General features: G+C 57.7%; 50 protein-coding genes, 3 pseudogenes and 1 other annotated feature (2 of these 54 cut by a window edge). Of the genes and pseudogenes, 35 read left to right on the top strand and 18 right to left on the bottom strand.

Going from position 1 to position 57,671, the window contains the following annotated elements; translation table 11 throughout:
* The 8 genes from ACQZ45_RS16000 to tssH all read right to left on the bottom strand — a co-directional run.
* Window positions 1-259, bottom strand: the start of a protein-coding gene (locus ACQZ45_RS16000; protein ID WP_013760981.1) for a hypothetical protein. It extends 275 nt beyond the left edge of the window; the window shows 259 of its 534 coding nt (coding positions 1-259); the start codon lies at window positions 257-259; its stop codon lies off the left edge, out of view.
* A gap of 6 nt (window positions 260-265) precedes the next feature.
* The gene (locus ACQZ45_RS15995) at window positions 266-1,231 is read right to left on the bottom strand and encodes a hypothetical protein (RefSeq protein WP_019566792.1); all 966 of its coding nucleotides are present in this window, start codon (window positions 1,229-1,231) and stop codon (window positions 266-268) included.
* Window positions 1,228-1,692 carry a hypothetical protein gene (locus ACQZ45_RS15990; RefSeq protein WP_236770993.1) on the bottom strand — a complete coding sequence of 155 codons (465 nt, stop codon included), beginning with the start codon at window positions 1,690-1,692 and terminating at the stop codon, window positions 1,228-1,230. Before ACQZ45_RS15990 ends, ACQZ45_RS15995 begins: the two co-directional genes overlap by 4 nt.
* A gap of 8 nt (window positions 1,693-1,700) precedes the next feature.
* The gene (gene tssI / locus ACQZ45_RS15985; RefSeq protein ID WP_448742365.1) at window positions 1,701-3,854 is read right to left on the bottom strand and encodes a type VI secretion system tip protein TssI/VgrG; all 2,154 of its coding nucleotides are present in this window, start codon (window positions 3,852-3,854) and stop codon (window positions 1,701-1,703) included.
* A 13-nt stretch (window positions 3,855-3,867) separates the two neighbouring features.
* Entirely contained in the window at window positions 3,868-4,368 is a 501-nt protein-coding gene (locus tag ACQZ45_RS15980) for a type VI secretion system amidase effector protein Tae4 (protein ID WP_013760985.1), read from the bottom strand.
* Between the two features lie 11 nt (window positions 4,369-4,379).
* Window positions 4,380-4,769 carry a Rap1a/Tai family immunity protein gene (locus ACQZ45_RS15975; RefSeq protein ID WP_448742364.1) on the bottom strand — a complete coding sequence of 130 codons (390 nt, stop codon included), beginning with the start codon at window positions 4,767-4,769 and terminating at the stop codon, window positions 4,380-4,382.
* Between the two features lie 107 nt (window positions 4,770-4,876).
* The gene (locus ACQZ45_RS15970; protein ID WP_004431488.1) at window positions 4,877-5,353 is read right to left on the bottom strand and encodes an Hcp family type VI secretion system effector; all 477 of its coding nucleotides are present in this window, start codon (window positions 5,351-5,353) and stop codon (window positions 4,877-4,879) included.
* A 57-nt stretch (window positions 5,354-5,410) separates the two neighbouring features.
* Entirely contained in the window at window positions 5,411-8,080 is a 2,670-nt protein-coding gene (tssH, locus tag ACQZ45_RS15965; RefSeq protein WP_448742363.1) for a type VI secretion system ATPase TssH, read from the bottom strand.
* 220 nt (window positions 8,081-8,300) lie between these two features.
* Between tssH and tssA the strand changes: the two genes are divergently transcribed.
* From tssA to ACQZ45_RS15895, 14 genes are all read left to right on the top strand, one after another.
* Window positions 8,301-9,356, top strand: a complete 1,056-nt coding sequence (tssA, locus tag ACQZ45_RS15960) for a type VI secretion system protein TssA (RefSeq protein WP_111790019.1) — start codon at window positions 8,301-8,303, stop codon at window positions 9,354-9,356.
* A gap of 65 nt (window positions 9,357-9,421) precedes the next feature.
* Window positions 9,422-9,931, top strand: coding sequence for a type VI secretion system contractile sheath small subunit (gene tssB / locus ACQZ45_RS15955; protein ID WP_013760989.1), 510 nt, complete (start codon window positions 9,422-9,424; stop codon window positions 9,929-9,931).
* Window positions 9,932-10,027: 96 nt separating this feature from the next.
* The gene (gene tssC, locus ACQZ45_RS15950; RefSeq protein ID WP_004431481.1) at window positions 10,028-11,509 is read left to right on the top strand and encodes a type VI secretion system contractile sheath large subunit; all 1,482 of its coding nucleotides are present in this window, start codon (window positions 10,028-10,030) and stop codon (window positions 11,507-11,509) included.
* A 55-nt stretch (window positions 11,510-11,564) separates the two neighbouring features.
* Window positions 11,565-12,959 (top strand): type VI secretion system contractile sheath large subunit, encoded by a 1,395-nt coding sequence (gene tssC / locus ACQZ45_RS15945; protein ID WP_065661993.1) that lies wholly within the window; start codon window positions 11,565-11,567, stop codon window positions 12,957-12,959.
* Window positions 12,956-13,777 carry a type VI secretion system accessory protein TagJ gene (locus ACQZ45_RS15940; protein WP_448742362.1) on the top strand — a complete coding sequence of 274 codons (822 nt, stop codon included), beginning with the start codon at window positions 12,956-12,958 and terminating at the stop codon, window positions 13,775-13,777. Before tssC (ACQZ45_RS15945) ends, ACQZ45_RS15940 begins: the two co-directional genes overlap by 4 nt.
* Window positions 13,770-14,279, top strand: coding sequence for a type VI secretion system baseplate subunit TssE (gene tssE / locus ACQZ45_RS15935; RefSeq protein ID WP_013760992.1), 510 nt, complete (start codon window positions 13,770-13,772; stop codon window positions 14,277-14,279). The genes ACQZ45_RS15940 and tssE overlap by 8 nt, the downstream gene beginning before the upstream one ends.
* A complete protein-coding gene (gene tssF, locus ACQZ45_RS15930; RefSeq protein WP_448742361.1) occupies window positions 14,272-16,053 on the top strand; it encodes a type VI secretion system baseplate subunit TssF in 1,782 nt (593 codons plus the stop codon). Before tssE ends, tssF begins: the two co-directional genes overlap by 8 nt.
* A gap of 9 nt (window positions 16,054-16,062) precedes the next feature.
* Window positions 16,063-17,067 (top strand): type VI secretion system baseplate subunit TssG, encoded by a 1,005-nt coding sequence (gene tssG / locus ACQZ45_RS15925; RefSeq protein WP_448742360.1) that lies wholly within the window; start codon window positions 16,063-16,065, stop codon window positions 17,065-17,067.
* Window positions 17,068-17,071: 4 nt separating this feature from the next.
* Complete coding sequence (locus ACQZ45_RS15920) at window positions 17,072-18,277, top strand: type VI secretion system-associated FHA domain protein (RefSeq protein ID WP_162705307.1); 1,206 nt, start codon at window positions 17,072-17,074, stop codon at window positions 18,275-18,277.
* Window positions 18,267-19,607 (top strand): type VI secretion system baseplate subunit TssK, encoded by a 1,341-nt coding sequence (tssK, locus tag ACQZ45_RS15915; RefSeq protein ID WP_448742376.1) that lies wholly within the window; start codon window positions 18,267-18,269, stop codon window positions 19,605-19,607. The genes ACQZ45_RS15920 and tssK overlap by 11 nt, the downstream gene beginning before the upstream one ends.
* Window positions 19,604-21,115 (top strand): type VI secretion system protein TssL, long form, encoded by a 1,512-nt coding sequence (gene tssL, locus ACQZ45_RS15910; RefSeq protein ID WP_448742359.1) that lies wholly within the window; start codon window positions 19,604-19,606, stop codon window positions 21,113-21,115. Before tssK ends, tssL begins: the two co-directional genes overlap by 4 nt.
* Entirely contained in the window at window positions 21,112-24,591 is a 3,480-nt protein-coding gene (gene tssM, locus ACQZ45_RS15905) for a type VI secretion system membrane subunit TssM (RefSeq protein WP_448742358.1), read from the top strand. The genes tssL and tssM overlap by 4 nt, the downstream gene beginning before the upstream one ends.
* Window positions 24,592-24,672: 81 nt before the next feature.
* Entirely contained in the window at window positions 24,673-26,085 is a 1,413-nt protein-coding gene (gene tagF / locus ACQZ45_RS15900; protein ID WP_448742357.1) for a type VI secretion system-associated protein TagF, read from the top strand.
* Window positions 26,075-26,962: a protein kinase domain-containing protein gene (locus ACQZ45_RS15895; RefSeq protein ID WP_448742356.1), complete on the top strand. Its 888-nt coding sequence runs from the start codon at window positions 26,075-26,077 to the stop codon at window positions 26,960-26,962. Before tagF ends, ACQZ45_RS15895 begins: the two co-directional genes overlap by 11 nt.
* Before the next feature lie 11 nt (window positions 26,963-26,973).
* On the opposite strand, the gene ACQZ45_RS15890 is transcribed toward ACQZ45_RS15895, so the two are convergent.
* The 3 genes and pseudogenes from ACQZ45_RS15890 to ACQZ45_RS15880 all read right to left on the bottom strand — a co-directional run bounded on the left by ACQZ45_RS15890 (window position 26,974) and on the right by ACQZ45_RS15880 (window position 30,028).
* On the bottom strand, window positions 26,974-28,110 hold the full coding sequence (locus ACQZ45_RS15890) for a polysaccharide biosynthesis/export family protein (protein WP_013761001.1): 1,137 nt from the start codon (window positions 28,108-28,110) through the stop codon (window positions 26,974-26,976).
* A 572-nt stretch (window positions 28,111-28,682) separates the two neighbouring features.
* A pseudogene (locus ACQZ45_RS15885) lies at window positions 28,683-29,256 on the bottom strand (SRPBCC domain-containing protein); the annotation flags it as partial.
* 304 nt (window positions 29,257-29,560) lie between these two features.
* The gene (locus tag ACQZ45_RS15880; RefSeq protein WP_019566776.1) at window positions 29,561-30,028 is read right to left on the bottom strand and encodes an Lrp/AsnC family transcriptional regulator; all 468 of its coding nucleotides are present in this window, start codon (window positions 30,026-30,028) and stop codon (window positions 29,561-29,563) included.
* A 120-nt stretch (window positions 30,029-30,148) separates the two neighbouring features.
* On the opposite strand from ACQZ45_RS15880, the gene ACQZ45_RS15875 reads away from it, so the two are divergent.
* The 14 genes from ACQZ45_RS15875 to ACQZ45_RS15810 all read left to right on the top strand — a co-directional run bounded on the left by ACQZ45_RS15875 (window position 30,149) and on the right by ACQZ45_RS15810 (window position 43,824).
* Window positions 30,149-31,627, top strand: a complete 1,479-nt coding sequence (locus ACQZ45_RS15875) for an NAD-dependent succinate-semialdehyde dehydrogenase (RefSeq protein WP_076845945.1) — start codon at window positions 30,149-30,151, stop codon at window positions 31,625-31,627.
* A 14-nt stretch (window positions 31,628-31,641) separates the two neighbouring features.
* Window positions 31,642-33,045, top strand: a complete 1,404-nt coding sequence (locus ACQZ45_RS15870; RefSeq protein WP_035200479.1) for an aspartate aminotransferase family protein — start codon at window positions 31,642-31,644, stop codon at window positions 33,043-33,045.
* Window positions 33,046-33,204: 159 nt separating this feature from the next.
* Window positions 33,205-34,653, top strand: a complete 1,449-nt coding sequence (gene ehuR, locus ACQZ45_RS15865) for a MocR-like ectoine utilization transcription factor EhuR (protein WP_174066382.1) — start codon at window positions 33,205-33,207, stop codon at window positions 34,651-34,653.
* A 68-nt stretch (window positions 34,654-34,721) separates the two neighbouring features.
* Window positions 34,722-35,741 carry a hydroxyectoine utilization dehydratase EutB gene (gene eutB, locus ACQZ45_RS15860; RefSeq protein WP_174066380.1) on the top strand — a complete coding sequence of 340 codons (1,020 nt, stop codon included), beginning with the start codon at window positions 34,722-34,724 and terminating at the stop codon, window positions 35,739-35,741.
* Window positions 35,738-36,751, top strand: a complete 1,014-nt coding sequence (gene eutC / locus ACQZ45_RS15855) for an ectoine utilization protein EutC (RefSeq protein WP_174066378.1) — start codon at window positions 35,738-35,740, stop codon at window positions 36,749-36,751. The genes eutB and eutC overlap by 4 nt, the downstream gene beginning before the upstream one ends.
* Complete coding sequence (gene doeA / locus ACQZ45_RS15850) at window positions 36,748-37,926, top strand: ectoine hydrolase DoeA (protein ID WP_112524559.1); 1,179 nt, start codon at window positions 36,748-36,750, stop codon at window positions 37,924-37,926. The genes eutC and doeA overlap by 4 nt, the downstream gene beginning before the upstream one ends.
* Window positions 37,927-37,929: 3 nt before the next feature.
* Window positions 37,930-38,943 (top strand): N(2)-acetyl-L-2,4-diaminobutanoate deacetylase DoeB, encoded by a 1,014-nt coding sequence (gene doeB / locus ACQZ45_RS15845; protein WP_174066376.1) that lies wholly within the window; start codon window positions 37,930-37,932, stop codon window positions 38,941-38,943.
* Window positions 38,944-39,003: 60 nt separating this feature from the next.
* Window positions 39,004-39,855 (top strand): ectoine/hydroxyectoine ABC transporter substrate-binding protein EhuB, encoded by an 852-nt coding sequence (gene ehuB, locus ACQZ45_RS15840; RefSeq protein ID WP_004431450.1) that lies wholly within the window; start codon window positions 39,004-39,006, stop codon window positions 39,853-39,855.
* Between the two features lie 60 nt (window positions 39,856-39,915).
* Window positions 39,916-40,581 (top strand): ectoine/hydroxyectoine ABC transporter permease subunit EhuC, encoded by a 666-nt coding sequence (gene ehuC, locus ACQZ45_RS15835; RefSeq protein WP_035200466.1) that lies wholly within the window; start codon window positions 39,916-39,918, stop codon window positions 40,579-40,581.
* Between the two features lie 12 nt (window positions 40,582-40,593).
* Entirely contained in the window at window positions 40,594-41,286 is a 693-nt protein-coding gene (gene ehuD, locus ACQZ45_RS15830; protein ID WP_004431448.1) for an ectoine/hydroxyectoine ABC transporter permease subunit EhuD, read from the top strand.
* Window positions 41,283-42,062: an ectoine/hydroxyectoine ABC transporter ATP-binding protein EhuA gene (gene ehuA, locus ACQZ45_RS15825; protein ID WP_013761013.1), complete on the top strand. Its 780-nt coding sequence runs from the start codon at window positions 41,283-41,285 to the stop codon at window positions 42,060-42,062. The genes ehuD and ehuA overlap by 4 nt, the downstream gene beginning before the upstream one ends.
* Before the next feature lie 222 nt (window positions 42,063-42,284).
* Window positions 42,285-42,581 (top strand): toxin-antitoxin system TumE family protein, encoded by a 297-nt coding sequence (locus ACQZ45_RS15820; protein ID WP_336510451.1) that lies wholly within the window; start codon window positions 42,285-42,287, stop codon window positions 42,579-42,581.
* Window positions 42,578-42,949, top strand: coding sequence for an HVO_A0114 family putative DNA-binding protein (locus ACQZ45_RS15815; protein WP_448742355.1), 372 nt, complete (start codon window positions 42,578-42,580; stop codon window positions 42,947-42,949). Before ACQZ45_RS15820 ends, ACQZ45_RS15815 begins: the two co-directional genes overlap by 4 nt.
* 389 nt (window positions 42,950-43,338) lie before the next feature.
* Window positions 43,339-43,824, top strand: a complete 486-nt coding sequence (locus ACQZ45_RS15810) for a cupin (RefSeq protein WP_421414291.1) — start codon at window positions 43,339-43,341, stop codon at window positions 43,822-43,824.
* Window positions 43,825-43,893: 69 nt separating this feature from the next.
* On the opposite strand, the gene ACQZ45_RS15805 is transcribed toward ACQZ45_RS15810, so the two are convergent.
* Window positions 43,894-44,490 carry a TetR/AcrR family transcriptional regulator gene (locus ACQZ45_RS15805; protein WP_174066369.1) on the bottom strand — a complete coding sequence of 199 codons (597 nt, stop codon included), beginning with the start codon at window positions 44,488-44,490 and terminating at the stop codon, window positions 43,894-43,896.
* A 75-nt stretch (window positions 44,491-44,565) separates the two neighbouring features.
* On the opposite strand from ACQZ45_RS15805, the gene bdcA reads away from it, so the two are divergent.
* Window positions 44,566-45,279, top strand: a complete 714-nt coding sequence (gene bdcA, locus ACQZ45_RS15800) for an SDR family oxidoreductase (protein ID WP_173997888.1) — start codon at window positions 44,566-44,568, stop codon at window positions 45,277-45,279.
* A gap of 126 nt (window positions 45,280-45,405) precedes the next feature.
* Here bdcA and ACQZ45_RS15795 read toward each other — a convergent pair whose 3' ends face one another.
* Window positions 45,406-46,110: an anti-sigma factor gene (locus ACQZ45_RS15795; RefSeq protein WP_174066367.1), complete on the bottom strand. Its 705-nt coding sequence runs from the start codon at window positions 46,108-46,110 to the stop codon at window positions 45,406-45,408.
* The gene (locus ACQZ45_RS15790) at window positions 46,107-46,652 is read right to left on the bottom strand and encodes a sigma-70 family RNA polymerase sigma factor (protein ID WP_174066413.1); all 546 of its coding nucleotides are present in this window, start codon (window positions 46,650-46,652) and stop codon (window positions 46,107-46,109) included. Before ACQZ45_RS15790 ends, ACQZ45_RS15795 begins: the two co-directional genes overlap by 4 nt.
* 204 nt (window positions 46,653-46,856) lie before the next feature.
* Between ACQZ45_RS15790 and ACQZ45_RS15785 the strand changes: the two genes are divergently transcribed.
* Window positions 46,857-47,645 (top strand): DUF4394 domain-containing protein, encoded by a 789-nt coding sequence (locus ACQZ45_RS15785; RefSeq protein ID WP_174066365.1) that lies wholly within the window; start codon window positions 46,857-46,859, stop codon window positions 47,643-47,645.
* A gap of 164 nt (window positions 47,646-47,809) precedes the next feature.
* Here the strand turns inward: ACQZ45_RS15785 and ACQZ45_RS15780 are convergent, their stop codons facing one another.
* Window positions 47,810-48,508, bottom strand: coding sequence for a class I SAM-dependent methyltransferase (locus tag ACQZ45_RS15780; protein ID WP_174066363.1), 699 nt, complete (start codon window positions 48,506-48,508; stop codon window positions 47,810-47,812).
* Between the two features lie 310 nt (window positions 48,509-48,818).
* On the opposite strand from ACQZ45_RS15780, the gene ACQZ45_RS15775 reads away from it, so the two are divergent.
* The 3 genes from ACQZ45_RS15775 to ACQZ45_RS15765 are packed head-to-tail and all read left to right on the top strand — an operon-like array spanning window position 48,819 to window position 52,937.
* Window positions 48,819-49,874, top strand: coding sequence for a glycosyltransferase (locus tag ACQZ45_RS15775; protein ID WP_162705304.1), 1,056 nt, complete (start codon window positions 48,819-48,821; stop codon window positions 49,872-49,874).
* On the top strand, window positions 49,864-51,714 hold the full coding sequence (locus tag ACQZ45_RS15770; protein ID WP_174066361.1) for a GT99 family glycosyltransferase N-terminal domain-containing protein: 1,851 nt from the start codon (window positions 49,864-49,866) through the stop codon (window positions 51,712-51,714). Before ACQZ45_RS15775 ends, ACQZ45_RS15770 begins: the two co-directional genes overlap by 11 nt.
* Window positions 51,711-52,937 (top strand): hypothetical protein, encoded by a 1,227-nt coding sequence (locus ACQZ45_RS15765; RefSeq protein ID WP_174066359.1) that lies wholly within the window; start codon window positions 51,711-51,713, stop codon window positions 52,935-52,937. Before ACQZ45_RS15770 ends, ACQZ45_RS15765 begins: the two co-directional genes overlap by 4 nt.
* Window positions 52,938-52,950: 13 nt before the next feature.
* On the opposite strand, the gene ACQZ45_RS15760 is transcribed toward ACQZ45_RS15765, so the two are convergent.
* The 3 genes from ACQZ45_RS15760 to ACQZ45_RS15750 form a co-directional block, all read right to left on the bottom strand.
* Entirely contained in the window at window positions 52,951-53,703 is a 753-nt protein-coding gene (locus ACQZ45_RS15760; RefSeq protein WP_174066357.1) for a class I SAM-dependent methyltransferase, read from the bottom strand.
* Between the two features lie 54 nt (window positions 53,704-53,757).
* Window positions 53,758-55,491, bottom strand: a complete 1,734-nt coding sequence (locus tag ACQZ45_RS15755) for a right-handed parallel beta-helix repeat-containing protein (RefSeq protein ID WP_174066355.1) — start codon at window positions 55,489-55,491, stop codon at window positions 53,758-53,760.
* Between the two features lie 353 nt (window positions 55,492-55,844).
* Window positions 55,845-56,705, bottom strand: a complete 861-nt coding sequence (locus ACQZ45_RS15750) for a class I SAM-dependent methyltransferase (protein ID WP_112497545.1) — start codon at window positions 56,703-56,705, stop codon at window positions 55,845-55,847.
* Window positions 56,706-56,958: 253 nt separating this feature from the next.
* Between ACQZ45_RS15750 and ACQZ45_RS15745 the strand changes: the two are divergent.
* Together ACQZ45_RS15745 and ACQZ45_RS15740 are read left to right on the top strand one after the other, a co-directional pair.
* Window positions 56,959-57,518, top strand: a pseudogene (locus ACQZ45_RS15745) (IS3 family transposase); the annotation flags it as partial.
* Window positions 57,186-57,302: a sequence feature (AL1L pseudoknot), on the top strand. It overlaps the preceding pseudogene by 117 nt.
* Window positions 57,517-57,671 (top strand): annotated as a pseudogene (locus ACQZ45_RS15740) (integrase core domain-containing protein); its annotated part runs 211 nt beyond the window's last position; the annotation flags it as partial. The pseudogenes ACQZ45_RS15745 and ACQZ45_RS15740, both read left to right, overlap by 2 nt.

The following is a 57,671-nucleotide window of genomic DNA, read 5'->3' as shown; positions in this document are numbered from 1 at the left end:
AGGACAGAGCGGAGCAGCCCAGCGGTGTCCAGCCTTGGCCATCGCACAGCATTCTCCATCTGTCGGCCGAGAATTGTGATAGATTTGTCAACAGCTCATGTTGGGTTCTTATCGCTTTCAGCGCGATGTCACGGCTTGAGCCACCCGCATTGAGCATGCGTACATAGGTATTTTTCCACTGGCGCTCGGTGGAATGGAGCTCTAGCCAAATTCCCGCCGGCGTAGATCCGTCGTCAAATTTCACTGGCTTTGATAACATCCGGCCTCACCTCCCCTCATAGAATATATGTTGCTTGTCCATAGGCACCCAAGGCATGAACGGGTTACTGTCAGGGGAACGCGCACCCGAATAGAATTTCTCGGTCATTTCTACCGACCTCTGCAGTGCATAGCCGGAATCAGGGAAACCGTATTTAGCGGGATTGACCTGCATGTCCCTAGTGATCGAGTTGATGATACGGTCCTGTTCCGCGATACGATCAAGCTGCTTTTGATAGGTATATTCTTCCGACTTCCATTCACGGAAATATGGATGAACGTTGTAGGCTTGGAATGGGTATTCCTCGCGTTTTGACCGGGACAACTCGTTCCAGAGCGAGTACCATTTTTTAACTCGCCAAAAGCCAATCATGGAACCCAGGGACGCGCCAACCAGGGTGGCTTCGGTCTTGACATTGAGGGCCGTCGCCCCTTTGAAAAGATTGCGGGCGTCGGCAAGATAATATGTCCCGACCCCTATTGCCGCATCAACAGAAGCCCCTGAGACCCACCCCATGGTGTAATCCAGATCGTTGATACAAAACGGTTTGAGAGCGCTCATTCCGTTCTGTTGCGCAGCAAGAAAACGGTAAATTTTTTCAGCGGAATCATACTGGTCTCCCGCTGTCGGGATGTCCGATATGTCCTTTGCGGTTTTCATATCCTCTATCGTCTTGAGTTGTTCGGAAGCCCCGCCGCCCTGACCGATCCTCATCGACTGCCCGCCGCCGCGTTCAACGCGCTTGGCGGCATTGGACATGCCGTAACCTGCTGACAGGCCGGCCCCGTAGAACGAGGCGACACAGGCGCACAAGTTCTCCCGGCCGAACAACAGAAAGGTGTGCGCACCAAGAATCAGAGATGCGCCACTGTCATAACCAATCAGCCATGACTGGGATTTGGTATGTGCCAATCCAGCCCAGGAGTCGGGAGTTTTCAGGTCGTTGCCATAGGGAAATGCGCTGTCGCTCATTGCTCCGCCTGACCGTATTTGAATGGCACATAGGGTACGAATGGTTTCGACGGATCGAAGTTCTGCTGTCCCGGATAAAGAAGGCAATAGAGCTTCTGTTTGTAAACGACCGCCAGTGGATAACACGCGTCCTTCTTGGCCATGCCGCCCGCGCCACATTGCTGGAGCCCCTCGAGAACCTCCATCGCTCGGCACTTTTCGTCCCTACAGTCGTAGTCCCTGATGTCCTCATAACCTTTAGAATAGAAAATGCGCGTTTTCGTATAGCTGTCTAACGGCCCAAGAACGGCCGCAAGCCCTGCATAGGCTCGGTCAACATCCTGCTTCTCTCCGATGTTGAAGGTGGATGGCGTATCCGATGTGAAGGCGAATTTGGCCGGATCGGTTTCGCATTCAATTGCGAAGGAAAAAGAGCTGGAGGCCATAAGGATCACACATGCCGGGGCCAGGATTCTCGTCATATTGCTTCTCAATTCAAATCTATCCTTCCGCCATTGACGACAACACGCTGTTCGCCATTGATCTCGATCTCTGCGAAGTCGAGAAAGAGCTTCGTACCGCTCAGCGTGACAGTTCCATCCTCATGCATCAAAACATTGGCCTTTCCGCAAGTCAGGTGCAATTCGCCCCCGCTATGTACGGTCGCGCTGTTTTGCGCAGACAGCGACATCGTGTCGTTGCTCATGAGATTGACACGCGTTCCTGCGTTGACGCTGTAGGACATACCGACATTGGTAGCCATTCCGGCCCCCACGTTGACGGCTTTGAACACACCCACGCTCTCAGTATTGTTCTTCTCGACGATGACGGACATATTGCCCTCGCCAGGATTGAGAAGCCCTGGAAAACCGAGGTTCTTTGCAACGTCGCCAATCCCGCTCACAAGCGAATTCAGCACCGAATTCACGACCCTTCCTATCCCGCTCGGCCCAACTGTAACCATCATATTGCCACCAACAACCTCATGGTGGTTGTTGCGCACCTCTATCGACTTATTGTGGCCAACCGACTGGACCCAGTTATTATCAATCCGTTCGCTGTGATTGTTTCGGATTTTTTCGTTGCGGTCTTTCTGGGCGTGAATGTAAATTTCCTCGCGGCCATTCTCGTCTTCGAAAGTCAGTTCGTTGAAGCCCGAACCTTTGTGCGTGTTAGTCCGGAACGTGCTCTTGGTTTTGTTGGCAGGCAGCTCATAAGGCACTGTCTGACGCGCATTCGGCACCACGCCGGTGACCAGGGGCCGGTCCGGATCGCCATCCACAAATGCAACCATCACTTCCATGCCGATGCGCGGGATGATCTGGCCGCCCCAAGTGGAGCCCGCCCAGTTCTGCGCAACCCGCACCCAGCACGTATCCGTACCATCCTTCTTTGCCTTGCGATCCCAAGGGAACCACAGCTTGATGCGGCCATACTGATCCGGGTGGATTTCCTCACCCTCCGGGCCAGCGACGATCGCCACCTGGGTGCCTTCGATGCGCGGGCGTTTTGTTGACCGATGGGGCGTCAGCGGCACGCGGGCCGGAATTGCCTCGAAGTGATTGCGATATTCCGGTTCGTTGCTGTTTGTCTCATAGGAGAGATCAACGATGCTGTGGCTTGCCCTGATGATCACATGCTCTTCATAGGCATGTTCGGGATGGGCGACCTCGTAAGGCGTAAAGCGACGGCCGGGTTCGAGAATGCGTGAGGTGGACGATCCGAATACCCGGTCGTGATCGGCCTCGATCGCCTGGGTGCGCAGTTTCTGCGCCCGTTCCGCTTCTTCCACCGTCTTGATGCGGGCCGGATATTCGTAGAGCTCGCGCTTCGTCGCGTCCGGCATTTGCACCAGAGACGGCGTCATCGTGCCAGGCACCATTCCCGGCGTCTCGAAATTCCAGTCCGCGCCCGCCCGCTGGCCGGAGACATAGGAGAACCGCCGTGCCCAGTCATTGATGTGGTTGCGGTCCGACGAGCCCTGCGCCAGCCGCACCGTTCCCTCCCCCTGGGCAGCCGGAGACGGCCCGAGCCAGCCGCTGGCGCTATCGGCAACATGCAGCTTATGGGAACCGTCCTCGTGGCTGAACCAGTAGAACAGGCCATCCTCTTCGAAACGGCGGGTGAGATAATCCAGATCGGTCTCGTTAAACTGTACGCTGTAGTGCTGTGCAGGCGGCGGCGAAATGATGCCTGACGTATCGGGTGCAGGAATGCCGTGTTCTGAAAACAGCGCCTCGACTATATCCACTGCCGTCTTGTCCATCCAGATACGGCAGTCGGAACGCCGTGACAGCAACCACATCTGCGGCCGGATAGTCATGGCGTAAGAGCGCAAACCACGCGTGATTGGTGGGCCTTCGTGCAGCTCCGTTACCAGGCCGTTAAAGGGACGGCGGACGCCGCCGCCCTCACCCTCGCCCTGGCTGATTTCGACCGAAACATCGACCAGCCGCCCGATCAGTTCCTCGGGCTTTACCGCTTCCTTTTTGGCACGCACCGTCAGGTGAATGTCAAAGAGCTGCGACACGCCTTCCTCGACTGTCAAACGCTCCGGCAGAAGCTGATCCTCGCCAAGGGGCGACTTGACCTTGAGGACGCGGCTTGCCTGAACGAAATCAGAAAGTGACGACTGGTCGTCCATGGAACACTCCTAATCAGGACCCGCGGCTGGACTGAAGTGGCCAGAACCAGATCGTTTCCGAATTGTAGTAGCAGGCCGACGCGCATTGGGTGGCCTCTGAGCCACCCCGCACAAGATCGATATGGCCGCCTCCGGTGTAACCAGGGATATTGTTGAACGCCACAACACCGTTACGGGCACCGATGCCATTACGCGCTGTCGCGGGGGTAAACGGTTCGGGCTCGCCTAGATAGCTCGTCCGTTTCACCAGATTTGCGAGGCGGCGCATGTTCACCTCAATGCCCTTGCCCGCATATGGACCTTTCTGGATGCGATGCGAGGCTGGCACGATGTTGATCCCCGATTTCACGAAAGCGATGCTGACGCGGATGGCACAGGTATTGTGGTAGTTCGGGTTACCGATAAAATCATCCCAGCCGATTTCCGTGAAAAGATCACGCTGGCTGACATAGTTCGGGTGCGACGGGTCGCTGCTCGGATAATTCTTATAGAGAGTGTCGAAGTTAACGCGCATGGTTCGTCCCACTAGTTACTTTTCTGCTCACAGGGAAAGGAGACCTTGAGCGCCTCCCGCACGAGAGTGGCTGCCTGTTCATCCAGTTTTTCCGCAGGAAGATCGCCGAGATAGGTGTAGATCCGGTCGGTGAGTTCATGGGGCGCCACGGCGCCTGCACCACACCAGTCCGATCCGCTCGTCAGATCGGCAACGCCGGCGATATAGGCGCTTGATTTTGCAACGGAAACCAGCCGCCGCATTTCCGGATCGGACACCTCAGGGGCAAGCTTACCCTCGATGGCCTGCTTGAGTTCGGCACCAGAAAATATCCATGTCCGTTCCGCTGCACTGACCGGCGAAAGACCGGACGATGCCAGAACAAAGGGCACGGAAACAAAAAACGCATATAGGGAGCGCATCAAAAAACCGCCTCGACCAAAGTCGACGTGAAACATCACGACGTGAGCTGCAAAACTGCAATGAAACGTTCCGGTGCCAGCAACGCCGGCACCGGGTCACGTCACGATCAGGCAGCCTTCGTCGTTGCCAGATCGTAGGAGGCGATCATCGGAGACTGCGGCGAGTTGTTGTCGTCGAACGGCGTGTACTTCACTTCCATCTTCGTGAAGTTGAGCTTGACGGTTTCCACCGGACGGTCACCGCTGGAATCCACCGAGTAGCTGGCGATAAGCGTGTTTGTCAGCAGATACTCGATATAGGTGTTGCCGGGATTACCCGTGGTCACCAGATGAATGGTTGCGAGCTTGCCGGTCCGGCCGGCGCAGGCTTCCTGGAAAAGCTTGGTGGAAGAAGAATCGCTAACCTTGGTCAGAATGACTTCCGAAATGGTCGGTTCGGATGCCTCGCGGTTTGCAGCAGAACCAGCAGAGGTGTTCATGTTGCGGGCCACGTTCCAGTGAATGGCTTCAATATCCATCCACTTGCGATGTTCTTCATGGGTGGCGTCGCCCTGGATACCGTCAATCTGCAGATAAATTGGCATGCTGTAAGCTCCTGTAGCTAAAATGACCTCTTGCTCCGAGGCCGAGTTACCCTTCGTTTAATGCCGCATGCGTCGGGTAGCCCCATCCGACGCGGCAACTTTATCCACCCCAACCTCTTCGGTTACGGCGAATTCATCTGCTTCCCCAGCCTCTTCGGCACGAATGCCGAACCCGTTTTCACCAAAATCGACAACAATGTTCCCGACACGCTCTCCCGCGATTACCTTTTCGAGGAAAAAGCTGGAAAGAGGCGACAGGAGGTCCTTGCCGATCATGATTTCAATGGCGCGTGCGCCAATCTCACTTGAACCGGCGCGCGCCACCAGGGCATCTCGCGCCACATTGGACAGGGTCAGGCCGGTGCCATATGTTGCGAGCACACGTTCCCTGATCTTGCCAATCTGCATATCCACGATCCTTGCAAGCGCCTCCGTACCAAGCGGCATGAAGGGAAGAATGATCGTGCGCCCGAGGAACGCGGGCTTGAACTGTTTGGTAAGCTCCGGCATCAGAAGCGCTTCCAGCGCTTCGCCTTCCGGCATCGTGTCGGGATCGGCCGACAGCGCGGAGAGCAACTCAGAGCCTGTATTGGCCGTCATGAAGATAGTGGTGTTCTTGAAATCCACGTCGCGGCCTTCGCCATCACGCAACACGCCCTTGTCAAACACCTGATAGAAAATGTCCTGGACGCCGGGGTGAGCCTTGTCGATCTCATCCAAGAGCAGAACGCCGAACGGCCGACGGCGCACCGCTTCCGTCAACACGCCGCCTTCGCCGAAACCGACATAGCCGGGCGGCGAACCGAGAAGCAGCGAAACCTTATGCTCTTCCTTGAACTCCGACATGTTGATCGTCGTCAGATGGCTGTTGCCGCCGTAGAGCATATCGGCGAGCGACAGCGCGGTTTCGGTCTTTCCTGTTCCGGACATGCCAACAAGGAAAAACACGGCCGGCGGGCGGCGCGGATCGGATAATCCGGCCCGCGCAGTGCGCATGGCATCGGCAATCCGTGCGATTGCAGCATCCTGCCCCACCACCCGCTGCCGCATACGCGCATCGAGTGTCCGGGCACTTTCGATCTGGTCCGCCAGAAGTTTGCCAAGTGGAATTCCGGTCCATCGCGAAACGACGGCGGCGATCGCCTCACGATCAACGACCGTCGGGACAAGTCTCTCGGCATTTGCCGGTTTTGCCTCAACCGCAGGCCGCAGGGGAGAGACATTGGAAACATCGCCTTCAACCGGCTGCTCTTCGCTTAGCTCAGCCATCTCCGCGTCGTAACGGCTGCGCAGATCATCGATCCCACTCTCAAGCTTTTCGACTTCGCCCCGTATCGACTGGATACGGCTGTCAATCTCGCCATCCTGCGGTTCACGCAGAAGCCAGTTCAACTCATCGGTGAGAAGGCGCCGCTCGCTTTCCATAGCGCGCAGCCGCTCCGGCTCGGTCTGCCGTGCCAGTGAGACGGCAGCCGCGGCCGTATCGAGAAGGCTGACGGCCTTGTCCGGCAACTGCCGCGCGGGCATGTAGCGTGCGGATAATTGCACCGCGGCCACGACCGCCTCGTCACGAACGACAACGTTGTGATGGCTGACGAAGCTGTCAGCGACACCGCGCAACATACGTATGGCGGTCGTCTCATCCGGCTCGCGCACATGTACAGGCTGGAAACGACGGGTCAGCGCCGCATCCTTTTCGAAATACTTCTTGTATTCGCTCCAGGTCGTCGCCGCGACGGTGCGCACTTCACCCCGCGCCAGAGCGGGCTTGAGAATATTGGCCGCATCGCCCTGCCCGGCCGCACCACCCGCACCAACGAGACCGTGGGCCTCATCGATAAACAGGATGACCGGTTCGGTAGAACGTTTGACCGCATCGATTACGCCATGAAGGCGGCGCTCAAACTCACCCTTAACGCCGGCACCGGCCTGAAGTAGCGAAATATCGAGGTTCAGCAGGCGGACATTGCGCAACTTTTCCGGAACGTTGCCAGACGCGATTTCCAGCGCCAGCGCCTCGGCAACCGCCGTTTTGCCAACCCCCGCCTCACCTACCAGGATGGGATTGTTCTGTCGGCGGCGCGTTAGAATATCAACGAGCTGGCGTAACTCATCATCGCGGCCGATAACAGGATCAACCTTGCCATTGCGGGCATCTGCGGTCATGTCCTGGGTGTAAAGGCGCAAGAAATCATTCTGGCCTGCAGACTGTCCTGTCCCTGCCTGCCCTGAGCCTGCCAGCGCGGAAGGAACATCCACGCCTGCGCCATTTTCAGTCGAGTTGCGAAGACGCTCAAGCGCGGTGCGATCCATCGCCTTGAGAGAAGGAAATGCCGAGCGGACGAAAGAGCGAAGTGAGGTTTCCTCATCCATCGCCAACAGAAGATCGCAAAGCGTAACACGGTCGCGGCCAGCCTCCAGCGATGCGAGAATCCATGCCTCCCGGGCTGCCGTGAGGATGTTCTGGGAGAGCGACAATGCCTCTCCGTCGCCGATGATGGACTCCTCCAGACTGCGGCTGATTTCAGCCTGCAATACCGGAAGTGGAATTTTTAATTCCTCGAATGTTTTCGCATAGATGCCGGAGTCCACAACCGCAAGCAGCCAATGCGGGATATCCACGTATCTGTGCCCCATGCGCACCGCAACAGAAGCCGCAGCTTCAAGGGTAACACGCAGGTCTGGCTCAAGCGCTCCAACAAGGCGGTTGAGATCGATATGCGACATGCAATGAGCCTCCTGCCCGGGTTCATTCCACAACGTGACGTGGAGTAAATATGATGATGAAACCAACTTGTCCACCCCGAAGTTGATTTTTTGTCAGATGAGATTATCCACTAGACGCCACAATTTAGACACATTTAGAATAAGTCTGTCTTATGAATAGCCTTACGTAAGGGAAGTAACTACAAAAAATCCATTACTATTTCTCGGAGATAGACTGCCGTTGAACGCGCCGAACGTTAAAACAGATGTAGAATTTCTGAATGACTGCGGAGAAAATATCCGGGTCAACGCAAGAACGCGTGAAATATACTATAGAATTAAGGATGAAAGAAACCAAGCTCGTACAGAAGAGCGCGCCGCTTCTCCGCAGGATAACCTGAAAATATCCAGTAGCTGGGATAATGTCAGCAATCTTGGATTGCAGATTATATATTCCGAAAGCAAGGATGTTGAAATATTGGCGTGGCTTGCGGAAGCATCGCTGCGCCTGCGCGGCTTTCATGGTCTGCGCGAAATCTACGACCTCGGCAAAGAGCTGTTTTACAACCACTGGGACTCGCTGCGGTCAATCAGCGACGATAATGACGAAGAAAAATTTGCACCTTTAGCGGGATTGAACGGTGTCGGCAGCGAAGGAACGCTTGTTCAGCCTTTGCGCCTCGCCTCATTGATCCCAGGCGGCAAATTTGGCGAACACAGCCTATGGGACTTTCAACTCGCGCAGCGCCCAAATGAGAGCAAACGTCGCGAAGAGCTATATCGGCTTGCGTCTGAAACTGGCGTTGCCGCCATGTCATCCCAGTTGGCAGAGGTGACTGCGTGCCTCTCCGCGTTTGATGCCATCATGGCCATCCTTGCCGAGCGCTGCGGGCAATCCGCACCACCGAGTTCCCATATCCGCAACACGCTGGTCGAAGCAGCGTCTGCAATTCGCTCGCTCGGCGGGCGTGACCAGGAGCCGGCATCCGTCGAACAGGAACCTGTGGGCATCAGCGGTTCAGACGAGAGCGGGCCGGCGGCCGCGCGGCCCGCCGTGACCGCACCGGAAGGCATATTATCGCGCGACGAAGCATTTGAAACTCTTCTCTCGGTTGCGCGTTACTTCCGCCGTACCGAGCCGCATTCACCGATCTCCCTTGCCATAGAGACACTGGTGCGCAGGGGACGCATGGATTTTTCGGAACTGCTGGCCGAGCTTTTGCCGGAAGCCCAGGTTCGAAACGCAGTCTTAACCGCCGCCGGCATCAAGCCAAGCGGAGAGAGCAACGGAAAATAGAAAGCGCGGAGCGCGACGCCGCTCCGTAACAGTCGTCTGTGCCAAGGGGCACCAAGGAGGTTGAAATGGCAAGTGTACATGAGAAGCTGGAGCGTGTTCGCAAACCACGCGTTCACATCAAATACGAAGTCGAAACCGAAGGCGCGATGGTAGTCAAGGAACTGCCTTTCGTGGTCGGTGTGCTCGGTGATTTCTCCGGCAATCCCACCCAGCCGCTCAAGCCGTTCGGGGAGCGTAAATTCGTTCAGATCGACCGCGACAATTTCGACGAAGTCATGCGGCGCATGACGCCCGGCCTCAATATTTCCGTTGCCAATACGCTGCAAAAGGATGGCACGGACATGCAGGTCAACCTGAAGTTCGAAAGTATGGATGATTTCGAACCCGGCGCTGTCGTGCAGCAGGTTCCGGCGCTCAAGGCGCTTTTGGATGCCCGCAACGAACTGCGCGACCTTCTTTCCAAGGCCGACCGTTCGGAAGATCTGGAGCGGATGCTGGAGGATATTCTGCAAAACAAGACCGACCTCGCAACGCTGGTTTCCGAACTCAAGGAAAAGAACGGCGCGAACGAATAATCGCCTGTGTGGAGGAAAATCTCCTCGAACGGCCCCGCTTGGGGCTTCTAACTGTTCAAGCGGCATTTTCAAAGCCGCATGTGGAAGGACTGAAACATGAGCGCTGAGAGCCTGCTGAAAAATGAAGCACAGGCAACGACCGCCGAAGATCAGGGACTGCTGTCCAAGGTGGTTGCCGCTACCCGTCAAACCGAACCGGACCGCGCGCAGAACCTCCTGCGTACGCTGACCGATCAAGCACTGAAGGGGACGGTAAAATATGATCGCAACCTCACCGTCACCCTTAACCACGCGATCGCGGAGCTGGACCGCACGATTTCCGAACAGCTCGCCGCTATCATGCAGGCGCCCGAATTCGCCAAGCTTGAGGGCACCTGGCGCGGGTTGAACTATCTCGTCAAGAACTCCGAAACGAGCGTCAACCTCAAGATCCGCGTCATGAATGCCGGCAAGCGTGAACTGGCCCGCGATCTCGAAAAAGCCGTCGAATTCGATCAGTCCCGCCTCTTCAAGGCGATCTATGAAGACGAATTCGGCACCCCCGGCGGCGAACCGCTCGGCGCCATTATCGGCGATTACGAATTCGACAATTCCTTCGATGACGTCCAGCTGCTGCAAGGCGTCTCATCGATCGCGGCGGCAGCCTTCGCGCCATTCATCTCTGCTGCCAGCCCGCACATGTTCGGTTTCGAGGACTATCGCGATCTCGCCCGTCCGCGCGATCTGGAAAAGATTTTCGACACGGTCGAATATGCCAAGTGGCGCAGCTTCCGCGAAAGTGACGATTCCCGTTTCGTCACGCTCGCTCTTCCGCGTGTGCTGGCGCGTATGCCCTACGGCCCGAAAACCAACCCGATCGATGACTTCGCCTATGACGAAACCAAGGGTGCGGTGAATGGTGACCTTGAGCATGACGAATATTGCTGGATGAACGCTGCATACGTCATGGGCACCAAGCTGACCGATGCCTTCGCAAAAAGCGGCTGGTGTACGGCTATCCGAGGGGCTGAAAACGGCGGCAAGGTGGAAAACCTGCCCATGCATGTCTTCTCCAGCGATGACGGCGACCTGGATCTGAAATGCCCGACCGAAGTCGGCATTACCGACCGCCGCGACGCCGAACTCGGCAAACTCGGCTTTCTGCCGCTGTGCCACTATAAGAACACGGACTATGCGGTGTTCTTCGGCGCCCAGACCGCGCACAAGCCGAAGCTCTACGACAAGCCGGAAGCAACGGCCAACGCCGCCGTTTCGGCACGTCTGCCCTACATCATGGCCACGTCGCGTTTCGCGCATTATCTCAAGGTCATGGGGCGCGACAAGATCGGCTCCTTCATGGAAGCGTCCGATTGCGAAGTCTGGCTCAATCGCTGGATCGCCAACTACGTCAACGCCAATGACGAGGCGGGTGAGGAAAGCCGCGCCAAATATCCGCTGCGCGATGCCAAGGTGACCGTGCAGGAAGTGCCCGGCAAACCCGGCGCCTACAATGCGGTCGCATGGATGCGGCCCTGGTTGCAGATGGAAGAACTGACTACCTCGCTGCGCATGGTCGCCCGTATTCCGTCGAAGAACTGAGCCTGGTGCGGGGTGCTCAGCCACCCCGGCCCCGTTCATCATCCGGAGCACACTCATGGCGCATCAGTCCTTCACGGACGCCCGTATTTTCGCCGACCAGCTCATCGCCCTCATCGACGATGCGCTGACCGGCCAGGTGAACGCTATTCTCCACCATCCCGATTTTCAGGCGATGGAGGCGAGATGGCGCGGGCTTGCCATGGTCGTGCGCGAGGCGGGCCGCAGCACCGACGTGAAGGTGAAACTGCTGAACGCCAGCTGGCGCGACCTTGCCCGCAACACGGAACGCGCCACCGACTTCGACCAGAGCCATCTTTTCGAGGTCGTCTATAACCGCGAATTTGGCATGCCGGGCGGCGAACCGGTCGGCCTTCTGATCGGTGACTACGCCTTTTCCCCTGATGATCTTGATGGTGCCGATTCCATCACAACGCTGTCACAGATCGGCATGGTGGCTGCGGCCGCCTTCTGCCCTTTCGTAGCGGCGGCTTCGCCCTCCACCGTTGGGCTGCAGGACTTTTCGGAGCTCAGCCGGGTCCATGACTTTTCCTGGCTGAAACAGGAGAAATCGCGGCTGCGGTGGAATGCGCTTCGCGCACGCGACGATTCACGCTTCGTAGGCCTTGTCGCACCGCGCGTTTTGCTACGTTCTCCCTACAGGCCCTATGCGCGCGGGCGGGATGACGGATTTCCATTCCGCGAGCATGTGGCGGAAAGCGGCGAGACCCTGCTGTGGGGCAACGCCGCCTTTGCCTTCGCAACGGTTGTGGTGCGCAATTTCGTCGATTCCGGCTGGTTTGCGGATCTGCGCGGTGTGACACAGGACGCCGTGGATGGCGGCATGCTCTCTGCCCGACAATTGCCACCGCTTGATCTCGGCATCGAGAGTAACGGCCTGTCCGCCCAGCCGCCCGTGGAAGTGCAACTGACGACTGGGCAGGAACAGCAATTTTCCGATCTGGGCATCGTACCCGTCTCCACAACCTATCTTTCCGGCATGGCGATCTTCAACGCCAACCAATCCCTGCATGCACCCGGCCATTACTCCACCGAAGCGGCGAGGCAGAACGCCCGCCTCGCTGCCATGCTGCAATATGTGCTGTGTGCCTCCCGGTTCTCGCATTACCTCAAGGTCATCATGCGCGATGACATCGGCCAGCTCAGCGATGCCACGACCATCGAGCGTAAACTGGAAAGCTGGCTTTCCTCCTATACGCTCGGCAACGACGATGCGGAGGCGGCGTTGCGCACGCGCTATCCGCTGCGCTCTGCAGGGATCAATGTCTTCGAGGTTCCCGGCAAGCCCGGAACATTCTCATGTACCGTCCGCCTTCAGCCGCATTTCCAGCTCGATGACGTCTCCACGAGCTTCCACCTCATTGCCGAAACCATGATGCCGGCCACCGCCGCATCCCGGCCTTCGGCCGAGCCGCAAAGGATATCCGCATGACGCTGCGCGACGAAATTTCCCGCCTCCTGGACGACAACCAGCTGCAAGACGCAATCGGGCTCGCGCGGGACCATGTGAAAACCAAGCCGACCGACAAGGATGGCCGCCATTTCTACATCGATCTGCTGGTCCTCGCCGGCGACTATGAAAAGGCCGATGCGCAATGCAATCTGGCCGCAACATTCTCACCGCAGGACAGCGTCGGTTTTTCCCTCTTCCGCCACCAGCTGCGCGCCATGGCCGCACGCAATGCGTGGTTTGAAAGCGGCGCCGTACCGGATTTCCCCGGCGGCCCCTCCGAACTTGACCAATTGGCCATCCGGGCGAACATTGCCGCGCGGAGCGGCGATGTCGAGGGCGCGAAAGACGCGTTGAATGAACTCGACGAAAAACGCGGCAATGTGCCAATCGGCCACGACGGCAAGAGCGCCGGCGACATCCGCGATCTGGACGATCGGGTTCCGCATGCGCTGGAAGTCCTGACCAACGGCGGACGTTATCTCTGGATCGATTACGGACGCATCGAGAGCCTCAGCATCGACCCCATGAGCCGCCCGCGCGACCTCGCCTTTCGCGGCGCCGAACTGACGTTGCGCGACGGGGCAGTCGCATCCGTGCTGCTTCCTGCGATCTATCACGGTGCGGGCGACGATGTCGGCCTCCTTCTCGGTCGAGAAACGCACTGGAGTGAGGGTGAACCACTGATAACGGGTCTCGGCCAACGCTGCCTGCTGATTGGCGACGATGTTGTGCCGTTCCACGAAATCGGCGCGCTTTCCGCCCTGTCCGACGAAGAAAGGCAGATCGCCCGTGGTTGATCCGCTGGAGCAATATCGCGCACGGCAAAGGACGCTGTCGCGCTCGGTTCTGGACCGGCTGCTCGATGACGCGCCGGATGCGGAAACGGATATGCTCGTCAGCCTGAAGGATCAGGCCCGCGAGATGCGCGAGGTGATCCGCCGCGACCTCGAGGCATTGCTCAATACTCGCCGCAACCCGGCCGGCCCGCCGGCTGCGTTGAAGGAACTGTCCGATGCCCTCGTAAGCTACGGCGTGGACGGCATTCTTTCAGCCAATCTGGTGACGGATGCCTCCAAGGCGCGACTCGCTCGCAGCATCGAGCGGCGGATTTCCCTGTTCGAAACACGCCTTGCCGACGTGCATGTGACGATCCTGAAAAACCGCACGGATGGTGACCGGGCGCTTCGCATGCGCATACAGGCAAGCTTCCGCCTACAGGAAGGCATGCCGCCGATCAGCTTTGAATCCCGGATCGATCCTTCCACGCAGCAATTCCTGGTGGAGGCGACGAATGGCTGAAGGCTTCCTCGAAAAGTACAATGACGAGCTTTTTGCGCTGCGAAAGCGCGCATCTCGTTTCGCGGCGGCGTTTCCGAAGATCGCCGGCAGGCTGCGGATGACGGGCGACGTTGCCGACGATCCGCATGTCGAGCGTCTGATCCAGAGTTTCGCCTATTCCGCCGCCCGGGTGCGCCAGAAGCTGGATGACGAATTCCCCGAACTGTCGGACAGTCTGCTGGAGACGCTCTATCCGCATTATCTTGCCCCGATCCCTTCGATGAGCGTCGTGCAATTCGCTCCGAGCCCGGCGCTGGCAACCGTGCAGACGCTTCCCCGCCACAGCGAAATTCTCGCCGAACCGGTTGGCGGCGAAAGCTGCCGTTTCCGCACCACGCAGGACGTCGAGATCGTTCCACTGGAGATCGCAGCCGCCACGCTCACCGGTCAGCCGATCGACGCCCCTTTTTCGGCGTCCTTTGCCGGCACGGCCGCCTGTTTGAGGCTTTCGCTGCGCAGCACGGCCCCACGCGGCGGTACTTTCCCGGAAATGGGACTGACGAAACTCCAGATTTTCCTGTCCGCCGCGTGGCAGCAGGCGACAGCGCTTTACGAGCTTTTGACCAACCATTGCGTCGGCATGGCGCTTGCGCGTCACGCCGAGGACAAGGAAGCCGTTTTCCTGCCCGCCGGAAATCTTACGCCGTCCGGGTACTCTCGCGATCAAGCCATGCTGCCATATCCAGCCAACAGTTTTGATGGATACCGGCTTCTCACCGAATTCTTCGCGCTGCCGCAGAAATTTCTATTTCTCGACATTGACGGGCTGCAAAAATGGGGCGGCGGCGACTGCGAGCTATACATCTATCTGGATGCGGCCGACACGCGGCTTGAGCGCATGGTGTCGGTCAGAGATTTTGTGTTGAACGCCTCACCGGTGATCAACCTGTTCAAACAAAGCTGTGAACCGCTCAGTCTTGATGGTACGCGGACGGAATACAGGTTGCTGCCGGATGCACGGCGGCAGCGGACGCGCGAGATCCATGCCGTTGAAAACGTTCAACTGACCAGCCGTTCCGGACAGACCGAGAAGACGTCTCCGTTTTTTGGTCGCACACAGCGCAATAATGGCGCAAACGTTTACTGGCAGATACAGCGCCGGTTCGATGATGACGGCTCTTCCGATACGGACATCGCCTTCGTGGATCAGAAGCGCGGCCCGCTTGGGCCGCTCGACATGGTGGCAAGCATTGATACACTTTGCCTCAACCGCGAACTGCCAAGCCAGCTTCCCTTTGGCGGCGGGCACCCATTCCTGCAGCTTTCTACCGGCAACGAGGCGGTGAAATCCATCCATGCGCTTATGCCGCCGACGGAGGCGATCCGCGTCAACGAGCGTTCGGCACGCGAGTGGCGGCTGATCTCACATCTTCTCCTCAACCATCTCTCGCTCACCGACAACGGCGGCGCGCCGCTGAAGGACATTCTCTCGCTTTATTCCTTCAGGGACAGCCCGGAAACCCGACAGATCGTGGAGGCGATCAGCAATGTCGAGGCGCAGAATTCTCATGCCCGGATTGGCTCGGCAATGGTACCGGGAACAGATATCACGGTGGAGTTTGACCCGGCACTGATCGCGCGACCTGCCGCATTTGTTTTCGCCGGCGTCCTCAACCATTTCTTCGGGCTCTACACCTCGATCAACAGTTTCACGCGACTGACGGCGACGATGCGCGGCCACTCCAAACCGATTGCCCGCTGGCCAGCCCGCGCGGCCGACCGGCCGCTGCTTTAGGAGACGGGTATGTTGCAGCAGACGCCAACCATCAAAGACCGACAGGCGGCGCTTCTCAGCGACGATCCCGGCTGCTTTGACCCTGCAACCGCGTTTCGCGTCGCCCAGTTCGTTTCGCCGGATGACGCGATCGTCATCGGTGCTCATGGCGGAATACAGCCGACACCGCTTGCAGTCAGCGGTTTCAGCCGAAAGCGCGGTCATGCCGAACTGAAATCAGCTTTCGCGCCCATCGTCGGCCCGCTTGGTTCGCTACCGCCGGCATACGGCGAACTGCTGCAACGGGAAGAACGCAATCGTTCGGGCGCGCTGGCCAGCTTCTTCAACCTTTTTGCGGCAAGGTTCAGCGAGCTGTTTGTATCCGCGACGGAAAAATACCGTCTTGCAAGGGGTTTGCGCTGGTCGGCCGATCAGAGGGACAACGGTTTCCGCAAAACACTGCTCGCCCTCATCGGGTTCCGCACTGCCGGTCTGGTCGAGAAAGCAGGCGTGAGCGAAGACGCGCTCCTGCGTTTCAGCGGTCTTCTGGCCGGCCGCAACCGCAATGTTTCGGCCCTGACATCAATGCTTTGCGAATTCACGGGACTTCCGGTCCATATCGAACAGTTTCGCCGGCGTTGGGTGGCTTTACCGCTTCACGAACAAAGCCAGCTGGGGCAGGCATCAGGACTGAGGCTCGGACAGAACTCGACAGCGGGAAGCGCTGTCGAAGATATGAGCGGCGGCTTCCGGGTCGTGATCGGCCCTGTCGCATATGCGGATTACCTGGCCCTCACGCCCGGTTCGAAACGGCTTGCGGAAATATTTTCTCTGACACGCCTGTTCGTCGGAAGCGCATTGCACTTCGATGTGCAGGTGATCCTGAAAAAGGAGGACATTCCCTTTTGCCGCCTCGGCCAGTCAGATGCTCCCGCCCGTCTCGGCTGGAACAGCTGGGCTCGCGTGGCACCCGCCCAACAAGACAGCGCTGACGCTGTGGTGACCGAGCGGGAAGGCTCGGCGATTTCCGCGTGAGGGCATGGATATGAAGCTTGCACTCAAGGACACACGCAATATCGGAGCAGCAAGAGCCAGTCAGTGGACCTTCGAGCGCGGCCGCCGCGTCATTGGCCGTTCGCGGGAATGCGACTGGCAGATCGACGACAATGAACGGCGCGTTTCCAAGCTGCACTGTACACTCAACCGCGATGGCGAAGGCTTCACGATAATGGACCAGAGCGCGAATGGCACGCTGGTCGATGGCCGCCTTCTGCTCGAAGGCGAAAGCGCACGTCTCCGCGACGGTTCGCAAATCAACATTGGCGGGCAGGTTTTTCAGGTCGCCATCAGCGGCGATGCCGAACTGGATTTTTCCGACCCCGACGCATCCCTGCGAATGAGCGACGAGCCGCTGACCATTTCGGCGATCCTTGCGGACATCGCCCCGAACGGCCGTTCGGCCGGCGGCATGATGGGCAACACTGCCTCTGTCGACGACTGGTCCGAAACATGGCGCGAGGGCGCCAAACGGAAGGCGAAATCCATTTCGCGAAATGTCGAGATCGGCTGGAGCGAACCGCCCGCGGCGTATGGAATAAGTGCCATTCTTCCTGATAACTGGGATGAGGAGCCGGTTGCAAGCAGCGAGCACGAACATACCGACGCGCTAAACACGCCCGTCATGATCTCTCGTCCGGTTTCGGCCGCCGGCGGCGAAGATTTCGACAGTGTTTTCCCGGAGACGGAAGAAGACTTACGAGCGGAGAACGCACCGGCTGCAGGCGTTTCTACCGCGCCGGAGATTGGCGATCTTCTGACCACGCTGGAGCAGGAAAGCGCCGATTGTCTGGCCGTTCTCGAACTCGAGAGCGAGCGCGCTGGCCAAGGTTCGTCAGCCTCCTTGAGCGAGCGGATGGAAAGGCTCATCCGCCAGCAGCGGCAACTTGCCTACGCGCTTGAAACCCTGATCCATGGTTGCACGCAAAGGCTCGAGCCGAGGCTTATCGAGGCGTCTGTCGACGCCGGCAGCGATTTCCGGGCAAAGATCGGCCGCCGGGACTGGCAGGGGCTAATCACCAAAACAGACTATTGGTCAGCCTACAAAAAGCAATTCGAAGAAAACGGTCGTCCATTGCCGGTCAGGCAGTTCCTGCAGCGCGCAGCGCGTGGTGAAGCCGCGCCGGGACGGCAGACTGACGCGGCCACAGCCGATGCCAAGGGGGTAAATGACCACGATGAGACATGAGAACCGTGTAGCCTGGAGCGAGGGCATGTTTCTTCGCGTCCAGCATTTTCAGCAGTCCGACCGTTGGACCGAACGCCTGGTGCGCAACACCACACGCAACCTTTCGCCCTATCCGTGGGGCGTCGCCGAGATCGGGGTCGATCGCAGCGCCTTGTCGATAGGGCAATTCGCTCTGTCGAACCTGCGCGGCATTCTTCCAGATGGAACGCCCTTCGAGGCGCCTGAAGATTCCGACCTGCCGCCGCCGCTCGATCTCGATGAAAGCGTCAAGAATGCCATCATTTATCTTGCCCTGCCGGCTCGGCAACCGGGCAAGGCCGACATGTCCGCCAGCGGCCACAATGACACCAACAATGTGCGTTTCACCGCATCCACCTATGAAGTCTCCGATACCAATATAGAGACGGATTTCGTGGCCCCGATTGATGTCGGCCGCCTGAGCCTGAAGTTCCTCAAGACCGGTGACGATCTTTCAGGTTATGACCTCATCGGGCTGGCGCGGGTGATCGAAGTCCGCTCCGACCGTGCGGTCATTCTTGATCCTGATTTCATCCCGCCAAGCCTCAGCTGCGCGGCTGCGCCCCGTCTCAACGAATTGCTGACGGAGCTTCTGGGGATTGTGCGCCACCGCGCCCAGGCGATCGCCGAACGCATCGGTGACCCGACGATCCGTGGAACGGCGGAAGTGGGCGATTATTTCCTGCTGCAGATCCTGAACCGGGCCGATCCGCTACTGGCGCATCGCTGTGCCAACGCTACGCGTTTTCATCCCATCCGCTTTTACGAAGACTGTATCCAGCTTGCCGGCGAGCTCGCCACCTTCACCTCGGATAGAAAGCGGGCGACAGATTTCCCGCCCTATCGACACGACGATCTGAAAGCCACCTTCGGCGCTGTGTTTGATGATCTGCGTACCTCGCTGTCTGCGGTTCTGGAACAGGCGGCCGTCGCAATCGAACTGGTGGAACGCCGTCATGGCGTCCGCGTCGGCACTATCCACGACCGCACGCTTCTGCGCGACGCCGGCTTCGTGCTTGCCGTGCGGGCGGATATGGCTGCCGAGGATATTCGCCGCCGCCTGCCAGCACAGATCAAGGTCGGTCCGGTGGAACGGATTTCCGAACTGGTTAATGTGGCACTGCCGGGTATTCCCGTGCGGTCCCTGCCGGTTCTGCCGCGGCAACTACCCTATCGATCCGGCACCGTTTATTTCGAGATCGACACGCAGTCGCCGCTCTGGAAACAGCTCGATACTTCAGGGGCGATTGCCCTGCATCTGGCGGGAGAATTTCCCGGGCTTGAAATGGAAATGTGGGCATTACGCGAATGAGCACGGAAAACCCCTCTTCCTGGCAAGACTTGCCAACGGTGGTCGAGATCACCGAGGAAAGTCGCCGGCGCGACCAGAACGCCCGCAACATGGCGGCAATCCTGGAGGACATCGTCGAGACCGACGAGCCGGCAGGCCCCAGCAGGGCAAAGGCGACTGCCATGCCGGTCGAACAGCTGCTGACCGGTTTCCACTTCGGCGGCGAGGAGGTTCCGACACTTGTACAATCGGCAGCTCCCCTTCTCAACCTCGCACATCTGCTGCGCTTCAGCGATGCCGAGCCGGATCCCGACCAGCTTCGCCGCGCCTGCGTTGAAGCAATTACACGCTATGAACGCGACCTCGCCTCCGCCCGCATCAGCCCCGAGCGGGCAAGGGCTGCGCATTATGTCGTCTGCGCGACGGTCGATGACGTCGTTCTCAGCAAGCCTTGGGGTGTGCGGGCAGGCTGGGCGCGCTCCGGGCTCGTTTCCACGTTCCACAATGACGTCACTGGCGGCGACCGGGTTTTCGACATTCTCGACCATTTCCACCAGTCGCCCGGCGCCAACAAGGATCTGCTGCTTCTGATCTATCTGTGCTTGTCGCTGGCTTTCGAGGGACGAACCCGCGTTTCACCGAAAGGAGCGCTCGAGCTTTCACGCATCCGCGACAGCCTCTACAAAACGCTGATCGGCCAATATGGCGCCTTCGAACGGGAGCTTTCTCCGCATTGGAAAGGTGTCGATGCCCGACATACGCCATTGCGCGCGATGGCGGCGCTCTGGACCCTGCTGTCGCTGATGGCGCTCGCCTTCGCGCTCGGTTATCTCTTCTTCACGCTGTCGCTCAACAGCGCATCCGATGTTACCTTCGAAAGACTTGCTCATCTGCCGCCGAACGAAACACCGAACGTGTTGATCGCAAGCCCTCCTGCACCAACGCCGCCGCCAATTGAAGTGGAAACTCCCCGCGTCGTTGATCCACCCAAAATCGTGGAGCCGAGACAACCCTCCCGGCTTGAAAAGCTGATGGCCTTCCTGCAGCCAGAAGTCGACAGGAAGCTCGTGACCCTTGCGGATGTGAACGGGCGGCTGCGGGTTCGCATCAACAATTCGGGCCTGTTCACGACAGGCAGCGCCGATGTCAGCCCGCAGTTCCGCGATCTCATCCAGCGTATCGGCGGCGCGCTTGCGGCTGAGAAATTTCGTGCGGTGGTCATCGGTTATACCGACACCGTGCCGATCAAGACGGTGGAGTTTCCATCGAACTGGCACCTTTCCGAGGCGCGCGCCAAGGCCGTTGGAGACATTCTTTCCCAATTCACCGGCCCTGAAGCAATCCTGACCGAAGGCCGGGCCGACAGCGACCCGATCGCCGACAACAAGACGGAAGAAGGCCGTCAGATAAACCGCAGAACAGAAATCATGGTCCTGACCAATCCCGATGAAAAACTGAGCGATGCCGGCATTCTCTCGCCGCCCATACAGAACAGTCCGGGACAGCAGCCGGGAGAGACCCAGCCATGAATCCATTGAGCTATTTTTATACGATCCGCTCCTATGTCGAGAGCTATGCGGCCCTCGTCGGACGACGTTTCCTGTCGCTTTTATGGGTGATAGCGCTCTGCGTCGTCATCTGGTTCTACGGCTATCTGATTGCGCTCGGCGATTTCAAGCCGCTTGGAACGGTGCAGGCCCGGCTCATCGCCATCGGCATCATCGTCGCCATCTGGCTGGTCTACATCGTCGTCACGATCTACCGCGGACGCAAGCAGGACAAGGAACTCGTCGACAGTATCGAGCGCGAGGCGCTGGCCAATCGGCAGGCGGAAATCGGCGAAATCCAGACACGCCTGAAGGAAGCGCTCGCTCTCTTGCGACGCGTCACGAAAAAGCGCTTCGGTTATATTTACGACCTGCCCTGGTATGTGATCTTCGGCGCCCCCGGTTCCGGCAAGACGACGGCACTCACCAATTCCGGCCTGCAATTTCCGCTTGGCGATGCGCTCGGCGAAAATGCGGTGAAGGGCATTGGCGGCACGCGCAACTGCAACTGGTGGTTCGCCGATGAGGCGATCCTTATAGACACCGCCGGCCGCTATACCACGCAGGACGATCTCGACGGATCCTCAAAGGCCGGCTGGGAAGGTTTTCTCAGCCTCCTGAGGCGATATCGCCGTTCGCAGCCGATCAACGGCGCATTGGTTACCCTATCCATCCCTGATCTGCTCAACCGTGATCCCGAAGAACAGCGGCAGGAACTGCGCTCCATCCGTCAGCGGCTTTCGGAACTCGACGAATATCTGCGCGCTCGGGTCCCGGTCTATATCGTTCTGACGAAGGCCGACCTGCTGCATGGTTTCGTGGAGTTTTTCGACGGTTTCAACAAGACCGATCGTCAGCAGGTTTGGGGCACAACCTTCAAGCTGGATGAGAGCTACTCCGCCGAGAACCTGCCGCAGCGCCTGACGGAAGAATTCGAGCTTCTGCAGCAGCGGGTCGATGCCATGCTGATCGAACGCCTGCAGCAGGAACAGAATGCGGAGATACGTGGACGTATCTTCCGTTTTCCGGCCGAGCTGGCGCGGCTGAAAGACCGGCTGCACGAAGCCCTTGCCGAGCTTTGCGCAAGTTCGCCGCTCATTGAGGCGCCGCTTCTGCGCGGCGTTTATCTCGCGTCGGGAACGCAGCCGGAAGCGGAAAGATCTCCCGCGTCCCCCAGAACCCGCCGGAGCTACTTCCTCTCGCGGCTGTTCAAGAACGTCATCTTCCCCGAAGCTGCACTGGTGATGCGCGACAAACGCCTTTCCGGGCGGCAATTGCTGGTGCGGCGCATTGCCTATGGCGCATCCGCCGCCGCGGTCGCCATTGTCTTTACTGGCTGGATTTTCACCTATTTCGCCAATACACAGGCGCTCGGCGAAGCGGATCGCAAACTTGGCGCTTATGAGCAACTCGTTCAGGGAATTCCCGTACGAGACGTCGCAGATGCCGATTTCCTGCGCATCCTCCCCGCGCTCGACAATCTGCGCGATGCCAATTCCGGCTTTGCCCGCGAACGCATGTGGAATGTCAGCTTCGGTCTCGATCAGGAAGACAAGATTGCCGGGCGCCAGCGTGATGCCTATCAGCGCGCGCTCAACGCCCTGCTGCTGCCGCGCATGATCGTGCAGCTGCAAAAGCAGCTTAAGGACGAGAGGGATGTCACCCGCACGTTCAATTCGCTGAAACTCTATGGAATGCTGGGCGGGATGGGTGCACTGGACCGCGATTTCCTGACCGTGCAGACGCATCAGATGTTCGCATCGCTTTACCCTGGTGATGGAAGGGCTGCGGTGCGAGAAGCGCTGGACCAGCACGCAAAGGCGCTGGCCAACGGCGTGCTTGCACCGATCGAGCTCGATGCGCGGCTCATCGCTACCGCCCGCGAAACGATCCGCGATCAAGCGATTAGCACACGCGCCTACGATATTCTCGCCGGTCTTCCGCAGGTGCGCGAATTGATGGAATGGACACCCGCGGCGGCTTTCGGTCCTCTGGGGGAGCGGGCTTTCGAGCGTCGCAGCAAAGCGCCTATGGCGGAGGGCATAGAGGGCCTCTTCACTGCGGATGGATATCACCGTGTCGTCATTCCGCAAGTCGCTCATGCCGCCCGCATCGCGCTTTCCGAAGGCTGGGTGCGCGGTTCTGATGATGCCATCAAGGGCGCGACCGTGGAGCAGGTGGCGCAGGCCGCGCTGCAAATCTATTTCGACCGGTTTGAGAAAAAATGGGCTGATATGCTGGCCGACCTTCGGGTCAAACCGTCCCAGACCCTCGGCGACGCAGTGGAAACCACTCGTGCGCTCGCCAATGAGCGCAATATAGTGATGGAGGCCGCCAGATCGATCTCGGAGGCGACCGATCTCCGCCCCGGAGCAAACCCCGCCACCATCGCCTCCACTGCGGAAGGCGACGCAACCACAGCCGTTATGGTGGCCTCGGTGAATGCGTCCGATCCCTATGCGAGACTGCGCGACATGCTGGCGACAAAAGGCGCAGCCACAACGGGCGAGCAGGCCAATGGCGACAAGACCGGCGGTTCGCCATCGGAACAGTTGCTCGCGCATTTCAAGCTGCTGAACGAACAGCTTGCCCGCTCGGCAACAACCTCCGATGAAGTCGCCAAGGTGTTCGACGTGGACAGCCAGCTCACCAAGGCCAATCAGGACCTGCTGCAGCAGGCCCGCGAATTGCCGGCACCGCTCGACGTCTGGGTGGCAGGCGTGGCGGCGGATGTCGGCTCGCTCGCAGTGAAGTCCGCTCGCAGCCGCATCGCCGAACTCTGGACATCAGATTCAGCCTCCCTGTGCTCTTCGATCGTCACCGGTCGTTATCCCTTCGACCGGACCTCCGCGCGCGATGTCGCCATTGCGGATTTCACGCGTCTCTTCGGGCCGGAAGGGGTTTTCCAGACTTTCTTCAAACAGCGCATGGAACCGTTTGTCGACAAGACGACGACCCCATGGAGCTGGAAGGGTACCTTTGGCGCGGCCGGCCTTCCCAGCAGCGCCGTCGCCCAGTTCGAAAATGCCGACAAGATTTCGCGCGCCTTTTTCCCGAATGGTAGCGAGACGCCGGCGGTTTCGATCAATGTCAAACCCGTCTCCCTCACCAATGCCTCCAGCGCGGTGATGCTGGAGATCGAGGGCGAGCGGGTCGTTTATTATCATGGTCCGATCCAGGCGAAATCGATCACCTGGCCTTCGCGCGAAAACACGGCAAGCCTGTCACGCATCGCCTTCCAGCCCGGCGGCTGGCAGCAGGCCAAAACCGAAAATGGGGACTGGTCGCCCTTCCGCCTGTTCGACGGTGCCGATATCGAGAACCAGTCGGGTGATCTGCTGCGGGTGCGGTTTGAGAATGGCGGACAGGCTGCCGAATTCGATATTCAGTTCGGCTCGGTTCTCAATCCGTTCAAGCTGGATGCAATTGCCAGCTTCGCCTGCCCCGCGCAGTTCTAGGGACGGAACGGAATGGTGAGTTTCAAAGGAGGGGATTAGAATGAAGGCAGGCACGACACCGACAGCGGGTCATCGCAACTGATGGCCGATCAGGCATCAAGGTCTACGCAAACGACGACGGAAAGCGATCGCATCGGTTTCTTCGGCAAGGTCCCAAGTCATGGCGATTTCATCTCCGATGGGCTCGAGCGGGAATTGATCGGTACCTTTGACGGCTGGATGCGATCCGGCATGCACGCCGGTGCGGATATGTTTACGGGCCGATGGCCCGAAATATTCTCTTCGTCGCCACCCATACGCTTCATCATTGAGCGCGGCATATGGGGAAACTGCGCCTATGTCGGTGTACTGGTGCCGAGTGCGGACCGGGTGGGACGCAAATATCCGCTCGCCATCATCGCGCAGCTCAATGGCTTCCGCGAACATCCACGAAGCCTCTATCTCGACGACACCTGGTTCATGGCCGCGGAGGCGCTGGCGGAGACATCGATGACCCGCGATTTCGACATCTCCCGGTTTATTACTTCGATCAAAAAACTACGTCTGCCAAAATCGCGGGAAGAGGAGGATGTGCCGGAAATGGTGCGCGGCCGTATGCCGACGAGCCTCTGGTGGTATATCGATCCCATCAGCCGTCGTGCCCGCGGCCTCAAATTTGACGGCAAACCCAAAGCCTCCGATTTCCTGCGTCTCTTTAGCGACATGCCGGGCAAAGGCAGCGAGGACCGTTCAACGCCAGCGCCAATTCCAGCAACGGCGCAGGAGGAAACAAAACAGCAAATGCCGCCCGTGGCGCCAGCGAGTGGGCCGGCAGCGAAACAGCCGTCATCTGTGACCTACAGCTATGCCACACACCCTGGAACGCGGCTTTCCCTGAATGCGGACGCTCTTTTCGTTTCCCAGACACCTTCCCTCTTCGCCATAGCGGATGGACAAGGTGATTCGCACAGCGCTGCAGAGGCCGCCCGTCTCGCCACGAATATTCTTGCGGAAACGCCAGATGCCGAAAACCCGGAGATGATGGCGCAACAGATCAGGGGAAGGCTTGGCACAATCAACAGCCTGCTCCTCTCCCGCCAGACGACCGGTGCCGATTTCAGGCCGATGGCCAGCGTCGTCATAGCTTCGATCATCTCGCGCAGGCTGAGCGTCCTGTGGTCTGGTGATGCGCGCGCCTATCTCCTGAAAAACGGCACCATGCACCAGCTTTCGCGCGATCACGTCGTTGTCGGCATGAAAAAGCAACTCTCGCAATGTGTCGGGCTTTCCCAGCAGTTCCGGCCGGACATCGTTTTCGAGGAGTGGGGTTTGCAGGACAGGGTCCTGCTGTGCAGTTACCCGCTGGTGCAGATCCTCCGGGACCGCGCCATCGCCGAGATCGTCTTCAACACCCCGGTCAAGGATTGCGCCAATGCCCTGGTCCAGGAAGCTCTCATCGAAAACGCCCGCGAGAATATAAGCGCTATTGTGATTGGAAACCGGCGTGAACAATGAACTTGCCTATCCGGAGGTAGCCGCACGCTTTTCCGACCTTTGGCGAAGCATCCGCCATGAGGGCACGCGGCAAAGAAGCTATCAGGAGCAGCAAGACCTGATCGACCAGATCCGAAATGCGCTGGATCGAAAATTACCAGATATTTCTGGCGAAAAACCGGACTGGATTGCGGACAGCTTTGCCGTGAATTTCACAGCTTACCAGAGCGAGAGGACACTTTTGCTCCAATTGCGCCACCGCGATCTCGGCTCGCTGCACGCGCTCAAAACCGCGCCGCCTGCCCGCAGGGACGACACCGTTTTGCTGCACCGTTTATGGGACGAGGCCGAGATCGGGCTCGCGCTGCGCCATCCCTGCCTTGTGGAAACGTCCGCCCTTTTGCGGTTACCCGATGGTCGGCCGGGTCTGTTGCAGCCGTGGTTTGCGCACTCACTGGCATCGATCATATCTGCGCAACCGATTGCCGCCTCGGAGGCGATCGTGATCCTTCGCCGCGTGCTGCAAGCGCTGAGTGCAGTGCATGCATTTGGATATGTGCACTGCGACGTCACGCCCGCCAATATTCTGCTGTCGGATGGTAAGTTCGAAACGGCAAGACTGGGCGACTTCGGCATCGCCCTGCAGATTGGTCGTAAACACGCCGGACAGGGCCTGCGCTTTGCTGCCTCAACTGAATTTTCGCCGCCGGAACAGATGCAAGGCGCACCTGCAAAGCCGGATCAGGATATATATGCCGTGGGAAGGCTCGCCAGGCGGCTAATCGAGACGGATAAGGCACAATCACCGCAATGCCTCGCAGATCTTGCGGACGCCTGTTGCCATTATGATCCCGCTTTGCGCCCACAATCGGCAATGGAAGCTTTACAGCTTCTGTAACGCCTCATTGGTCAGTTGCCGCCGCCGGGAAGCGGCGCCGCCGCAGTCGGCACACTCTTCTGGAACACGGTCAGCAGCTTGGCGGAATCCACCAGCGGCGCGTTGCTGGCATAGAGCACATCGCCCTTCTGCATCTGGAAAAGCTGCATGAGTGCGATGCTGGAAGCGTCGCGCATGTTGACGTGATATATCACAGGCCGCATGGTCGTGGCCGTAGCGACCGGGCCTTTCGCGCCCGGTATCCTTGCGGCTGGAACCTGAACAATCTCATTGCGGAAGACATAGACATTGCGCGCGTCTGCGCGGTCATCCAGCAAGCCACCGGCGCGGCCGACGGCCTGCGCAAGGGTCAGCTTTCCGGCTTCAAACTGGAATTCACCGGCACTCTTGAAGGCACCGAGTGCGGTGTAGCTCGCCGCGTCGCCATCGATCATGATCTGATCATCCGGTGACAGGCGGATGTTCTGACGGTCTTCCCGCATGACGCGGTCAAGAGGTACGCTGGCCCTTTGCGAGCCGCGAACGACAGTGACCGTGGCCGCGCCCGCAGCGACAGTAGGGCCACCTGCTTGATTGAGCGCATCGAGCACCCGCTCTTGCCGGGCGGTGAGCACGATCTTTCCGGGATTTTTCACCGCGCCGCTGAGCATGACGGCGCTCGTCGGCTTATCAACGACAGTAACGACGGCCTGCGGATTCACGGCCGACCCCTTGAGGCCGGCAACGACCTGCGATTGCAGCCCTTCCGGTGTGGAATCAACAACCCTCTGTTTGCCAACAAAGGGAATATTCACCGAGCCGCTCTGATCCACTGTAAAGCGGCCGAGATTAAGCGTCTTGCTCTGTGTCGGGGAGAAAAGTCCGTCTTCTCCCGTATCCAGCACGGTAATGTCGATAACGTCGCCGCGCCGCAATCTCTGGGAGTTGTAACCGGTGTTGCGAAGCGCGGTAAGGCCGGGCCCGGAGGCGTTCTGTGTGCTTGCGGCGGAAACCGTGGCTGCCGATGCGTTAGCCAGCTCGATGACGGGGATTTTCTCGTTGGTTCGCGGTAAAGTCGCAGACCGGATATTGCCTGCGGTCGGTCCGTCAGATGGCTTTGCACATGCGCTCAAAAGAGCCATCAGCAAAATCGCCCCCAACTTTTTCATCCCTCGTCCCCTCAATGATTCAACCTGACGCAGAGATAACATCCCGACACGTCATCGCAACAACTTTAGCGGTTGCAATTTATGGAAAACCTTCTGTCGAAAGAAAGGGTGTGACCATTCCGCAACCTTTTTGGATCCGGCCGAAGCAAACTCCTAGAATGCACCGATGAGAAATAAGCAGGACAACGACTCCGGTGGCGGCAATTGGCTTCTCCAAACCGGATGCAGGAGCCAAGGCTTTCAACAATCCCGCAGCGCCGAAATCAGCCCGCCCTCAAAACGATCCCGAGCACTTGTTTCCTGTTTACATCGTTGGAATGCCATCACCGACAGAAAAAGACTGTCTGCCGCAGCAAACTTGCTCCCATATACACAGTTGACAAAAACCCGTTGAGCCGATGGAAGCCGTTTCCTTATCAAGGAACTCGCCTCTAATTGCAGCCGCTTGTTTTGGCGTTCGTGTGGCTTTCCCACGATCTCCGCCACCCCGCACTGGTTCTGATGATTTTATCGAGCTTCCCTGGCGCGGCTCAAACGGGCCCAGTTGCTGTGTACAGCGCGGAACAACTTTTTCAAGGCGACAGGATCGCTGCTGAGGAGTCAAAGCGCTCCAGCCTGGCCAGCGTTTGCTGACCCAGTTCCACGGCACCGAAACCCTTCGCTCGCTGGAACTCGGCTTCCGTGCTGAACACCATGCCCAGCACAACTTTCGTCGTGCCATCCTGATCTTCAGGCCCACGCATCGGCATGTTGTGGCCCGTTTTCGCCCCATAGCAGCGTATAGGCGATCCTCTCTTCGGACCGGACCTCGACATAACGATGATGGTTCGGAAAGACTGTTCCGCCAGGGCCGATCATGTCAAAGACCCATGCGCCGCCGGTCCGCCGGTCAATGCTCTTCATGCGGCGGGAAAAGCCGTCAGGACCCCGCCATTGTGGCAGCGCCTCTTTGTTCATCCAGGCTTTCCAGACGATGTTTCGCGGCACCTTCATCGTTCGCTCCAGCACCATGGTTCGCCCGCCCACGCTGGCCAGATTGTTGAGACCGGCACTGAAACCTTGTTGATAGCCATCGCGCATATCCTCCGCCAGCGAGGAAAGCCGCTCCGTTACGGTCAAGCGGCTACGCTCTTTAACAGCCTGAAATGTGTTTCAGCGTGGGATTTGACCCCTCCATGGCGCGAGAGGCTAACCCCCGCCACGCCGAAGAAACGGCAAATTGATCAGCGTGTTAACCTGCCCCAACCAGGGTCAATTTTTCCGCGAGGCGTACAGGAAACGATAGACGTCGCCGCGCCTGTGATACGTGGCATAGGCGTCGAAATCCGTAGGCTCAAAACGGCGAAGGGTTAACTGCGAGGTCTGGATGGGTAGAGATGTCTCAGGAAACATTCATCAGCCTTTTCAACCACCCCGACGTCTAGTGGCGAGATCTGTGAACCGCAAGTCGTCAAACCTCGATCGGAAAGGAAAATCCGGCCTTTACCCGGTCCATGACGACCATGGTCTTGAAGCCCTTGATATCGTGGTTTTCGTAAAAGAACCGCCGGGTAAAGGCCTCATAGTCCTCCATGTCCTTGGCGGTGATGACCAGAATGAAGTCGGCATCTCCCGTCACATAATATCCGATCATCACTTCCCGGGTCGCGCGGATGGCCGCCTTGAAGCGATCGACAATATCGGCGCGTTCGCGCTCCAGTGAAACGAGCACGATCATGGTAATGCCGCGCCCAACGGCCTTCGGCGACACGATGGCGACATCCGCTTCGATGACGCCATCTTCGCGCAGACGTTTGAGGCGCCGCTGGCATGCGGTCGGGGAAAGATTGACGAGTTGCGCCAGCTCTTCCGACGTAAGGCGATTGTTTTTTTGAACGGCCTCAAGCAACGCCTTGTCCGCTCTATCGAGAGTATTCATGCACAAATCCTGCGTAGGGAACCTAAAATAAGCGAAATTCCGGCTTGAACGATATAATTAACGCAGTCAACCGCTCAATGCGCTTCATTAGTCTCCCTGTAAATCTACCGGGAGCTCCATATGAGAAGTATTGCAAGCACTGCATTAAAAAACCTGCGGCGGCCGGATTTGATCGAGCGCCGCGCTTTTCTCCATGGCAGTTGGGTTGCTCGCGATGAAACGCTCAGTGTCATTGATCCGGCGACCGGAGAAGATCTCATCGGTGTGGCGGCATGCTCGCTTGAGGATGCGGATGATGCCGTCAGCACCGCGAAAAATGCCTTTCTAGAATGGCGCGACAAGCTTCCAACCGAACGCGGGCAGATCTTGCGTGAATGGGGCAAGTTGATGCGCAACAACGCGCATGATCTCGCCGTCATAATGACGGCCGAACAGGGCAAACCACTCTCGGAATCGCTTGGTGAAATTGCTTACGCTGCCAATTTCCTTGATTGGTTTGCCGGCGAAGGCGAGCGCGCCTACGGCGAGACGATACCGAGCCATTTGCCCGACAGTCGTCTCTCGGTCCAGATGCAGCCGCTAGGCGTCACCGTGGCCATCACCCCGTGGAACTTTCCCTCTGCTATGATCACCCGCAAAGCGGGCGCGGCGCTTGCCGCTGGCTGCACAATGATCGTCAAACCCGCGCCTGAAACACCCCTCTCGGCGCTCGCTTTGGCAAAGCTCGCTGAGGAAGCTGAAATGCCCGCCGGCGTATTCCAGGTCATCACCGGTCACGCCGCACCACTTGCGCACCGCCTGTTGCAACACACCGATGTGCGCGCATTTTCCTTTACCGGCTCGACTGAAATCGGTCGTATTTTGCTGGCGCAATCGGCGGCGACCATCAAGAAGGCCTCGCTGGAACTTGGAGGTCACGCGCCCTTCATCCTGTTCGACGACGCCGATGTCTCCAAAGCCGTAAAAGGTTGCATCGGGGCGAAATTCGCAACATCGGGGCAGGACTGCCTCGCTGCCAACCGGATTTACGTCCAGCGAGGTATTTATGACCGCTTCGTCAGTCAGTTCGGCAAGGCAAGTGCCGAACTCAAGGTCGGCCACGGTTTCGAGGCTGGCATCGATATAGGGCCGATGACACGCCCCTCCGTCGCTGAAAAGTGCCGCAAGCAAATCGCGCAGGCCCTCTCTGCCGGTGCACAGCTCATCTGCGGCGGGCAGGACAGTCCGCTCGGCGGCAATTTTGTCACCCCGACCGTGCTGGCCGATGTCACAGACGACATGCTGATCGCGCGGGAGGAGACCTTCGGTCCGGTTGCCGCGATCTTGCCATTCGATGACGAGCGGGAGGTCGTGCGACGCGCCAACTCGACGGAGATGGGGCTTGCGGCCTATCTCTACACCAACGATCTCGGCCGGGCGATGCGTCTGACGCATCAACTGGAATATGGCATGGTAGCCGTCAACACGCCGAAATTTACCGGCGCGCCCGTTCCCTTCGGCGGCTGGAAACAGTCCGGCCTTGGTCGTGAGGGCTCGCGTCATGGTCTCATGGAATATCTCGAACCCAAATATGTCTGCTTCGGCAACTTAGCTGCGTGAAAAGGAACTCGCCTATGACAATCGACGTCAAGAATATTGCGGAAATGGATCGAAACGCCGTTTTGCACCCTTTCACGCAGCTCAAGGATTTTGCTAGCGGCAAACTCGGCGAGCCCACCATTGTCGAAACCGGCAAGGGCATCCGCATTCAGGACGCGCACGGCAAGCAGTTGATCGACGGTTTCGCCGGTCTGTATTGCGTTAATGTCGGTTATGGACGTACCGAGGTGGCTGAGGCGATTTCACGTCAGGCCTACCGCCTTGCCTATTATCATTCCTATGCCGCCCACACGACGGATGAGCTTGCCATCCTTTCCGATCGCCTCGTCAGAATGGCACCAGGCAAAATGAGCAAGGTCTTCTACGGCATGTCAGGGTCAGACGCCAACGAGACACAGGCCAAGCTCGTTTGGTATTACAACAATCTGCGCGGCAAGCCGCAAAAGAAGAAAATCATCTCCCGCGAACGGGGATATCACGGCTGCAGCGTGGTTTCCGGCTCAATGACCGGCATGAGTTTTTATCACGACCATATGGACCTTCCACGGGCCGGCATCCTGCATACAGGCGTTCCGCATCACTATTGGGGCGCAGAAGCCGGTGAGACGGAGCTGGAATTTTCGAGGCGGCGCGCGGAAGAGCTGGACGCGCTTATTCTGCGCGAAGGACCGGACACGATTGGTGCATTCATCGCCGAGCCGGTGCTCGGAACGGGCGGTATCACACCGCCGCCGGAAGGTTATTGGCCGGCCATTCAGGAGGTTCTCAAAAAATACGATATCCTGTTGATTGCCGATGAGGTTATTACCGGCTTCGGCCGCACGGGTTCGATGTTTGGTTCACAGCATTATGGCATTGAGCCGGATCTGATCACCGTCGCTAAAGGCCTGACCTCGGCCTATTTCCCGCTTTCCGGCGCTATCGTCGGGGAGAAAGTCTACAAGGTGATGGAAGAAGGCGCGGATCGCGTCGGCGCCTTCTCCCACGGCTACACCTATTCCGGCCATCCTATCGGAGCGGCGGCTGCAAACGCCGTGCTCGACATCGTCGAAAAGGAAGACCTGCCAGGCAATGCACGAGCCGTTGGGAGCTATTTCCAGGAACAACTGAAGGCGAAGTTCGCTCAGCTTCCGATCGTCGGCGAGGTGCGCGGTGTGGGACTGATGGGCGCTATCGAATTCGTGGCGGACCGAGAAAAAAAGACGCGTTTTGCCCCTCAACTCACGGTGGGTGCACGCGTTTCCAAGGCAGCGCGCAACGGCGGTCTCATAGCACGCGCCATGCCGCATGGCGATATTCTGGGCTTTGCACCGCCGCTCGTTACGACCCGGGAGGAGGTCGACGAGATCATCGCCATTGCTGAAGCCGCTGTCCGCAGTGTCATGGATGATCTTGTCCAGGCCGGCGAGAAAATCTGATCGGCAGCTTCAGTTTTCAACATCGCAAATGCTGCTCATTTCGACGGCAACTGCGCCTCTTTGCAGCGCAGTTGCCGTCTGCGCTGCATAAGGCTTCATCTTTTCATAGAAGCATGCATAATGTCATGAAATTACCTTCGTCGAAAACGAGACAATTTCATGCGTCGTCAAGCCAATTCACCCAGCCCAGATCCAGTTTCCCCAACGAGACCGGTGGCATGGCGACCGACGCTAGCTAAGCAGAAAGGCGAAACGAAACATTCCGCACTGACGGAACGCATCATTGCTGATATCGACGCCGGCGTTCTGAAGCCGATGGACCGCATGCCGACACACCGCGATCTGGCCCGCGAACTCGGCCTTTCTGTCCAGACGGTCAGCCTTTCCTACAAGGAGGCGGAGCGGCTTGGTTATCTCAGCGGCGAAATTGGCCGTGGAACCTTCGTGAAGACGCGGGTGACGGAGCGGGCAGGTCGCATGATGCTTGATCACAGCCCAACCGAGGTGCTCGATCTATCCATCATCCGCGGCGTTTATCTCGATGACCATGAAAATGCCTCGCGCGCCATTCTTCGCGAGATGGCCGATGGTGACAATTCTGGCTTCATGCGCCCCTGCCGGCCGGTCGCGGGGCTCGAGAGCCATCGCGAAACGGCCAGAACATGGCTTGGCATGATGGGCGTGACCGCCGGTCCGGAACGCATTCTTGTCACCAATGGCGCGGCGCACGGCATTTTTCTCGCTCTGAGCTGCATTATCCGCTCTAATGACGTGGTGCTCTGTGAAAACCTGACCGACCACGGCATTATCGGCCTGTCTAATATCCTCGGCTTCAGCCTAAAGGGCTTACCCACCGACGAAGAAGGCATTTTGCCCGAAGCGCTGGAGGCCGCCTGCGCAGCCGGAGGTGTCCGCGCTCTGGTGCTCATTCCCACGCTTAACAACCCGACCGGGCATGTGTCGGGCGCAGCGCGAAGGCAGGCCATCGCCGCAATTGCCGAGCGGTACGGCATTTTTGTCATCGAGGACGAGGTCTACCGTCCGATGATTGAGGATGATCTGCCATCCATCGCCGAAATGCTGCCTGATCTGGGCTTCTTCGTCACCAGCTTCACCAAGACAGTGTTGACAGGGCTGCGCGTCGGTTATCTCGTCGTGCCACCCGCCTATTCCATCCGCGCCGCCTCCATCCTGCGTGTGTCGAGCTGGAGCGGGACATATCTCACGGCCGAGATCGCTACCCGTTGGGTCGAAAACGGAACGGCACGGCTGCTGCTGGATGTCCAGCGCACCGAGGCCCGTGCGCGGCAGAAAATCGCCATGGACATACTGGGCCACCATATAGGGTCGACCCACCCCCTCTCCCTCTGCGCCTGGCTGAAGGTTCCCCAGCGCTGGACGGAGGACGGCCTGGTGCGCGCGCTCACGAACCAGAACGTCGCGGTAACTCCGTCAGAACCATTTATTGCCGGTCCTAGCCATGGCGGCGGCATTCGCATATGCCTCGGCGGCCGCCTCAATCATGCAAGCCTCGCCAGGGCTTTGACCACTGTGCGGCAGACATTCGAGCAACTGCCGCCGGTCTACGATATCGGGTCAATCGGCTGAGGTTGCCAGCCGAAAATCATTGAATCATTACAATATAATAATTGACATGATTTTATTTCGCTCTCAACATGACAATCATGAAGAGCGAAAACCTGTCCATATCCGCCGCCGACAACTTGCTTCCAGTCTCACTGACCGCGATAAAGCGAGCGGCGGCGCGGATTGCGGGACAGGCGGAGCGCACACCGCTGGTTCGCTCGGACTTTCTCTCTGAGCGCTGTGGTCATCCCGTTCATCTCAAACTTGAAACCCTTCAGCCCATCGGCGCCTTCAAACTGCGCGGCGCGATGAACGCCATTCTCTCGCTAGACGATACGACGCGCCAGCGTGGCCTCGTCACCGCCTCGACGGGCAATCATGGCCGGGCCGTGGCCTATGCCGCAGACAAACTCGGCATCCCCGCCACAATCTGCATGTCGGCGCTGGTGCCGGCAAACAAGGTGGAGGCGATCCGCGCGCTCGGCGCGGAAATCCGGATTGTCGGCGGATCACAGGATGATGCGCAGGAGGAAGTGGAGCGCCTGACCAAAAGCAGAGGCCTGACCGCTATCCCGCCTTTCGATCACGCCGACGTCGTGGCCGGCCAGGGCACTATCGGCCTCGAGGTCGTCGAAGACATGCCTGAACTGGCGACAATTCTCGTTCCTCTATCGGGCGGTGGCCTTGCGGGCGGTATCGCCGTTGCGGTGAAGGCGCTGAAGCCGGAGGCACGTGTCATCGGCGTTTCCATGCAGCGGGGCGCGGCCATGCATGCGTCAGTCACTGCCGGGCGGCCCGTCACCATCCAGGAAGAAGAAACGCTGGCGGATTCGCTGGGAGGGGGGATTGGATTGAAAAACCGCATCACATTTGCGCTCTGCCAATCTCTTCTCGATGAGATCGTGCTGGTATCCGAGGAAGAGATCGCAGCCGGCATCCGCCATGCGACGCATGAAGAAGGTCTGACGGTCGAGGGTGCCGGCGCAGTCGGTTTTGCGGCGATCCTCTTCGGCAAGGTGGACATCACCGGCCCAACCGCGATCATCGTGTCGGGTGGAAATATCGATCCGGCGGTTCACAGGACGATCATCGAAGGGCCTGCCGCATGAGCCAAATCAACATCCTAACCGAAAAAGATCTGCGCGCTGTCGTGAAGCTCGACCTCTCAGCAGTCGACTGCGTGGAGCAGGCCTTTGCAGCACTCGCAACCGAAGCGGTCGCCATGCCGCCGATCTTGCGGCTCGATATACCAGAGTTTCGTGGCGAGGTGGATGTAAAGACGGCTTATGTGCCGGGTTTCGACGGTTTCGCCATCAAGGTCAGCCCCGGCTTTTTCGACAATCCCAAACTCGGTCTGCCGAGCCTCAACGGGCTGATGATCCTCTTCAGCGCAAGGACGGGACTGGTGGAGGCCCTTCTTCTCGATAACGGCTACCTCACAGATGTGCGTACCGCCGCAGCCGGGGCGGTCGCAGCACGGCATCTCGCCCGTGAAGATGCTTCCGTCGCAGCAATTTTCGGAGCGGGCATGCAAGCCCGTCTGCAGTTCGATGCGCTGAAACTGGTGCGACCCATTCAATCCGCACGCATCTGGGCTCGTGACCATCAAAAGGCCGAGGTGCTCGCAGGCGATCTGGCCCGCGAACACGGAATAGAGGTCGTCGCCGCGGCCGATCCGCAGACCGCTGTCCGGGGCGCCGACATCGTCGTGACCACGACGCCAGCCGATAAGCCGATACTGTTTGCCGGCTGGCTTGAAGAAGGCCAGCATCTGACGGCCATGGGATCGGATGCCGAACACAAGAACGAGATCGATCCGGCCGTATTTTCCAGGGCGCGCTATATCGCAGACCGGCTTTCGCAGACCCGAATCCTCGGTGAATTGCACCACGCTATCGCCGCGGGGCCTGTAACGCTGGATCAAGAATTCACCGAGCTCGGTGCTGTCATCGCTGGCAAGGCACGCGGTCGCGTATCGAGGGACGACATCACCTTTGCCGATCTGACCGGCACCGGAGTGCAGGACACCGCCATCGCCAATCTCGCCTTTACCCGCGCAAAAGACGCCGGCAGCGGCCAAATCATCGAAAACAGTGTGAAAATGGGAGACGCAGCGTGAGCGTAACGCTGAACTTTACGCGCGAGGAATATGCCGCGCGCCTGTCCAAAACCCGCGACGCCATGGAAAAGGCAGGCATCGACCTGCTTGTCGTCACCGACCCATCCAACATGCATTGGCTGACGGGCTATGACGGCTGGTCCTTCTATGTCCACCAATGCGTGCTGGTGCCGCCGCAAGGCGAGCCGATCTGGTATGGCCGCAAGCAGGATGCCAATGGCGCCAAGCGCACCGCCTACCTCGCCCAGGACAACATCATCGGTTATCCTGACCACTACGTTCAATCGACTGAACGGCATCCGATGGATCTGTTGTCGAAGATCTTCGATGACCGGGGCTGGTCAGGCCTGTCGATCGGCGTCGAGATGGACAATTACTATTTCTCGGCTGCTGCCTTTGCATCCTTACAGAAACATCTGCCGAACGCCCGCTTCAAGGATGCCGCCGGTCTTGTAAACTGGCAGCGAGCGGTCAAAAGCCCGACCGAACTCGACTATATGCGCAAGGCCGGCAAGATCGTTGAGCTGATGCACAAACGTATCGTTGACGTAGTCGAGCCGGGCATGCGCAAATGCGATCTCGTCGCCGAGATCTACGATGCCGGCATTCGTGGCACCGCGGAATTCGGCGGGGATTATCCCGCGATCGTACCGTTGCTCCCGTCGGGTGCCGATGCTTCTGCGCCGCATCTGACATGGGACGACAAGCCGATGCGCTTGGGCGAAGGCACCTTCTTTGAAATCGCCGGCGCTTATCGCCGTTATCATTGCCCGCTCTCTCGCACTGTCTTTCTCGGCAAGCCGACTAAGGCGTTCCTTGATGCGGAGAAGGCCACGCTTGAGGGCATGGAGGCCGGTCTTGCGGCTGCCAAACCCGGCAATACCTGCGAAGATATCGCCAATGGGTTTTTTGCGGTGCTGAAAAAATACGGGATCATCAAGGACAACCGAACCGGTTATCCCATCGGCCTCTCTTATCCGCCGGACTGGGGCGAGCGCACCATGAGCCTGCGCCCCGGCGACCGCACGGAGCTGAAGCCCGGTATGACGTTCCATTTCATGACCGGTTTGTGGCTGGACGACATGGGGCTCGAAATCACCGAGAGTATCGCCATTACCGAAACGGGTGTCGAATGCCTCTCCAATGTGCCGCGGCAACTGTTCGTGAAAGGCTGAGAGATGTTAAGCACCGCGCTACGCCCCTCACCTATCACGTCGTCGGTCGATTTTGACAAGAAAGGCGTGCAGCACGGTCATCTGCGGCTACCATACAGCCGCGATGACAGTGCATGGGGGTCGGTAATGATCCCGATCTGCGTGATCGCCAACGGCGACGGGCCGACAGCCCTTTTGACCGGCGCCAATCACGGCGACGAATATGAGGGGCCGGCCGCACTTTTCGAACTTGCCCACACACTCGATCCAGATGACGTCAGCGGGCGTATCATCATCGTGCCAGCACTCAACTATCCGGCCTTTCGCGCGGGAACACGCACCTCGCCGATCGACCGCGGGAACCTCAATCGCAGCTTTCCCGGTCGGCCCGACGGTTCCGTGACGGAGAAGATCGCCGATTACGTGACCCGCCATCTGTTACCGCTTGCGGATATCGTTCTTGATTTTCATTCAGGCGGCAGGACGCTTGATTTCCTGCCTTACGCTGCCGCTCACGAATTACCTGACAAGATACAGGAAGCCCGGTGCTTTGAGGCGGTGGCAGCTTTTGCTGCCCCCTATTCGATGAAGATGCTGGAGATTGACGCCGTCGGCATGCTGGACACGACGGCCGAGGAACTGGGAAAGGTCTTTGTCACCACCGAGCTTGGCGGCGCGGGCACGGCCAGCGCAAAATCGATCGACATCGCCCGCAAAGGTACCATCAACCTGCTGCGCCATGCAGGCATCCTGACCGGCGCCGCGGTGCCGGCGCCGAGCCGCTGGCTGGATATGCCCTCCAGCGATTGCTTCACCTTTGCCGAAGATGACGGGCTCGTCGTCTTCGTCCGCGATCTCGGCGACACGGTCAAGGCAGGTGAAACCATCGCTAGGGTCTACCCTGTTGGAAAAACCGGTCTTGCGCCGGTCGAATACCGCGCCTCTATCAGTGGCGTGCTCGCAGCGCGCCACGTTCCCGGCCTCATCAAGGCCGGCGACTGCCTTTCCGTCATCGCCACGGTCACGGAGAATACCTAGTCCGAAGAATGAAGTGAGATCCGAAAACGGACCACGCAACCCAACCAGAGGAGTTAGAACATGAATATGACAAAACTCGCCGGGCTTTCCGCCCTTGCTCTTTCCATCAGCGTGACAGCGGTCAGCGCACTCACCCTCGAGGAGGTGAAGAAGCAAGGCTACATTCGCGCAGCGACTGCCAATGAAGTGCCCTATTCATACATGCAGCCCGACGGCACCTCTGCCGGCATCGGCCCCGATGTCGCGAATGCAGTTCTGAAATCGATGGGCATCGAGGAGGTCAACTGGACGGTGACCCCATTCGGCACGCTGATCCCCGGGCTGAAGGCGCGTCGCTTCGATTTCGCAGCCGCCGAACAGAACATTTCGCCCGAGCGCTGCAAGCAAGTGGCCTTCACCGAACCGAACTCGTCCTATGGCGAAGGCCTGCTGGTGAAGAAAGGCAATCCTAAAAAGCTGACCACCTATGCCGATATTGCCAAGGATCCTGCATTGAAGGTCGCCGTCGTATCTGGCGCCAACAATGTAGACTTCCTGCGGGCCGTCGGCGTCAAGGAAGATCAGATCGTCTTCATCCCTGCCAATGCAGATGCCATCCCCACTGTCCAGAGCCGCGCCGATGCCTATGCCGCCACGGAACTGACAGTGTCAGAACTGGCCAAGGGCCAAGCCAATGTCGAGCAGGTGAAGCCCTTCGTTGATCCTGTCGTGAAGGATGCGCCTGTGCGCAACTACGGCGGTTTCGCTTTCCGGCCGGAGGACAAAGAATTGCGTGACGCCTTCAACGCCGCGCTCGTCGAATTCCGCAAGACCGACGACTACAAGAAAATCCTCGCAAAATACGGCCTCTCCGAACAGAGTATCGCGGCAGCGGCCGAAAAGAAGGTCGCCGATCTCTGCGCCGGAAAATGACGCCAGCCGGCGCCCGTGCGTTACCGGGCGCCGATTACCATGAACTCGGGAACACTCCAGATGGACATGACCGCCTACCTGCCGATGTTGTGGCAAGGCGCCGTCGTCACGATGACGATGACGCTCGCAGCCCTTGTTGTCGGCACGGTACTCGCCTTTTTCTTCGGCATTCTTCGCGTCGAGGGTGGACCAATCCTCTCGACTGTCGCATTGTGCTACACTGAGGTGTTTCGCGGCACCTCGCTGCTGGTCCAGCTTTTCTGGTTCTATTACGCGCTGCCGCTCGTCGGTCTGAGTTTCGATCCGGTCACCACCGGCGTCATGGTGCTCGCCGCCCATGCGGGTGGGTATGGCGCCGAGATCGTTCGCGGCGCGTTATCTTCCGTTTCGGTGCAGCAGCTGGAAGCCGCACGAGCGCTAAACTTCACGCGGATGCAGACGCTGTTTCGCATTTCCTTGCCGCAGGCGATCGTCGAGATGATGCCGTCCTTCGGCAATCTGGCCATCGAAACGCTGAAGCTTTCCTCACTCGTATCGCTGATCTCGATTGCCGACCTCACCTTCGCGGCACAGTCGATCCGCAACCTGACGCTGGATAGCACCAGCATCTATTCGATCACACTCCTCTGTTATTTCGCGATGTCGCTGATCCTGATGGCCATCATCCGGGTGATCGAACATGTCGTGCGGCGCGGCAATGTGTTTCCGCGCACTCGCCATTCGTAAGGATATTCAGTCATGATGTATGGTTACGAATGGGACACGACCACCTGGATCACCTACACGACCTCGATCCTGCCCATCATTTTGATCGGCCTGACGGTAACGCTGAAAGCAGCCGCCGCCGGCTTTGCCATCGCGCTTATTCTGGGGCTGGTTTTTGCGCTGCTGCGCCGCAGTCGGGTGAAATTGATTTCCTGGCCGACCGCAGTTGTTGTCGAATTCCTTCGCGACACTCCGCTTCTGGTGCAGCTTTTCTTCCTCTATTACGTTCTTCCGGAATTCGGCATCGTTCTGCCGGCGTTTCTCACCGGCGCGCTGGCGCTGGGCCTTCAATATGCCGCCTATACGTCTGAGGTCTATCGCGGCGGCATGGAGGCGGTGCATCATGGCCAGTGGGAAGCCGCGACTGCGCTTAATCTGACGCGCATGCAGACGTATCGGGATATCATCATCCCGCAGGCGATCCCGCGCATAGTTCCGGCCATGGGCAACTATCTTGTCGCCATGATCAAGGAAACGCCGGTGCTTTCCGTCGTCACGGTTCTAGAGATGATGGGGCTGGCAAACATGATCGGCGAGCGCACCTTCGAATATCTGGTGCCGCTGACGCTTGTCGGCCTGATCTTCCTTCTTCTGACCATAATCTGCTCAGCAGGCCTCAGCCGCCTGCAAAGGGCGCTTCCAAAAGCAGGAATACCCTTGCGATGACAAACAACACCAATCAGCCGCTGATCGAATTTTCCGATGTCACAAAGCGGTTCGGCATTTTGACGGTCCTCGACCAGTTCAATTTCAGCGTGGCAAAAGGTGAAAAAGTCACTCTTATCGGTCCTTCCGGCTCCGGTAAGTCGACGGTTCTGCGCATTCTCATGACGCTGGAACCGTTCCAGGAGGGAAAGCTGACGCTGGCGGACATTTCCTACCATCAGGCCGGCGGCAAAGGCCCCTTCCAAGCCTCGGAAAAACACCTGCGCCAGATCCGTAACCACGTCGGCATGGTTTTTCAGAGCTTCAACCTCTTCCCTCATATGACGGTGCTGCGCAACATCGTGGAGGCGCCGGTGCGTGTACTGGGCATTGCCCGGCCGGAGGCAGAAACACGGGCAATCGAACTCCTGAAGATGGTCGGCCTGGCCGACAAGAAGGATCACTATCCAGTGCAGCTTTCTGGCGGCCAGCAGCAGCGTGTCGCCATTGCCCGCTCTCTTGCCATGCGCCCGCGTGTCCTGCTTTTTGACGAACCAACCTCCGCCCTAGACCCCCAGCTGGTCGGCGAAGTGCTTTCCGTCATCCGTGGCCTGGCCCACGAGCACGATTTGACCATGTTACTTGTTACCCACGAGATGCGTTTCGCTCGGGAAGTGTCGGACCGGGTCTGCTTCTTCGACAAAGGGCGTATTTGTGAGCAAGGAACGCCAGAAGAAATCTTCGGCGCACCAAAGGAAGATCGGACCCGCGAGTTCCTGTCATCCGTTCTGCGGTAACCGCACTCTCACACGACCAGGAAACAGCCATGACCACAGCGACGACGAGGGAGCAGATGTGCTCGATGATGCTGAATAGGGTGGTCACACCGGAGGCGACCTGAAGCAGTTCCCCGAGGCGGCTGAGCGAAATAGCCGTCGCGCCGCAACGTCTCGCCGCTGCGACTGGATTTGCTCATTAATCAAGTGTTGGCGAGATTGACAACACCGTAAGATGTTGGCATTATAGACAACAAGAAGGCGCTCACGATAACAGAACACAAAAGTGTTGCTGCCGACGGCAGCATTATCCAGTTCGTTATTTGGAAAGTTCCAACGCCTGTTCCCCCAACCGAACATGGGTTCAAATATCGCATGGTCTATGCCCAGAACGGCATTAGGGTTGTGGGCTTCGACAATGAGCGGGGTAAAGGCGATCACATACATCTGGACGGCCATGAGTTTCCTTACCGGTTCACAACAATCCACCAACTGATTGAGGACTTTTTATTTGAGGTCGAAAAACGGAGGCAGTCATGAGAACTTTGACCATCACGACGAATGCCGGCTGGAAATCGGCATTACGCGTAGCAGGTAAGCGCGCTGCTATTGGCCTCGAAAGCGGTGAGTATCAGGGTGAAACGCTAAACTTTGAGACACCCGGCACATTCTTTTCGCGTCTCACCGAGCGCCGTTGGGAGCTACTGAACGTCCTTCTGGGAAGTGGAACGGTTGGCGTGCGAGAGCTTGCGCGCAGACTGAACCGGGACGTCAAGCGCGTCCATGAAGATGCTGCGGCGCTAGTCGAGCTGGGACTGATTGAGAAGGACGAGCGCGGCGCATTAAGTTGCCCGTTCGAGCATATTCATATCGATATGATGATGGTGTCAGCAAGACAGGTGGCGTGATAGAAGAGAGGGCGCTGACGTGTAGCGCGATTAGCGTCCATTATGGCGAGAGGAACCGCCTTCGGCCCTTCCCCTCCCGGTCCCCTCGATACGGACACGGCACCCTGTTGATCTGAACCCTTCAAACTGGACCGTTCTTGGTTAGAGAGTTCCGGTGCATTTTCCTGGCTGGGAAAGGAACGGAAGACGATGAAAGCATCGCAGTTTTCGGACGCACAGAAGGCGTTCATTCTGAAGCAGGGTGATGAAGGAGTGTCGGTGGCGGAAATCTGCCGGTGCCACTCCAGTTCCGCCGAAGTGCGGACGAAGATCGGCTGGTCGCCAGCACTGGCTGCGCAGCAAACCAGACACGGTTTGGCAGGCCCGGCCAGATGGCCAGGAGCATTCACATGAAAGTTGAAAAAATCAATCTAAATCCAGGCGATCAGATTCCCAACAACCAGACCTTCCCTGTCATCATCTATCGACAAGTCGGCTCGCCATTCGATTCCGCTGCTTTCGAGGCACTGTTCGCACGAAACGGATGGCGCGGCATCTGGCGCAATGGTGTGTTTGCCTATCACCATTACCACAGCGGCGCGCATGAAGTTCTGGGCGTGGGGGGCGGTAAAGCGACGTTGCAGATTGGCGGGCCGGATGGGCAAACCTTGCACGTTACGCAAGGTGACTGTCTGGTCTTGCCAGCCGGCACAGGCCACATGAAGCTGAAATCCTCTGCGCATTTTCAGGTTGTCGGCGCTTATCCACCCGGCCAGGAGGCCGATGTTCAGACGTCTGCACCAACCAGTGCGATGCTTGCACAGATAAAGTCTTTGCCAAAGCCGACAACCGATCCAGTGCACGGAGCATCAGGTGGCCTGATCGATCTCTGGTGAGAATGAGCCGGGTTTTCGAAACCTGCCAGCTTCCTTCACGAATAAGAAGTATTGAGACTGCTCCGAGATTCAAGCCTCGGAAAGCTCCTGCTTCACCGCTCCCCCCGCAACGCGCGCAATACTCAGGAGTCGCTCCACGTCGCGGCCAATCCGCGCCATGGCGGAGAGACCGACCATGGTCGAACTCACGAAATCCGCCAGACGCTCAGCCTCTTCCGGATGGCGCGCGGCAATATAGGAGCGGATCACGCCCTCTGCCGCCGTGTGAAAAAAGCTTGCTGCGGCACGCGCCTCGTCATCGTCGCAGCGCGTGCCTTCCAGAACGAGGCAGCCAGGGGCTGCGGAATGAGCGGCATAACGCCTTGCCGCATCTTCCAGCAACGCCGCAAGGCATTCCCCAACAGGACGATCCGGCCGCAGAATATCGGCAAGAGGAATTGCTTCCGTGCCGGCGTAGAGATCAAGAACCCGCTTGTAGAGGCCCATCTTGCTGCCGAAAGCGGCATAAAAGCTTGGCGGGTTGATGCCTAACACCGAGGTGATCTCGGCCACGCCGACAGCGTCAAAGCCACGCGCGTGGAAAAGCTGCTTGGCCGTGGCCACAGCCTGATCAGGATCAAAACGGCGCGGACGGCCGCGGGAGCGAATGTTTTTTGTATCGACCATTACATAATATCTTGACGAGTGGGCTGTTCAGTATTTATGTATCGATCATTAAATTAATTTTCAAGGTCATGGGGAATGCTCGTGTTTGAAGGAAAATCCGTTCTGGTTCTTGGCGGCAGCCGAGGCATAGGCGCAGCCATCGTGCGGCGGTTTGCAGACGAAGGTGCAAAGGTAACGTTCACCTATGGCGCATCCCAAGGTGCGGCTGAAGAGCTGGCGAAGGCGACGGGCAGCACGGCCATACGGGCGGATAGCGCTGACCGCGACGAAGTCATCCGCGTTGTGCGTGACAGTGGTCCTCTGGACATATTGATCGTGAACTCCGGGATCGCCATTTTTGGCGATGCTCTCGAGCAGGACCCTGATGCCATCGACCGCCTGTTTCAGATCAACATCCAGACGCCCTATCACGCCTCTGTGGAGGCGGCGCGGCAAATGCCTGACGGTGGCAGGATCATCGTTATCGGCTCGGTCAATGGAGACCGGATGCCGGTGCCGGGCATGGCCTCTTACGCCGTTTCCAAATCGGCCTTGCAGGGGCTGGCGCGCGGTTTGGCACGCGATTTCGGGCCACGCGGCATTACCATCAACGTTGTGCAGCCCGGCCCGATCGATACCGACGCGAACCCGGAAAACGGGCCGATGAAGGACCTGATGCACAGCTTCATGGCACTCAAGCGCCATGGACGGCCGGAGGAAGTGGCCGGCATGGTGGCCTGGCTTTCCGGGCCTGAAGCCGGTTTTGTGACGGGCGCGATGCACACGATCGATGGCGCATTTGGCGCCTGATAAGCAGATTGCCTGATGGTTTGCGGCCGGTTTCGGGACATCACGATGCTGTTGCTCCCGAAACCGGCGAATAGAATGCGGCGAAGGAATTTCGCCGCGATCTTATCGGTTTTGCCTTTGGGCGATCTATCGCGGCATTCGCGCGAAGCCCTTCGCCAAGATTGGGCCGGTTGGCCTTCCTGTTGGTGATCCGCCTGCCTGTTCAAGCGTGATTTCGTAGAGCTGGTCGCTTCGGGGGGTCGGCAGAGCCGGTCCATCGAGACGCGCTGAACGAACGCCATCGATCAGGCCGAGCGAGACCGGGCCAACATCCTTGGACGGCAATGTCCATACCTGGATCGTCTTGTCTCCAGGCACTGCAAAATCGGCCAGCATCCGCACGGTTGCTCTTTCGTTGCCGAAATCCTCAACAACGGCCTGAACCTCACCCGTCTCGTTGACGAGGACTGCGATCACCAGCGGCTCCGTTGTCCGTGTCAGGCTAAACGTAAGGCCGGCGGCGAGCACAACGGTTGCGGCAATGGCAGACACGGCAACGGCGCGCCAGCGGTTTGTGCTGTTGTCGTTTGCCGTGTGGGTGGGCTTGAGGGATGCGGATTTCGACTGAAGCGGCAGGCGGGATTCGATGTTGCTCCACAATTCGCCCTTGATGGCTGCCGGCTCGACGGCGGTATCGAGCGGCAGAAAACGCTCACGGCTGGCCGCGACTGCCGCCCGCAATTCGCCGTCCGATTCCATTGCCGCCTCAACAGCCGTGGCTTCGGAGGCCTCCAGCAAACCCAATACATAGTCATCAGCGATGGCGGGAATATCTTTGCGCTCCATCATCATGCCATGCACTCCCGAAGCGCCGAAAGGCCGCGCCTGATCCAGGATTTCGTCGTTCCAAGCGGAATGCGCAACCGGCCAGCGATTTCGCCGTGGGAATATCCGGCCACGTAGGCCATCAGGATGCCCTGTCTCTTTGTCTCCTCAAGACCGCCGAGACATTCATAAAGGCGGGAATTCCGATCGAGCTTCTGCCATGCGGCCATCACTTCATCTGCCTGCGCGCCATCGCGGAGCGTTTCAACATCCTCCACGGGGAGTTCACGCCTGCTGTCGCGCAGAAGATTAAGCGCGCGGTTTCTGACGATCGCGTAAATCCAGCCGCGCGCCGACCCCTGGTCTGCCCGATACTGGTGCGCATGGGTCCAGATGCGCACGAAGCTCTCCTGTACCACCTCTTCCGCCAGTTCCCTGCGCTTGACGATGCGCTCTGCCACTGCAATCAGCCGGCCTGCCTCGCGATCGAAAATCGCACGCAATGCGTTTTTGTCCCCTTTTGCGCAGGCAGTGAGCGCCCTGTCTAGATCGTCCGGCACGGAGCCCATCTGCATTTGAAACCTTTCAACGTCTGATCGCCAGCATGGTCGGCTTGGGCATAATACCCATCGTGGCGGCATATGGATGCATCTCGCAAATATTTTTTCGCTGCCTGCATCCAAATGCACCCTGCCCGGTGTCTTGAATTGTGGAAGCGTCGAAAACCAAACGCTGGACGCCTTCCGAAGGGTTCAACGCACGGGAGAAACACCATGAATATCATCCGCTCCACTCTGATCGCCTCCGCCGCTTTCGCAGCATCGGCAAGCATCGCGGTTTCAGCACCGGTCCTCGGGCTGACCGGCGACAAGACGCTCGTCATGTTCGACACTGACAAGCCTGCCGTCACAAAGACAATGGATGTTACCGGCGTCGACAAGCTCGTTGGCATCGATTTTCGCCCCGGGAACAAGACTGTCATCGGTGTGACGCCGGACCACCGCATCGTCTCCATCAACCTTGAGACCGGCGCGGCAACCGAGGTGGCCAAGATGGACAAAATGCTGACCATGACCGAAGCGCCTGTTGTGGTCGATTTCAACCCGGCAGCGGATCGTCTTCGTTTCATGACCGGCACGACCAATCACCGCGTGCATCCCGATACCGGCGCTGTGACGGTTGATGGAACACTGGCTTTTGAAGATGGCGACATGCACAAGGGAGAAACGCCAAACATCGTTGCCGCCGCCTATACCAACTCTATCGGCAAGCCGGAAAAGACGGCGATGTACAATATCGACGCGACCATCGGCGCCCTGGTTCAGCAGACGAAGCCGAATGACGGCACACTGAAGGCCATCGGCAAGCTCGGCCTCAAGGAAATGCCGGCAACCTACGCATTCGATATCCACGGCGAGGAAGGCAGCAAGAACACCGCATACCTGGCCGCCGGCAACACGCTCTACACCGTCAACCTCGAAACCGGTGCGACAACCGAAATCGGCAGGATCAAAGGCGCAGACAACGCCTTGCGGGATATCACTATCCTTCCTGCGATGTGATTTAGTGTCGTAGACTGCGCGTTCGCGCTATCAGAAAACGCCTGGTCCGGTTATGCGGACCAGGCGTTTTCATTGCACCGCTTGAGTCTCAGATCACTGTTCCGTAGGGCCAATTTAAAGCATCTTCGCCAATTTATGATCGCACTTTAACGGGCCGGAATTTATTACTTGATATATTTCACGGTTATACTGGATATTTCGCTCAGACTGTCCGATTTGTTTTTTGATATGAGTTGATCTTCGGTAAGATTGCTCGGTCGCAGGAATTTACTGCTTTCTAAGCTCCGGGCATTCATATAGTCTTCCCGCTGATGATGGATACGATCCGGATAAAAACCCGCAAATGCTTCGTTTTTCACGAAAACGGCGACGAAATCATTCCACTGGTCCTTCTTTCTCAGCGTGACAAACGACTCGAGCAAGGTTGTGCGGTACCCAACGCGCCGCGCCCATTTTTGCAGCGCAATGCCGCTGTCCGGGTAAAAGCGCCAGCAATCCACCGGGAATCTATGGAAAGCTCCATTGGACGGCGCATTAATGTAGCAAAGTCCGTCCGGCTTTAGGATTCTCTGCGCTTCTGCAAAAACCAACCAGAAGAATTCCGAGTGCTCGAAGCAGGAAGACGAGACCACAATATCCGCAAATTCGTCCTCTACTGGCAAATCGTAAGGGTCTTCCACGATCCTGTCGACCCCTGGGCCTTCGGCAAAGTCGAGACCCAAATATTCACAATCAGCAGGTGCAACACTGCGCAACGTTCCGCTGACATCAAGTGAGCCGATTTCCACAACCTTTAGGCCCGAGCGCCGGCTTGCGTAGGTTTTAAAAAAATACTCGGCGTTCTCCAGCGCGGTGTCGTGCATCAGTCGGTTTCGCTTTCGATGTGACGGGAAATCCAAAATATGAAGATCCCGCCCTCCGTGCAAGTAGAACCAAAATATTTCAAGCGGGCTCTCCTAATGGTGTTGAAAAAACTGTGGAAAATGTGACTTACTTAGAATGTGCTAAAATTGTCTCGCGAGAACCAGGAAACCGTATTTTAAAGACATTTTACGTCATCGTAATCCGCCGGTCTTGCACAATCAGCAGTTGGACATTCAGTGTTTTGCATTCTATATAATTAATCGGGCCAGCGTTCGTCATGAAACAAACGGATATGAAAAGGGAATTTGAGTGCGTACTTCTATTTTGTTTGTTAGCAATACCTCACAAATAGAGCGACCGTTTAAAGATCCGTCAACACGATATCGTTGCTTCACGCCCGCCCTGGCGCTAGCGCGACGCGGCCACAACACTGTTGTTACCTCTCAACAGGATTTCGAGCGCGACCTCGGCAAATATCAAGGCTTCGACTATTTCGTCTTTCATCGCCCAATGATGAACGAAAAGCTTGGGGAGTTCCTCTTCTCGATGAAAAGGTCGGAGCGAATCATAGCCGATTTCGATGACTATATTTTCGAAGTTAAGGACGCATGGCTCACGCCGGCCTACAGGTTCCGCGGGGAGTCAATCACCAATACGGCGAGATACCTGTCGCGGAATGCCGCCGCCATGCGCTATTTTGACAGGTTCACACTGTCGACCGCTCCGCTTGCCGATGCGGTTCGCAGGATTTTCAACCCTGGCCAGGTCGAAGTGTTTTCCAATGCGCTGGATCCAGGATTTTCAGGTTCGGCCCAACTTATCCGGGAAAGAACGAGAGGGGCCCGGCGGGCATACAGGTTCGGATATTTTGCCGGTACCGCGACCCATGATCAGGATCTCGCCGATATCGCCCCAGCATTGGCGAAAGCGATCGAGGCTCATCCGGAATCGCGTATGCTTGTACTTGGTCCTGCGAAGATCCCGCATGAACTCCTACGCCTCGGCGTACGGGTCGAGCATCGTTCCGCCGTCGTACCGTTCCACCGCTTGCCTGCAATGATGGCTCAAGTGGAAACTGTTGTAGCTCCTCTAGAGCGAAATGCGTTCACGGAATGCAAAAGCGGCTTGAAGTTTTTCGAGGCGGCAGCGGTGGGTTGCTCCGTTGTAGCGACGCCTATCGGTGATATAGACCGTTTCGACTCCAGCCTTTTGAGAAAATGCGAGACGCCGGATGAATGGGTGGATGCATTGATGCGGCCCTTCTCGCTGACGCCAGACGAATTGGAAATCGAGGCCCGGAGGGTTGTAACCTTAGTCGATGCGGATCGATTAGCCAGCACGTGGGAGACAAGTTTTGTCCAGTAAGAAGAGAAAGCTGCTTATATTTGTCGAGCCTCATCCGCTTCGGAATAGTTTTACGGAATTTCTCGACGTTGGAAGCCTTCTTTCCGGCCTCGCGTTGTCAATGGACGAAACCGAAATTGAATGGCGGCTGTTTTCTAACGACTTCGTTTTAGATGGTCTTTCAAAGCTGTCAGCACCGAAGGATAGATTCATCACGCCAACGTTCGACGAAAGTAAGTACATCGCGTCTTGCCTGAGGGAATGGACCAAGGAAGAAATCGAACGGCGAGCCTTGCTCGTTAATGGCGAAGGAGAAGTCTCGCTTTTCTATCAAGGCGTCTTAAAACGCATTCGTGAAGTCTTCGATTTCGACGTTATTCTTGTGTGGTCTGAGAACGGCGCAGTCAGGCGTTTCGCCGAAGAAGCCGGTATATCCGTCCTGCATATGGAACTCGGGCCAACCCGCGCACCGTTCCAGGAGACCGCGTACATTGATTTTCTCGGAACGAATGGCAGCGCGAGCTTCATCGAATTCGACGTGGCCAGCTATCCACCTGAAAATGTCACCCCGGCTGCGAGCTGGATTGCGTTGTCCGCTGCCGTTGAAGAAAACAAGCCGTCTATCATGGAGCTTCAGGCCATCATGCCGGCGCTCCCGTTCGGCTTGAAGGAACGGTATGCCGTTGTGGCGCTGCAACTGGCAGACGATCTCAATACCGTTTGTCATTCGCCGTTTCACACACCCAAGGAATTCTTGGAGTTCGTGATGCCTGCCCTGCTCAACCTCGGTTTCAAGGTCGTCGTCAAGGGGCATCCCGGCGCAACGACACGGCCCATAAACCTGGTCGAGGAAATCGCGGCGCTTGCATATGCAGCTGAATTCGGCGAAAAGGTGGTGATCCTCGATAGGCATCTCCCGTCGAAGGATTTCATTCCCGTTCTTTCTGGTGCAGCTGCCGTGTGCTCCATCAACAGCTCGGTCAGCTTCGAGGCTCTTCTTCTAGGCGTTCCCGGGCTGGTCTTTGGAGCGGCGGCATACGACCTCGGCTCGGTGCTGAAGAAGGCGTCGGATGAATTCCTGCGTTCCGGAAATTGGTCTCTGAGTACATTCGAGGTCGATCGACTGGTAACGGTGATGTGTAGGCACCTCCTTCACCCCAAGTCGCCCGAGACGCTCTCGCGCATCCTGCAGAATGTCATCCTCGGGATAACGCCGGAGATGACGGCACCAGAATATGCCGTATTGCTTGCTTCTGGCGCCTCACATGGCTATTCGATCATCGATGATGAGATGAGAAAAACGGGACTGCAGACAAAGCTTACGGACTTTGCGAAATCTATGGCCCATGTCGATGCCACCTATATGGGGCACATCGATGAGGTGGTTACTAATCGCACGCCGCACGGATTGAGCATTGCCGTGAAGGGCTGGGCGGCACGGAGGAGAAAGGGTGTTGATCCTCAAGTCAAGATCATCGCGCTGTGCGACCCGTCCGGAAACGTCACGAGTTATACCGAAATGTTCGACAGGCCGGATGTGCGAAAAGCCCACCGGCACATCAATTATCCGGCGGGTTTCAATGTGGCTGGCGTTGTTCCGGGAATCTCTGGCCCCGATGACGTGCGCCTCGTGCTAGTGACCGATGTCGGTGCCGTTAACTGTGTGGTATCAAAAGGAGGTCTCAAATCGCCGACGGATATCACGCCTAGGGCGCCTGAAGATTCACCGAAGATCCCGGAGGAGGCGTCTATTCCCCCAGAAGAAAACGGCGGCTTTTTGCGCATATCGAAATCGACTGTTCCGTTCCTACGATGGATGTCGCGCGGTGAATTGAAAGCAAGGCCGGCGAAAAGGCGATGAGTGAGGTTTTGCGCGCCGTGAACCGGCTTGAGCAAGCAGAAGGCGCCGAAATCGAGACCGTTGTAGTTTTGGGTCCATCGCATGTCGTGCGTTGGGAGCATGCCGTAAAATGCGGAGCGATTCCTGCACCGTTCCCTAACACTGTTTTTGTTGGCGGCGGTGGGCTACCGGTCTGGAGCGCCCAACTGTTTGCGAAAGCAAAAACGTTATCAGCATCCGCAGATAAGCTGTTGCTGATCGTCGCGGATTTTCGGTTCGGCAATTCTGTCTTTGGCGTGTCGCCGCTGCCTGACAGTCTTTTCATAGATGGTCACAGGAACGTCAGCCGAGATTATCTCAACGGCTCGGCCGATGAATTTCTTCTCGCAAAGTGCATCGCCGCGCTCGATATGTGGCGCAAGACATTCGGCGAAAAGCTGATTGTGATCCACTGGACAGGTCTCACGCGTCGCAATGAGGATATTCTTCGCGGCAAGCATCTGGAGAACGGCGTTTATCGGCATCCGACGTGGAATTTCGACGAACTGGGAAGCGAGGACATCTCTTCGCTCGCAAAGGCGCCGCTAGATGTGATCCGAGCACTCTACGTGGATGACAATCTCCATCCGTCGGCGCTCGGGTTTCGCTATCTGCAACAGCGAATCAACTTAAAGCGCCCGGTCGATGCGCTTCGCGACAGTATCCATTGGATCAAGGACGAAGTTGCATCGTCTTTGGCGGTCGAGATCCCGGAACCTATCTTATTTACCGGCGACTCGACTTGGGTCAAGAGCACCGTAAGATTGCTTCACGGCAAGCCTTTGGAGAGCCTGGCTCAGCGCGGTGTCTATATCAAACCAATGACGTTTGATGAAATTTCAGCCTTCAAAAGAGAACATCGAATTCGAAGAGTCGTGTTTGTCACGGACCACGGGGAACACAAGGAAAGCGGGTCAGCCTCTAGGCTCAGTTTGATAACGAAGCGCCTGGTAGAGAACGATGAGCAAACAAAAGCCTGTATTTTCCCGTGGGCCGCTATCGCGCGCGAGATCGTCTCGCGCAGGCACCCCGACCTTCTGCATCTTGCTGCTCCGAACCCGGCTGAGCTGTCAAGTTGGCTGCAACTTATGCACGTCGAGCAATGTGTTGAGAAAGCCGCAGACTTCAACAAAAATGTCGACCTCGGAGAGGAATTAATACCGACGCTCGAAGGTATCCGCTTCCTACTCTCTCGCTACGGTTGATTGATCTGCCCGATTACATTCGCAGATAAAGGCTCTGTTCAAGGTCGTGCAACAAGGCCGTGGTCGGCTTAACTTCGATCATGTCGTGGAGCTTCTCGAACTTTTCGTCTCCAGCGGTACCGGGCAGAAACCCCTCGACAATATCCAGATACTCGTCGTCGAGAACACGCGATTCCGGGTCCAAGTTCGTGACAAACAACAAGCCCGTGGGCGGAGCATCGACGGCTATCAGTTTCAGGTCAGGACGATAGGCCTTGAGGATAGGAATCAGCTTCCAAACATCACCCGTCCACCAGTTCTCGTAAGTCGTCCCGGCGCCTAGTTCCTTGGCAATTTTTTCACTGCGGTTGGCCATGGTGGCATTCAAAGGCAGGCAGTCGTGCATCGCGATCAGAGAGTGCCGTTCGCTGATACGCTCGACGTTGATAAAATCTCTCAAAAGATACTCGAACTTGTGCATTCCGTCGAGGAAAGAGAGATCCGGCGCTCCATCCAGGAATTTCTTCACATCTACAGAGCGAAAGAACACGTCGCTCGTCATCTGGAACAGAAAAGCTCGCTTTTTATTGAGCATGATGTTGCTGTTAAGTAGATAGTGAGGATCGACACCGACCGCCGCGTCGCAGCAAATGTTGGCAAAGGTCTTTCCGCCACAAACTCCAATTTCCAAATATCGCTCGACCGACCTTGCCTTTGACAACTGCGAAAGCAGGTCCTGGTAGGAGTGGCCTGTGTGGGGCGGATACGAAACGTTCGTGATAGGCATAAGTATTACTCGTCGTTTTCTTTGAACAGTATCTGCAAGGTGGCGGCGGTTACTTTAATTATCGGCCTTTGAGCCGCCAATGTACATCACCGGTCCGCTAATCGTCTTCTTCGGAAGGAAATTGTCGGAGAGTGAAATATTTCTCACCGGCCCGAGCAAAGCGTCCTGCTCGCGGAAAATGCTCCCGATGATAATGCTTGTCAGCGGGATCCTGTTGCCATCCGCCGAAAAGTTGTTACCAATCAGCTTGTTGTTATCATCCTCGACGATAACATCGGCCAACCCGTTGTTATAAATGGTATTCTCGATCAGCTGGTTGTATTTCGCATGGTCTTCGTAGAAGGTTTGCCCGCGAAGACTATACCCGGTATCGGAGCAAGCCGAATTCTGGTTCCTTGTCACGCGTTCCATCCAGGTGCGGCTCAAGCCCTGCCGCGACGCGATCCACACGCCGACGCCCGGCTTTGAAAGCGTTTCCACGCCGGGCAGCGACAGTAGGTAAGACATCGTCAAAGTCATGTCGCCGAAACGCATGCCACCTTGGCCGCGAATGATGTTGTGCCGCAGGATATTGCCATTGGTATGCTGGTACCGCGTGACACCCCTCGATTCTCCGCAGTTCTTGTAGAGCGCCACGCCGATCCCGCCGTTGTTTTCGATCACGTTGTCTTCGATGAGGTTGTTTGCAGAGGCATCGATGGCGATCCCCACGTTGCCGTTGCTGGCAATGGTGCTCGTTATGATACGATTTTGTCGGCTTTCGCGTTCTAGATAGATGCCCACGCTGTTGGCACGGATCCCAGCATCTTCAATAAGCCAATTTTGCGCATACTCGTTGACGAATATCCCCGAGTCTTTCACTTTGCTGATCTCGACGTTTCGAACGGTCACGTCGGCCGCACTATAACCGTAGCGCTTGTCACGGCCACCCAGCATGCCATTAAGGCTAGGTGTGCGGGCAATTTTGGCATTGTCATCGCTGAATTCCGGATAAGCTATGCATTCCGCGTTAGGTCGTGGTTTACTCCATGCGCGGCGGTTGAGATATATCCCGAAAGCGAAATTCTGGATCTTGCAGTTCTTAATCAGACTACCGCTTCCGTCGGCGTCTATAAACAGTGATTCCGCTCCGCTAGCATCCGAGTGCTCGCAAGTAACCTTTTCGCTTGCGACACCGACACCTTGGCCTCGCGACCCCGGTAATATCTTCACGTTGCTGCCATCAATCGTCGCGCCATTGCAATCAAGGCTCAAATCGGGCTTCGCAATCACGACCTGCTTGGTGATCAAGCAGTTTGCTGGCTGCAGTTGGATGTTGCGATCGACGACACCGTTCCAACTCTTGCAATCAACGCGTTCGGGCGCGCTGGTCGGAGCAAGCGAAAACGTTCCGGAGTTCGCGAGCTCCTTACCTTCCGCGTTGTCTTCTCCTGCCGCCGCGTATACAAAAATCCTCATGCCTGAAAATCGAACGGTATCGCGCGCACTCAACGTAATCTGAAAGGTGTGTCCACCACCCGAATCCCCGCATTTCCCAGCGGTTGCCGCACTACCCTCTCGGTCGGCAGGGACAGAAAACAGTGCCACCCCGGTTGGTGCAGGTTTTCCGAACGTAACGCGAACATAGGCTGGCTTTGAGCTGCCGCTCTGACAGGCCCATCCCCGGAGCAATGCACTTCCGTCCACCGCGCGATCGACGCTCTCCAGCGCGCCATTAATATCCGTTTGCGCATTGCAGGTCCCGGCGAGCACTGTGTAGATCAGAAATGTCGGGACGAAACAGTTCATTAAGCTCACCTCGTCGTTCTGTTAGCGATGGCATCGGGCTTCATGATTTCTGGCGATACCGTAGCAATGATGTTGTATCGTCCGTCTCCGCTAGCGGCAAGAAAATGACGTACACGCACGGCCTAGTTTTGAATGAATACTGAAGTCCGACGCCAGTCGACCTAGTGGCCCGCCGATGACAACTTGTAACGGGCGCATGCGATATAAACTCGGAGCATGGCGATTTTTGACAACTTAAGTACGTCCTGGCCATTCCTTGGGCCGGGGGGTACTCGGCGACTTTCTAGCCCTTGATCTTTTGATACGGTGGCAGCAGCATTTCAAGCCCTCTCACCGGCGAAGTGATAGAAAGCCTACTTCAATTGAAGGTGGGAGCCAAATCTCGGCGCCGCGCAATAGGCCGCCGCCATCTCAGAAGAAAGCTTTATTAAAAGCGTTTCTCTCAACAGGCTTTCCTGTTCCTTTTTTGACAGTATGACGATAAATTCCGATCGATCGTCGTCCGTATCGTACATTACCGTCTCGAAAAGATTTATAAACCCGAGTTCCCGGAGATCGAGCAAAAGAAGCTGGAAGCTGGCGGGCGTAAAGCACCACACGTGGCAGTCCTTGTACTCTGTCTTCGCACTTTCCATTGCCTTGGCAGCTTGCTGAGGGGTAAACCGAAGCTGAAAATCCCCAGTATTATGCTTCGTGAAACTGTGTTTTTTGCTGTTGAATACGTTGTAGAGCAGGCCAGATGCGACAACGCCCGGCGAAGGCTTGGTCCTGCCCTCCAGATGCGCATTGATTGCAATGCTGACATCGGAGTGCGGCCGGAAATGATCGAAGCAATAGCGCTTGTCTGGGATAGCCAATGCTATGCTGCCGCCTTCGTTGATCAGTCGCTCGCAGTCCCTCAGGAACGCGATGACGTCGGGAACGTGCTCGATCACGTGAGACGCGATAATCCAGTCATACCGACCCTCTGCGCCGACAACATCGACCAACGAGCGCCCATCAAAAACATAATCGACATCCTCGATCCTCGGATCTAGGTTATATTTTCGACGGAGCCCTTCCGTATCGAGATGGTCAATGATTTCAACGTTGAACCCAGCCGACTTTGGAGCAAGCGGACTGTAGCTCGGGCCGATTTCCAGCCCGAGACCGTCTGTATCCAAGGAGGACAGAATCCGGTCTCTCCGCCCTTTTGGAACAGCATCCGTCTTCATACCCACGCGCCCCCAATCTCATGCTATTCGATCGAAAGATATGCAACCGCGACGCGGAAAGATAGCTTTATTTCGTTCTCAACCACGTATCCACAGGAGACTACAACCCAAAAACCAACACTACAGTATGTTGATAGGACCTGACCTGAACCGCCCCGGCTTTGCCGGAGACCCCAACTCGTGAGAAGCAGGGTCTATGACAAGCAAGACGACGAACGAGTTCTCCCCTGAAGTCCGCGCTCGCGCCGTTCGAATGGTGATGGAGCATGAAGCCGAACATCCGTCGCGGTGGGCAGCAGTATCTTCCATAGCGGCCAAGATCGGCTGCTCGGCGGATACGCTCAATGAGTGGGTGAAGAAGGCCGAGGTGGATAGCGGCAAGTGAGCTGGCCTACCGAGTGACGTCGCCGAGAAGATGAAGGCTCTGGAACGGGAGAACCGCGAGGTTCGTCAGGCCAACGAGATTTTGCGGAAAGCCTCTGCGTATTTTGCGATGGCGGAGCTCGACCGCCCACTGAAGCGATGATTTTCTTCATCGATGCACACCGCTCGGTGCTTGGGGTCGAGCCGATCTGCAGATTGCTGCCGATTGCCCCGTCCACCTATTATCAGCGTACGGACGTCGACCGCCTGTCGGCCCGCGCCCGACGCGACAGTGCCATGAAGGTCTAGATACGCCGGGTGTTCAATGAAAACTTCCAGGTCTATGGCGTGCGCAAGGTTTGGCGGCAGTTGCTAAGAGAGGGTTACGACATCGACCGCTGCACCGTCGCTCGGCTTATGAGGGGGATGGGACTGCAGGGCGTCATGAGGTGAAGATGTCGTGCAAACCTTGGAACGGGTATGCCGGAAAGTTGGCTACCCGAAGACGATCCGTGTCGATCAGGGGACTGAGTTCGTGTCTCGCGATCTTGACCTTTGGGCCTACGCCAAAGGCGTCACCTTGGACTTCTCACGACCGGGCAA

It is taken from the genome of Agrobacterium sp. 16-2014-1-2a, assembly GCF_053522705.1.
This window is presented reverse-complemented; position numbering and strand designations above follow the sequence as displayed.

Coding starts and splice junctions, on each gene's coding strand:
- ACQZ45_RS15995 (WP_019566792.1), bottom strand. CDS start 1,231: ATGAGCGACAGCGCATTTCCCTATGGCAACGACCTGAAAACTCCCGAC.
- ACQZ45_RS15990 (WP_236770993.1), bottom strand. CDS start 1,692: ATGACGAGAATCCTGGCCCCGGCATGTGTGATCCTTATGGCCTCCAGC.
- tssI (WP_448742365.1), bottom strand. CDS start 3,854: ATGGACGACCAGTCGTCACTTTCTGATTTCGTTCAGGCAAGCCGCGTC.
- ACQZ45_RS15980 (WP_013760985.1), bottom strand. CDS start 4,368: ATGCGCGTTAACTTCGACACTCTCTATAAGAATTATCCGAGCAGCGAC.
- ACQZ45_RS15975 (WP_448742364.1), bottom strand. CDS start 4,769: ATGCGCTCCCTATATGCGTTTTTTGTTTCCGTGCCCTTTGTTCTGGCA.
- ACQZ45_RS15970 (WP_004431488.1), bottom strand. CDS start 5,353: ATGCCAATTTATCTGCAGATTGACGGTATCCAGGGCGACGCCACCCAT.
- tssH (WP_448742363.1), bottom strand. CDS start 8,080: ATGTCGCATATCGATCTCAACCGCCTTGTTGGAGCGCTTGAGCCAGAC.
- tssB (WP_013760989.1), top strand. CDS start 9,422: ATGGCAAGTGTACATGAGAAGCTGGAGCGTGTTCGCAAACCACGCGTT.
- tssC (WP_004431481.1), top strand. CDS start 10,028: ATGAGCGCTGAGAGCCTGCTGAAAAATGAAGCACAGGCAACGACCGCC.
- tssC (WP_065661993.1), top strand. CDS start 11,565: ATGGCGCATCAGTCCTTCACGGACGCCCGTATTTTCGCCGACCAGCTC.
- ACQZ45_RS15940 (WP_448742362.1), top strand. CDS start 12,956: ATGACGCTGCGCGACGAAATTTCCCGCCTCCTGGACGACAACCAGCTG.
- tssF (WP_448742361.1), top strand. CDS start 14,272: ATGGCTGAAGGCTTCCTCGAAAAGTACAATGACGAGCTTTTTGCGCTG.
- tssG (WP_448742360.1), top strand. CDS start 16,063: ATGTTGCAGCAGACGCCAACCATCAAAGACCGACAGGCGGCGCTTCTC.
- ACQZ45_RS15920 (WP_162705307.1), top strand. CDS start 17,072: ATGGATATGAAGCTTGCACTCAAGGACACACGCAATATCGGAGCAGCA.
- tssK (WP_448742376.1), top strand. CDS start 18,267: ATGAGACATGAGAACCGTGTAGCCTGGAGCGAGGGCATGTTTCTTCGC.
- tssL (WP_448742359.1), top strand. CDS start 19,604: ATGAGCACGGAAAACCCCTCTTCCTGGCAAGACTTGCCAACGGTGGTC.
- tssM (WP_448742358.1), top strand. CDS start 21,112: ATGAATCCATTGAGCTATTTTTATACGATCCGCTCCTATGTCGAGAGC.
- tagF (WP_448742357.1), top strand. CDS start 24,673: ATGGCCGATCAGGCATCAAGGTCTACGCAAACGACGACGGAAAGCGAT.
- ACQZ45_RS15890 (WP_013761001.1), bottom strand. CDS start 28,110: ATGAAAAAGTTGGGGGCGATTTTGCTGATGGCTCTTTTGAGCGCATGT.
- ACQZ45_RS15880 (WP_019566776.1), bottom strand. CDS start 30,028: ATGAATACTCTCGATAGAGCGGACAAGGCGTTGCTTGAGGCCGTTCAA.
- ACQZ45_RS15875 (WP_076845945.1), top strand. CDS start 30,149: ATGAGAAGTATTGCAAGCACTGCATTAAAAAACCTGCGGCGGCCGGAT.
- ACQZ45_RS15870 (WP_035200479.1), top strand. CDS start 31,642: ATGACAATCGACGTCAAGAATATTGCGGAAATGGATCGAAACGCCGTT.
- ehuR (WP_174066382.1), top strand. CDS start 33,205: ATGCGTCGTCAAGCCAATTCACCCAGCCCAGATCCAGTTTCCCCAACG.
- eutB (WP_174066380.1), top strand. CDS start 34,722: ATGACAATCATGAAGAGCGAAAACCTGTCCATATCCGCCGCCGACAAC.
- eutC (WP_174066378.1), top strand. CDS start 35,738: ATGAGCCAAATCAACATCCTAACCGAAAAAGATCTGCGCGCTGTCGTG.
- doeB (WP_174066376.1), top strand. CDS start 37,930: ATGTTAAGCACCGCGCTACGCCCCTCACCTATCACGTCGTCGGTCGAT.
- ehuB (WP_004431450.1), top strand. CDS start 39,004: ATGAATATGACAAAACTCGCCGGGCTTTCCGCCCTTGCTCTTTCCATC.
- ehuC (WP_035200466.1), top strand. CDS start 39,916: ATGGACATGACCGCCTACCTGCCGATGTTGTGGCAAGGCGCCGTCGTC.
- ehuD (WP_004431448.1), top strand. CDS start 40,594: ATGATGTATGGTTACGAATGGGACACGACCACCTGGATCACCTACACG.
- ehuA (WP_013761013.1), top strand. CDS start 41,283: ATGACAAACAACACCAATCAGCCGCTGATCGAATTTTCCGATGTCACA.
- ACQZ45_RS15815 (WP_448742355.1), top strand. CDS start 42,578: ATGAGAACTTTGACCATCACGACGAATGCCGGCTGGAAATCGGCATTA.
- ACQZ45_RS15810 (WP_421414291.1), top strand. CDS start 43,339: ATGAAAGTTGAAAAAATCAATCTAAATCCAGGCGATCAGATTCCCAAC.
- ACQZ45_RS15805 (WP_174066369.1), bottom strand. CDS start 44,490: ATGGTCGATACAAAAAACATTCGCTCCCGCGGCCGTCCGCGCCGTTTT.
- bdcA (WP_173997888.1), top strand. CDS start 44,566: ATGCTCGTGTTTGAAGGAAAATCCGTTCTGGTTCTTGGCGGCAGCCGA.
- ACQZ45_RS15795 (WP_174066367.1), bottom strand. CDS start 46,110: ATGATGATGGAGCGCAAAGATATTCCCGCCATCGCTGATGACTATGTA.
- ACQZ45_RS15790 (WP_174066413.1), bottom strand. CDS start 46,652: ATGGGCTCCGTGCCGGACGATCTAGACAGGGCGCTCACTGCCTGCGCA.
- ACQZ45_RS15785 (WP_174066365.1), top strand. CDS start 46,857: ATGAATATCATCCGCTCCACTCTGATCGCCTCCGCCGCTTTCGCAGCA.
- ACQZ45_RS15780 (WP_174066363.1), bottom strand. CDS start 48,508: ATGCACGACACCGCGCTGGAGAACGCCGAGTATTTTTTTAAAACCTAC.
- ACQZ45_RS15765 (WP_174066359.1), top strand. CDS start 51,711: ATGAGTGAGGTTTTGCGCGCCGTGAACCGGCTTGAGCAAGCAGAAGGC.
- ACQZ45_RS15760 (WP_174066357.1), bottom strand. CDS start 53,703: ATGCCTATCACGAACGTTTCGTATCCGCCCCACACAGGCCACTCCTAC.
- ACQZ45_RS15755 (WP_174066355.1), bottom strand. CDS start 55,491: ATGAACTGTTTCGTCCCGACATTTCTGATCTACACAGTGCTCGCCGGG.
- ACQZ45_RS15750 (WP_112497545.1), bottom strand. CDS start 56,705: ATGAAGACGGATGCTGTTCCAAAAGGGCGGAGAGACCGGATTCTGTCC.